At 69.3% G+C, this 57671-nt stretch carries 30 protein-coding genes and 2 pseudogenes (2 of these 32 only partly in view); 12 read left to right on the top strand and 20 right to left on the bottom strand.

Annotated elements, in window-relative coordinates:
* Nucleotides 1–513, top strand: the 3' portion of a protein-coding gene (locus BU52_RS07735; protein WP_107061105.1) for a YdeI/OmpD-associated family protein. 78 nt of this gene lie to the left of the window's left edge; only the last 513 of its 591 coding nucleotides appear in the window; its start codon lies beyond the left edge, outside the window; the stop codon is at nt 511–513.
* 22 nt (nt 514–535) lie between these two features.
* Here BU52_RS07735 and BU52_RS07730 read toward each other — a convergent pair whose 3' ends face one another.
* The 4 genes from BU52_RS07730 to BU52_RS07715 all read right to left on the bottom strand — a co-directional run bounded on the left by BU52_RS07730 (nt 536) and on the right by BU52_RS07715 (nt 5213).
* Nucleotides 536–2026 (bottom strand): glycoside hydrolase family 3 protein, encoded by a 1491-nt coding sequence (locus BU52_RS07730; RefSeq protein WP_037930259.1) that lies wholly within the window; start codon nt 2024–2026, stop codon nt 536–538.
* Nucleotides 2027–2035: 9 nt separating this feature from the next.
* Nucleotides 2036–2866: a carbohydrate ABC transporter permease gene (locus BU52_RS07725; protein ID WP_037930256.1), complete on the bottom strand. Its 831-nt coding sequence runs from the start codon at nt 2864–2866 to the stop codon at nt 2036–2038.
* A complete protein-coding gene (locus BU52_RS07720) occupies nt 2863–3849 on the bottom strand; it encodes a carbohydrate ABC transporter permease (RefSeq protein WP_037930254.1) in 987 nt (328 codons plus the stop codon). The genes BU52_RS07725 and BU52_RS07720 overlap by 4 nt, the downstream gene beginning before the upstream one ends.
* Before the next feature lie 86 nt (nt 3850–3935).
* Nucleotides 3936–5213: an extracellular solute-binding protein gene (locus BU52_RS07715; protein WP_037930250.1), complete on the bottom strand. Its 1278-nt coding sequence runs from the start codon at nt 5211–5213 to the stop codon at nt 3936–3938.
* A 371-nt stretch (nt 5214–5584) separates the two neighbouring features.
* Here BU52_RS07715 and BU52_RS07710 point away from each other — a divergent pair, with 371 nt between their 5' ends.
* On the top strand, nt 5585–6349 hold the full coding sequence (locus tag BU52_RS07710; protein WP_037930247.1) for a GntR family transcriptional regulator: 765 nt from the start codon (nt 5585–5587) through the stop codon (nt 6347–6349).
* 122 nt (nt 6350–6471) lie between these two features.
* Here the strand turns inward: BU52_RS07710 and BU52_RS07705 are convergent, their stop codons facing one another.
* On the bottom strand, nt 6472–7767 hold the full coding sequence (locus BU52_RS07705; protein ID WP_037930244.1) for a cellulase family glycosylhydrolase: 1296 nt from the start codon (nt 7765–7767) through the stop codon (nt 6472–6474).
* A gap of 863 nt (nt 7768–8630) precedes the next feature.
* Here BU52_RS07705 and BU52_RS07695 point away from each other — a divergent pair.
* Nucleotides 8631–9587: an ROK family protein gene (locus BU52_RS07695; RefSeq protein ID WP_037930237.1), complete on the top strand. Its 957-nt coding sequence runs from the start codon at nt 8631–8633 to the stop codon at nt 9585–9587.
* Nucleotides 9588–10023: 436 nt separating this feature from the next.
* Here BU52_RS07695 and BU52_RS07690 read toward each other — a convergent pair whose 3' ends face one another.
* A complete protein-coding gene (locus BU52_RS07690; RefSeq protein ID WP_037930234.1) occupies nt 10024–11052 on the bottom strand; it encodes a LacI family DNA-binding transcriptional regulator in 1029 nt (342 codons plus the stop codon).
* Nucleotides 11049–13514, bottom strand: a complete 2466-nt coding sequence (locus BU52_RS07685) for a glycoside hydrolase family 2 protein (RefSeq protein ID WP_037930231.1) — start codon at nt 13512–13514, stop codon at nt 11049–11051. The genes BU52_RS07690 and BU52_RS07685 overlap by 4 nt, the downstream gene beginning before the upstream one ends.
* Before the next feature lie 270 nt (nt 13515–13784).
* Here BU52_RS07685 and BU52_RS07680 point away from each other — a divergent pair, with 270 nt between their 5' ends.
* The 3 genes from BU52_RS07680 to BU52_RS07670 all read left to right on the top strand — a co-directional run bounded on the left by BU52_RS07680 (nt 13785) and on the right by BU52_RS07670 (nt 17045).
* On the top strand, nt 13785–15110 hold the full coding sequence (locus tag BU52_RS07680) for an ABC transporter substrate-binding protein (protein ID WP_037930228.1): 1326 nt from the start codon (nt 13785–13787) through the stop codon (nt 15108–15110).
* A gap of 97 nt (nt 15111–15207) precedes the next feature.
* A complete protein-coding gene (locus BU52_RS07675; RefSeq protein ID WP_037930225.1) occupies nt 15208–16185 on the top strand; it encodes a carbohydrate ABC transporter permease in 978 nt (325 codons plus the stop codon).
* Complete coding sequence (locus tag BU52_RS07670) at nt 16182–17045, top strand: carbohydrate ABC transporter permease (protein ID WP_051858014.1); 864 nt, start codon at nt 16182–16184, stop codon at nt 17043–17045. Before BU52_RS07675 ends, BU52_RS07670 begins: the two co-directional genes overlap by 4 nt.
* A gap of 174 nt (nt 17046–17219) precedes the next feature.
* On the opposite strand, the pseudogene BU52_RS33325 reads toward BU52_RS07670, so the two are convergent.
* From BU52_RS33325 to BU52_RS07625, 8 genes and pseudogenes are all read right to left on the bottom strand, one after another.
* Nucleotides 17220–17634 (bottom strand): annotated as a pseudogene (locus BU52_RS33325) (MFS transporter); the annotation flags it as partial.
* A gap of 458 nt (nt 17635–18092) precedes the next feature.
* Nucleotides 18093–21587 carry an NACHT domain-containing protein gene (locus BU52_RS07655; RefSeq protein ID WP_167343505.1) on the bottom strand — a complete coding sequence of 1165 codons (3495 nt, stop codon included), beginning with the start codon at nt 21585–21587 and terminating at the stop codon, nt 18093–18095.
* A gap of 785 nt (nt 21588–22372) precedes the next feature.
* Nucleotides 22373–24532, bottom strand: coding sequence for a DEAD/DEAH box helicase (locus BU52_RS07650; RefSeq protein WP_037930220.1), 2160 nt, complete (start codon nt 24530–24532; stop codon nt 22373–22375).
* Nucleotides 24529–25863 carry a BREX system ATP-binding protein BrxD gene (gene brxD / locus BU52_RS07645; RefSeq protein ID WP_037930218.1) on the bottom strand — a complete coding sequence of 445 codons (1335 nt, stop codon included), beginning with the start codon at nt 25861–25863 and terminating at the stop codon, nt 24529–24531. The genes BU52_RS07650 and brxD overlap by 4 nt, the downstream gene beginning before the upstream one ends.
* On the bottom strand, nt 25860–28661 hold the full coding sequence (gene pglZ / locus BU52_RS07640) for a BREX-2 system phosphatase PglZ (RefSeq protein ID WP_037930216.1): 2802 nt from the start codon (nt 28659–28661) through the stop codon (nt 25860–25862). The genes brxD and pglZ overlap by 4 nt, the downstream gene beginning before the upstream one ends.
* Complete coding sequence (locus tag BU52_RS07635; RefSeq protein ID WP_037930213.1) at nt 28661–32632, bottom strand: hypothetical protein; 3972 nt, start codon at nt 32630–32632, stop codon at nt 28661–28663. The genes pglZ and BU52_RS07635 overlap by 1 nt, the downstream gene beginning before the upstream one ends.
* Before the next feature lie 314 nt (nt 32633–32946).
* On the bottom strand, nt 32947–34539 hold the full coding sequence (locus BU52_RS07630) for a hypothetical protein (RefSeq protein WP_037930210.1): 1593 nt from the start codon (nt 34537–34539) through the stop codon (nt 32947–32949).
* 149 nt (nt 34540–34688) lie between these two features.
* Nucleotides 34689–35122: pseudogene (locus tag BU52_RS07625) on the bottom strand (ATP-binding protein).
* 208 nt (nt 35123–35330) lie between these two features.
* Between BU52_RS07625 and BU52_RS07620 the strand changes: the two are divergent.
* Together BU52_RS07620 and BU52_RS07615 are read left to right on the top strand one after the other, a co-directional pair.
* Complete coding sequence (locus tag BU52_RS07620; RefSeq protein WP_037930207.1) at nt 35331–36218, top strand: helix-turn-helix domain-containing protein; 888 nt, start codon at nt 35331–35333, stop codon at nt 36216–36218.
* Nucleotides 36215–36406, top strand: a complete 192-nt coding sequence (locus BU52_RS07615) for a DUF397 domain-containing protein (RefSeq protein WP_037930204.1) — start codon at nt 36215–36217, stop codon at nt 36404–36406. Before BU52_RS07620 ends, BU52_RS07615 begins: the two co-directional genes overlap by 4 nt.
* 45 nt (nt 36407–36451) lie before the next feature.
* Here the strand turns inward: BU52_RS07615 and pglX are convergent, their stop codons facing one another.
* On the bottom strand, nt 36452–40156 hold the full coding sequence (pglX, locus tag BU52_RS07610) for a BREX-2 system adenine-specific DNA-methyltransferase PglX (RefSeq protein WP_037930201.1): 3705 nt from the start codon (nt 40154–40156) through the stop codon (nt 36452–36454).
* 156 nt (nt 40157–40312) lie between these two features.
* Between pglX and BU52_RS07605 the strand changes: the two genes are divergently transcribed.
* Genes BU52_RS07605 through BU52_RS07595 form a run of 3 tightly spaced genes read left to right on the top strand, consistent with a single transcriptional unit; the run spans nt 40313 to nt 43670 of the window.
* Complete coding sequence (locus tag BU52_RS07605; RefSeq protein WP_157847823.1) at nt 40313–40843, top strand: hypothetical protein; 531 nt, start codon at nt 40313–40315, stop codon at nt 40841–40843.
* Nucleotides 40840–42228 carry a KGGVGR-motif variant AAA ATPase gene (locus BU52_RS07600; protein ID WP_037930195.1) on the top strand — a complete coding sequence of 463 codons (1389 nt, stop codon included), beginning with the start codon at nt 40840–40842 and terminating at the stop codon, nt 42226–42228. Before BU52_RS07605 ends, BU52_RS07600 begins: the two co-directional genes overlap by 4 nt.
* Complete coding sequence (locus BU52_RS07595; RefSeq protein WP_037930192.1) at nt 42225–43670, top strand: hypothetical protein; 1446 nt, start codon at nt 42225–42227, stop codon at nt 43668–43670. The genes BU52_RS07600 and BU52_RS07595 overlap by 4 nt, the downstream gene beginning before the upstream one ends.
* 35 nt (nt 43671–43705) lie before the next feature.
* Here BU52_RS07595 and BU52_RS32715 read toward each other — a convergent pair whose 3' ends face one another.
* The 4 genes from BU52_RS32715 to BU52_RS07570 all read right to left on the bottom strand — a co-directional run bounded on the left by BU52_RS32715 (nt 43706) and on the right by BU52_RS07570 (nt 56880).
* Entirely contained in the window at nt 43706–45121 is a 1416-nt protein-coding gene (locus BU52_RS32715) for a hypothetical protein (RefSeq protein ID WP_051858009.1), read from the bottom strand.
* Between the two features lie 48 nt (nt 45122–45169).
* Nucleotides 45170–49579, bottom strand: a complete 4410-nt coding sequence (gene pglW, locus BU52_RS07585) for a BREX system serine/threonine kinase PglW (protein ID WP_235216278.1) — start codon at nt 49577–49579, stop codon at nt 45170–45172.
* A gap of 261 nt (nt 49580–49840) precedes the next feature.
* A complete protein-coding gene (locus BU52_RS07580; RefSeq protein ID WP_037930186.1) occupies nt 49841–55129 on the bottom strand; it encodes a sacsin N-terminal ATP-binding-like domain-containing protein in 5289 nt (1762 codons plus the stop codon).
* 773 nt (nt 55130–55902) lie between these two features.
* Nucleotides 55903–56880 carry a helix-turn-helix transcriptional regulator gene (locus BU52_RS07570; RefSeq protein ID WP_037930181.1) on the bottom strand — a complete coding sequence of 326 codons (978 nt, stop codon included), beginning with the start codon at nt 56878–56880 and terminating at the stop codon, nt 55903–55905.
* 122 nt (nt 56881–57002) lie between these two features.
* On the opposite strand from BU52_RS07570, the gene BU52_RS07565 reads away from it, so the two are divergent.
* Nucleotides 57003–57671, top strand: the 5' portion of a protein-coding gene (locus BU52_RS07565; RefSeq protein WP_037930178.1) for an NIPSNAP family protein. 72 nt of this gene lie beyond the right edge of the window; 669 of the gene's 741 nt are visible here — the first part of the coding sequence; its start codon is at nt 57003–57005; its stop codon lies beyond the right edge, outside the window.

Here is a 57671-nt window from a genome sequence, read left to right as displayed (position 1 = left end):
GGGCATCACGGCGACGCCGGCGGAGTGTGGGTGAAGATTCCGCGGAAGGGATCCGGGGCCGCCGGGATCGACTACGCCACCGCGCTGGAGTCCGCGCTGTGCTACGGCTGGATCGACGGGCACAAGAAGGGGCTGGACGACACGTACTGGCTCCAGCGTTTCACTCCCCGGCGGCCGCGCAGCCGGTGGTCGGCGGTCAACCGGCAGAAGGCCCTGGACCTCATCGGGCAGGGGCGGATGCGGCCGCCCGGCCTGCGCGAGGTGGAGAGGGCGCGGGCGGACGGCCGCTGGGAGGCCGCGTACGCGAGCCCGAGGACGGCCGTCGTCCCCGACGATCTGCGGGCCGCGCTGGACGCGGCACCCGGCGCCCGCGACTTCTTCGCGACCCTCGACAGCCGCAACCGCTATGCGATCCTGCACCGGATCGAGGAGGCGAAGCGGCCGCAGACCCGGGCGGCACGCATCGAGAAATTCGTCGCCATGCTCGCCGAGGGGAAGACGCTCCACCCCTGACCGCGGGGCCGGGCGGCGGGTCTCAGCCCGCGACGACCGCCTCCGCGGCCGCCACGCCGCACACGCGTGCCGCGCCGTGGGTGACGATGTGCAGGGCACCGCGCGGCGCGGACTGCGGTACGCCCATCTCCACGACAACGGTGTCCGGATCGGCGGCGAGCAGGGTGTCCACGGCCGTGCGCATCCACGGGTGCCGGTGCTCGTCGCGGACCACGGCGACCACGCGCCGCCCGGCCGCCGCCTCCAGCGCCCGGTCACCGGCCCCGGGGCCCGTGAAGCTGCCGGTGGCCGTGCCCGGCAGCAGCCGCTCCAGCTCCGCGCCCACGCCCCACGGGGTCTCGTCGCCCACGGCGATGTTCGGAACCGGGTTGAAGGTGGCCACGTAGAGCGGTCCGGTGACCGGCGCGGCGGTACCGGCGCGGGTGACGGTCACCGCGCGGCGGGCCGCCGTGAGGCCTATCTCCGGCTCGGGGGCGGCCGTCGCGGCCGGGGAGCGCCGTACGCCCGCGGTCCATTCGGCCAGCGCGCGGACCCGGGCGGCGGCGTCGGCGAGCCGCTCCTCCGGCAGTGCGCCGGAGCGCACGGCGCCCACCAGCGCGTCCTGGAGGCTCTGCACCGTGCCCTCGTCGCACAGCCCGCCGCCCACGCAGATCGCGTCGGCGCCGGCGGCGATGGCGAGGACGACCCCCTGCTGCAGTCCGTACGTGCCGGAGATGGCGCGCATCTCCATGCCGTCGGTGACGATCAGGCCCTCGTAGCCGAGCTCGCCGCGCAGCAGGTCGGTGAGGATGCGCCGGGAGAGCGTGGCCGGGTGGTCCGGGTCGAGGACCGGCACCCGGATGTGCGCGGTCATGACGGCGCGGGTGCCGGCCGCGATCGCCGCGCGGAACGGCTGGAGCTCACGCTCGTGCAGCGTCGTGGCGTCGAGGTCGATGTGCGGGAGCGCGAGGTGGGAGTCGACGCTGGTGTCGCCGTGGCCGGGGAAGTGCTTGGTGCAGGCGGCGACGCCGGTGGACTGCAGGCCCTCGACGTAGGCGGCGGTGTGCCGGGCCACCAGGCCGGCGTCCCGCCCGAAGGAGCGCACGCCGATCACCGGGTTGTCGGGGTTGGCGTTGACGTCGGCCGAGGGGGCCCAGTTGAAGTTGATCCCGCACTCGGCGAGCCTGCGGCCCAGTTCGCGGGCGACGTCCCGGGTCAGGCCGGTGTCGTCGACGGCGCCGAGGGCCAGGCCGCCGGGGAAGGAGGAACCGGTGCGGACCTCAAGGCGGGTGACGTCGCCGCTCTCCTCGTCGATGGCCACCAGCAGGTCGTCCCGCTCCGACCGCAGCTGCGCGGTGAGAGCGGCGACCTGCTCGGGGGCGGTGACGTTGCGGCCGAAGAGGCCGACGGAGGCGAGGCCCTCGCTCACCCGGCGGCGCACCCAGTCGGGCGCGGTGGTGCCGTCGAAGCCGGGTTGCAGCACGGCGAGCGCGTCCCTGGTGAGGGTGTCGGTGCCGGTGGTGAATGTCGTCATCGGGTCGCGTTATCCCTTCACGGCGCCCGCGGTGAGGCCGCTGACGGCCCTGCGCTGCAGGAAGACGAAGAGGATCAGGATGGGGACGGCGAACAGGGACGAGGCGGCCATGGTCGCGCCCCAGTCGTTGCCGAACTGGGTCTGGAAGCTGGAGAGCCACAGGGGCAGGGTCTGCGCCCCGGCGTCCTTGTTGAGCACCAGGACGAGCGGGAACTCGTTCCAGGCGGTGATGAAGCCGAACATCGAGGTGGACATCAGGCCCGGCGCGAGCAGCGGCAGGATGACCCGGCGGAACGCCTGGGCGCGGGTGCAGCCGTCGACCATCGCCGACTCCTCCAGCTCCTTCGGCACGGCGGCGACGAAGCCGCGCAGCGTCAGGACGGTGAAGGGCAGGATCATCATCATGTAGAAGGCCGTGAGGGGCACCAGGCTGTTCAGCATCGAGGCGTCCCGCACGATCATGTAGATCGCGATGACCATCACCTCCCACGGCGCCATCTGGGCGAGCATGAAGCCGATGACGAAGCCGCGCCGGCCCCTGAACCGCATGCGGGCCAGGGCGAAGGAGCCGGCCAGCGCGATGATCAGGGAGAAGACGACCGCCAGGACGGTGACGGTCAGCGAGTTGCGGACGTACGTCCAGAAGTGGTCGGCGTCGGTCGCCGTCCCGAAGTGCTCGAACGTGACCTCGGTCGGGAACCAGACGGGGGTCTCCGAGATGATGTCGCCGGTCGGTTTGAACGCCGTGGCGAACATCCAGTACACGGGGAAGACGAAGACGACGAACAGGACGGCGGCCGTGACGTTGGGCCACAGGCGGCCGAAGAGCGAGCGATTCACAGCTCGTCCTCCTCTTGCTTGAGCACGATCCTGAGGTAGTAGGCGGTCAGGCCGAGCATGATCAGGACGGTCAGTACGGCGATCGCCGCGCCCATGCCGTAGTGCTGGTTGCCGACGCCCTCGATGTAGGCGTAGACGGGCAGGATCTCGGTGAGCCGGTCGGGGCCGCCGCCGTTGAAGGTGAAGACCTGGACGAACGCCTTGAAGATCCAGATGATCTCCAGGAACGTCGTGGCGTACAGGAACGGCCGCAGGACCGGCAGGGTGACCGTGGTGAAGCTCCGCCAGGCGCCGGCGCCGTCGAGGGAGGCGGCCTCGTACAGTTCGCCGGGGATGGTGGTGGTCGCCGCGTAGAGGTTGATCGCGACGAACGGGATGGACATCCAGACGATCAGCAGGGTGACGACGAAGAACGTCGACATCTGGCTGCTGGTCCAGCTGTAGTCGGCCATGGAGTGCCAGCCGAGCTTGTCCAGGACCCAGTTGACGACGCCGAAGCGCTGGGCGAACAGCCACTGGTAGACGGTGGTGGCGGCCACCACGGGCATGGCCCAGGCCAGCACCAGGCCGATCAGCAGGGTGAGCCGCATGCGCTTGCCGAGGCGGGCGAGCAGCAGCCCGGTCAGCGCGCCGAGGACCATGGTCAGGGCGACGTTCACCGCCGTGAACAGGATGGAGCGGAGGGTGACCCGCCAGAAGTCCTCGCCGGTGAGGACCTCCTTGTAGTTGTCGACGCCGTTCCACTCGGTGACGTGCTGGATCAGCTGCGCCATGTTGAGGTTCTGGAACGACAGCAGCACGTCCTTCAGCAGCGGCCAGCCGAGCAGCAGCACGGTGGCCGCGCAGGCGGGCAGCAGCAACAGGTACGGGGCGAGCGCGCCGGCGCGTGACGCGGCTCGCGGTGTGGGCCCGCCGGATCCCCCGTCGTCCGTCCTGCGGACGTCCGCCGGGCCGGAGGGCGGCCGTTCGGTCTGCACGGTCATGCTCGCGATCTCTCTTCTCGGCGTGCTCAACGCGGGGCGGGGGCCGTCGTCGGTCGGCCCCCGCTCCGGTCGGAGCGCGTGCGCTACTACTGCTGCTGCGCCAGGCGCTTGTTGAACTCGCCCTCGACCTGCTTCGCGGCGTCGGCCGGGGACTTGCCGTTCAGCACGGCGGTCAGGTACGTCTTGATCGGGTTGGGCGCGTTCTCGACCGCGGCCCACTCGGGGATCAGCGGCGTGGTGCCGCCGACGGCGGCGGCCGGCGCGGCGGCCTCGGCGGGGGCGTTGCCCTCGAGGTTGCTCTGCAGCGACTCCTTGTTGGGGATGACGCCGTTGAGCTTGGCGAGCTGGCCCTCGAACCGGTCGGACAGCGCGATCTTCAGGAACTCCTTGGCGAGCTCCTGCTTCTTGCTGCCCGCGGCGACCGCGAGGTTGGAGCCGCCCAGGAAGACGCCCTCGGGCTTGTCGGCGGTCTCACCCGGGATGGTGAAGTAGCCGATCTCCTTCTCGATCTTCGGGTTGGCCTTCGTCGCGATGCCGGCTTCCCAGCCCATGCCGATGAACGCGCCGGTCCTGCCCTTGGCGAAGACCTCGCCCTGCTGCGGGGTGGCCTCGTCCTTGTCCTTGGGCGCCTTGGACAGCGCCTGGAACTTCTTGTAGGTCTCCGCGGCGGCGGCGACCTTGGGGTCGTCCAGGTTGGAGACGTACTTGTCGCCGTCCTTCTTGACCAGCTCGCCGCCCTCGCCGATCACCAGGCCGACGAAGTGGTACCAGTTCTGGCCGGGCAGGTAGATCGGCTCGGCGTCGGTCTTGTCACCGATCGTCTTGAGCGCGTCGTAGAACTCGTCGCGGGTCTTCGGCGTGTCCTTGAGGCCGGCGTCCGCCCAGACCTTCTTGTTGTAGAGGACGACGCGGTTGGCGAAGTACCAGGGCACCGCGTACTGCTTGCCCTCGAAGACGGACGACTCGTTGAGCGACTCGGTCCACTCGCCGCCGATCTCGGACTTGAGGTCGGCGAGGTCGGCCAGGCCGCCGGTCTTGGCGTAGGCCGGGGTCTGGGTGTTGCCGATCTCGAAGACGTCCGGCGGGTTCTCCTCGGACAGGGCGGTGGTCAGCTTCTGCTGGATGCCGTTCCACTGCTGGACCTCGAAGGTGACCTTCGCCTTGGTCTTCTTCTCGAACTCGGCGGCGAGGTCCTTCTGCCACTGGTCCGGCGACGAGCCGTCCATCACCCACACGGTGAGCGTCTCGCCGGCGTAACCGTCCGCGCCGGCCTTCTTGCCGCCGTCACCGTCGTCGCCGCCGCACGCGGCGACGGAGAACAACATGCCCGCGACCCCGATCGCGGCTATCAGCTTGCGCTTCACGCGCCACCCCTCCTCAGGAATGCCTTGCACACCCACGCCCTCGGCGGTGACCCTCACAACGGCGCAACAGCTCGGCGGGCTGGGACCCGGCTTCCTCTAAATGGTTTAGACCAGCAAGGGGAGCTTGGCCTAGACCTATGGCTCTGTCAAGAGTCGTGAACGCACGCCCGGATAACGGCTCGGACACCTCCGCGGGGACGCAGAACTCCACCCAAAGGTGGGCGGGTCGACTGTTGGACTAGACCAACGAGAGAACTCACGGTTATAACGGGATCGCCGAGCGTGCGGCGCCGAACCCGGCCGTCCGCCGACGTGCACCGCGGCCGGCCCCTGCCGTCCGCGCGCCGGACACCGCAGCCGGAAGGCAGGTCATGAGCACGGACGTCAGCAGCGCCCAGGCCGACACGGGGGCGCCGGGCCGTACCGGTCGCGTCCCGAAGTACTACCGCATCAAGCAGCGGTTACTGCAGATGACCGACGAGCGCGCACCGGGCTCCCCGATGCCCGCCGAGCGCCTGCTCGCCGTCGAGTTCCGCACCTCCCGCACCACGGTGCGCAAGGCCCTGCAGGAGCTGGTGGGAGAGGGCAGACTCGACCGCATCCAGGGCAAGGGGACGTTCGTCGCCCGCCCGAAGGTGTACCGGACCCTCCAGCTCACCTCGTACACCGAGGACATGCGGGCCCAGGGACTCAAGCCGGCCTCGCGGGTCCTGGACATCGGCTACGTCCCCGCCGACGCCGAACTGGCGGCCCTGCTCGAGACGGAACCCGGGGACAGGGTGCTGCGCGTCGAACGGCTGCGACTGGCCGGCGGCGAGCCGATGGCGATCGAGGCGACCCACCTGTCCGCCCGGCGCTTCCCCCACCTGCGCCGCAACCTGTCGCGCTACACCTCGCTCTACACCACCCTCGCCGAGGTGTACGGCGTCCGGCCGGCGGAGGCCGACGAGACGATCGAGACCTCCCCGGCGACACCGCGCGAGGCCGGACTGCTCGGCACGGACGTGGGCCTGCCGATGCTGCTGCTGTCCCGCCACTCGCGCGACGAGACGGGGACGCCGGTGGAGTGGGTCCGCTCGGTGTACCGCGGCTCGCGCTACAGGTTCACCGCGACCCTGACGCGCCCGAGGCCCTGACCGGGGCGGTTCGCCGGCGTCACCCGTCATGTGGTGCCGGGTGGACCGTGGACGGGTGTCGGCCGCGCGCGGCCGCGGGCGCGGCACCGGCCCTCGGAGCGAAGCCGGTGCCGCGTCCGGCCTCAGTGGTCGGCGGAGCTGCCGCGGACGACACAGGATTGGTTGTTCTCCCAGCCCCAGCCGTCACCGTCCGGATCCGAGGAACCGCCGTTCACACAGTACGGATAGCCGTTCGGGGCCGTACCACCGCCACTGGATCCCGTGTCCGCCGAGCTGCCGCGGACGACACAGGATTGGTTGTTCTCCCAGCCCCAGCCGTCACCGTCCGGATCCGAGGAACCGCCGTTCACACAGTACGGATAGCCGTTCGGGGCCGTACCGCCGTCGCCGCCGCCGTCGCCGGATCCGTAGACGGTGGCCCGCTTCGAGGTGGCCGCGATGCCGTTGCTTCCGTTGAAGAAGCGGTTGCCCCAGTTGGTGAGGGAGCCGGGGTCGAAGCCGTTGACCATGTCGAGGTACTCGACACCGCTTCCGTTGCCGCTCCAGGACCAGCCCAGGTAGCCGATCCGCAGGGACTGGGCAGTCGCCATGATGGCGTCCTCGTCCGGGTTGCCGTCACTGTGCTGGTCACCGAACTCGCCCACGACGAGGGGCAGTCCGTTGTTGACGAAGTGGTTCAGGTAGTCCTGGACCTCGGCGGCGGTGTCGTAGACGCCGTACATGTGGATCGAGAAGATGGTGTTGCGGTCGGGGTCGGAGGCGAAGACCGAGGCGGCGTTGTTCCGCATGGTGTGCGACCAGTCCTGGCCCCAGTTGGGGGCGTCGACCATCAGGGCGTGCCGGAGGCCGGCGTTGCGGAGCTTGCCGATCGCGCTCTTGGTGGCGTCGGTCCAGGCGGCGTAGTTGCTGTTGCCGAAGGGCTCGTTGCCGATGTTGACGACGACGTAGTCCTCCTGGCCCTCCAGCGCGCTCTTCACACCGATCCAGTAGTCCGCCGCCTGGTCCAGGGTCGCCGCGGCGCCGTCCTCGCCGTAACCGGTGGTGTCGTGGACCTCCAGGACACAGATGACCTTGTTCGCCTTGCACTGGCCGATGATCGTGGAGACCTGGGACGCACTCGTCTCGGTCCAGCGGTCGCCGCTGCCGAGGACGACGCGGACGGTGTTGGCGCCCTTGGCCGCGATGTCGGCGATGGAGGTGGTCTGTTGCGGGTACCAGGCGTAGGCGTGGTTGGCACCGCGCATCACGAACTCGTTGCCGTTGGCCTCGTGCACACGTCCGTTGTGGACCCGGATGCCGGCGGGGGCGGCCTCGGCGTCACCGACGGAGGGGCCCAGGACCGAGGCCAGCAGGCCGAGAGCGGCGGCGAACGCCGTGCCCGCGACGGTGCGCAGCAGACGTCTGGGTTGCTTTGCCATGTTGCTCCTCAAGTGGTGGGGACACGACGACACCTTCCGTCTGGCGCCTTCCAGGGCTACTCGACAACGTTGTCCGAGCGGGAATCCGAGCCGGTACGGCGGTTGACGGGGTGACGGCGGCACCGGCTCCGCGGCACGGACCGGGAAGGGGCCGCCGTTCCCTATGAGACCACTCAATGTTTCGGTCATGTCAATAGAAGGGACAACACTCTTGATGCCGAGGGGCGACTCGCGAGGCCGTTTGACTAAACCGGTCGCTAAACCATGTTCATTTCCGCTCTGCCTGTTGCCCAGCAGGGTTTCGGGGCCTATCTTCCTGCCGGACCAACGATGCAGAACGACAGTTGACTAGTTTTGCTATACCGGTTTATTTGCGGATACCGTATGTCCCGTGCATCTCCTCCGACTGCGCGAGGTGGTCGCGGCCGCTCCGGAACGCGAGCTCGGCACCACGTGCGCGCGGGAGTTCGCCCTGTACGGGACCGAACTCGGCGGCCCGCCGGAGCTCCTCGCGCCGTCCTCGGGTCCCCGCATCGTGCTGTGCCTGGACGGCTCGGCGCTGCTGCGTGGCCCGGAAGGCCACGAGCTGTCACTGGGGCCCGGCGCGTCGTGCTTCCTGTCCGGCTCCGACCAGGACGTCATGGCACAGGGCGACGGAACGCTGTCCGTGGCCGGCACCGGCGTCGCCCGCAAGCAACCGACTCCTCACGCCCCGGCCCGCACGGACGGGCCCGCAGGAGGGGGAACCCGGGTACGGATTCGTCTGGAAGCAAAGGAAGACAACGTTGTCCCTCATCACTGCCGACCGGGCCGCACCTCAGGTGGGCCGCGCCCCGGCACCGACCGGAAGGAGGAGCCCACAGGTGTACGCCGCGCTGGACATCGGAGGCACGAAGATCGCGGGAGCCCTGATCGACGAGGAGGGATCCGTCATCCGGCGCGCCGAACTGCCCACACCCGCAGGCGAGTCGACCGCGCGGATGGCGGGGACGGTGGACGCGGTCATCGACGAGCTGGCCGCACACCCGGCCTGGGGCACGGTGTCCGGTCTGGGCATCGCCAGCGCCGGGCCCGTCGACACGGCGGCAGGCACCGTCAGCCCTGTGAACATACCGAGTTGGCGGGCGTTTCCCCTGGTGGACAGCGTACGTGCGCACCCGATGCTGTTCGACGGCATCGAGCCGGTGCTGCTGGGCGACGCCGTGGCGGTGGCGGCCGCCGAGCACTGGCTCGGCGCGGCCCGAGGGCTGGACAACGCCCTGTGCATGGTCGTCTCGACCGGGGTGGGCGGGGGGTTCGTACTGAACGGCCGGTTGCACCCCGGCCCTTCCGGCAACGCCGGGCACATCGGCCACATCTCCGTGGACCTGGACGGCCCGCCCTGTGCGTGCGGCGCCCGGGGCTGCGTCGAGGGGTACGCCAGCGGCACGGCGATCGCCCGCCACGCCGTGCAGTCGGGCTGGAGGCCACCGGCCGGTGCGGAGGCGACGGCCGCCGCCGTGGCCGCCGCGGCGCGTGCGGGGGACGAACGCGCACTGGCCTCCTACGACCGGTCGGCCAAGGCGCTGGCCGCCGCGATCGCCGGCAGTGCGACGCTGCTGGAGATCGAGGTGTGCGTGATCGGTGGTGGTGTCGCCCAGGCCGGTGACGTCCTGTTCAGTCCGCTGCGCCGTCATCTGAGGGCCTTCGCGGCCCTCGGCTTCACCCGCGGGCTGGAGGTACGTCCCGCCGCGCTGGCGCGGGACGCCGGGCTCGTCGGAGCGGCCGCCGCGGCACGCCTTCAGGCACACGCGGCCGGAGCCCCGGCCGTCACCGGCTGAGGAGGATCACCTCTTCCGGCACCCCCGGCCGGGGCCGTCGCTTCGCCCGGAGTGAGTCCTCGGCCGGGGAACGCGACTCGGGACGCCGTCCGGACCGGGCAGGCTCCAGGGAGCCGCGTCGCGCGGCTGCGCCGAGCGGGGGCGGTGGAGCCCCGCGCAGGGGCGCCTCCTCCGCCCGAGCGGAGCGCGTGCGGCGGAGCCGCGTGCCGGCCCGGCACGATCCGGACGACACCCCGGGACCCGTTGCCGTCGGTCCCGCGTCCGCACGCGCCCACCGCAGTGCCGTACACCCGCACGGCCACGACGGCGTCCCTGCCGGGGCACCGTCGCCCTCCGCCGGGTCCCCTGGCCGGTCCGCGCGGAAGCGACATGCGCGGGCGAACGCAAGGGGCGCGGCTCGGAACCGAGCCACGCCCCTCCTCGTCCCCGTCGGGTCCTACCGGCGTGGAGGCGCGGTCGACCCCCGCGGTACCAGCGAGGGGGTCGACACCGGCCGGGAGGCGACCTCCTTGCCCGCGATCACGTCGAAGAGGACCCGTGCCGCCTCGGCGCCGAATCCGTGCACGTCGTGGCTCATCGCCGTCAGGGTCGGATGCGTCAGCCGGCACAGCTGGGAGTCGTCCCAGGCCAGCAGGGACAGATCGTCCGGCACGGAGACACCCATCTCGGTGGCCACGCCCAGTCCGGCGACGGCCATGATGTCGTTGTCGTAGACGATCGCCGTGGGACGGTCCGTCGCCAGGAGCAGCATCCGGGTCGCCCGGGCCCCCTCGTCCCCCGAGAATCCCGTCTCGACGTGCCGGCCGCCGCTCAGGCCGAGTTCCCGCATCGTCCGCTCGAAGGCGTCCGCGCGGATGGCGCTGTGCCCCAGGCCGGTGGGCCCACCCACGCGGGCGATCCGCCGGTGGCCGAGGGCCGCCAGATAGCGCACGGCCTCGGCCACGGCGGTGGCGTCGTCGGTCCACAACGACGGGAAGCCGCCGGTGAGATCCGGGTGGCCCACGCCCACGGCCGGCAGTCCGAGCTTCCGCAGCGGCTCCACCCGCGGGTCCCGCCGGTGGAAGTCGACGAGGATCGAGCCGCCCACCTGGCGCTCCCTCCACCAGCGCTGCTGGAGCTGGATCTCCTCGTCCAGTGAGCCCACCAGGCGCAGCAGCAGAGAGCAGTCGTGTTCGACGAGCACGCTCTCGATGCCGGAGATGAACTCCATGTAGAAGGGCTCCAGCCCCAGCAGCCGGGCCGGCCGGCAGACGGCCAGCCCGATGGCGTCGGCCGATTTACGGGACAGGTTGCGCGCGGAGGAGTTCGGAGCCCAGCCCAGCTGCCGGGCCGCCGCGAAGATGCGGTCCCGGGTGGCCTCGGACACTCCCGGCTTGTGGTTGAACGCCAGCGACACCGCGCCCTTGGACACGCCGGCGGCCGCGGCGACGTCCTTGATGGTGACGCGTTCCGGCGGTGCGCTCACGACGGTTCCACGCAGAAGAGGGCGGCGCGCACGGCGTTGGCACCGGTTTCGGCGGCTCCCCTCACCCGGAGACGGGCTCGCTCGCCCGGCAGCAGGGTGCGCAGTCCGGAGTCGCAGACCGCGTCCGGCCCGAGCCGGTCGGCTTGGAGGAGGAGGTCCCGTACCAGGGTGTGCGCAGTGACCACGACCTCGACACTACCCTCACCCGAGCCGCCGCCGACGGGGGTCTCCACGACGACGTCGTACTGCGGGGCCGGGTAGGCGAAGTCCTTGTCGGCGAGCGGGAAGTGCACGGCGCGCAGACCTCCCCCACTCCCGGCTCCGCTCGGGCGGGGGGACCCCCACGCGTCCGCGACGAGGTACTCCTCGGCGGACCGCGCGTCCGGGGCCAGGCCGCCGGGCACGGTCTGCCGGTGCACCTGGCGTGCGGGAACGGTCAGGTCGAGCACCTCTTCCGCCATCATGGTGCCGTCGGCCCGCATGCGCCGCAGCGTCACGGTGACGGGCCACGGCTCGGCGGACTGGTTGACCACGGCGAGCACCGGAGCGTCGGCCCCGGGCCGGAGGGTCAGCAGACGGTCGGCGTAGACCCGGCGCAGCTCGTGGTACAGCGGCTTGAGGCGCCCGTCGCCGTCCACGGCGGACCAGGAACTGACCGGCCAGCAGTCGTTGAGCTGCCAGACCACGGTGCCGGCGCACACCGGCCAGTGCGACCGCCAGTGCTCGATCCCGGCGGCGACCGCGCGCGCCTGCACGACCTGGGCGAGGTAGTGCCAGCGGTCGAAGTCGTTCCCGGGGAGCGGAAAGTGCCGGGCGATACCCCGGTTCAGCTTTCCGTTGCCGTCCTCGGCCTTCTGGTGGTGCAGCATGCCGGGCGATTCCGGGCCGAGGCGCTCCCCCGGCAGCGCCCGCCGGAGGGTCGCCACCGCGGGCGGCGCCTGCCAGCCGAACTCCGCCACGAAGCGCGGCACCGAGTCGCGGTACTCGGCGTAGTCACGGCGGTTCCACACCTCCCAGGAATGGTGGGTGCCGTGCGCGGGGTCGTTGGGGTGGTGGTCCCAGGAGCCGGACCAGGGGCTTCCTGCCGTGTAGGCGCGGGTGGGGTCGAGTTCGGCCACGACGCGCGGCAACAGGTCCAGGTAGTACCCCCCGCCCCACGAGTCGCCCGCCAGGGCGCGCTCCCAGTCCCAGTCGCGAAAGCCCCACAGGTTCTCGTTGTTGCCGTTCCACAGCACGAGGCTGGGGTGCGGCATCAGCCGGACAACGTTGTCGCGCGCCTCGGCCTCCACCTCGCCGCGCAGCGGCTGCTCCTCGGGATAGGCGGCGCAGGCGAAGAGGAAGTCCTGCCAGACCATGAGGCCCAGCTCGTCACAGATGTCGTAGAAGGCGTCGTCCTCGTAGATGCCACCACCCCAGATCCGCACCAGGTCGACGCCGGCGTCGGCGGCCTGCTGCAGCCGCGTGCGGTAGCGGCCGGGGGTGACGCGGGAGGGAAGGACGTCGTCGGGGATCCAGTTCACCCCGCGGGCGAAGACGGGTACGCCGTTGACCACGAAGGTGAAGCCCGTGCCGTGTTCGTCGGCGGAGCGGTCCAGTGTCACGTCCCGGAACCCGATCCGGCGCGACCAGGAGTCGAGCGGGCGGCCTCCGGCGCCCAGGTCCGTCAGCGTCACGTCCAGGTCGTACAAGGGCTGCTCGCCGTACCCGCGCGGCCACCACAGGTCGGGATCCGGCACGTCGAGGGTCAGGACGGCCCGGCTCCCGTCCACCGCGCCGCGGGCCTGCACGCCGCCGACCCGGGCGCTCACTTCGAGGCGGCGGTCCGCGCCCCGGCCGGTGCGCTCGACGTCGATGTGCACCTCGACGCGCCCCGCGCCGCCGCGGACCGTCACCAGGGGACGCACCTCTGCCAGGCGGGCCGTCGACCAGCGCTCCAGCCGGACCGGGCGCCACATGCCCGCCGTGACCAGCGTCGGCCCCCAGTCCCAGCCGAAGCTGCACGCCATCTTGCGGATGTACTGGAACGGCTCGGGATAGACGTTCGGGCGCTCCCCGGTCAGGGCGCGGACCGCTTCGGCCTCGTCGTAGGCGGACCCGAAGGCGACGCGCAGCAGACCGCTCCGCCCGGTGACGTCGAAGCGGTGGCGCCGGTGCATGTTCCGGGTCCGGCCGATCTCGTGGCCGCCGAATGTGATCACGGCGGCGGTGTCCAGGCCGTCGAAGACGAGGTCGGTGCGCTCATGGTGCCCCGCTGCCGTCTCGGCGGGGTCCACGTGCCGGGTGTAGGTCCAGGCGCGGCGGCCCACCCAGGCCACCTCGGACTCGTTGAGCCCGAGGAAGGGATCAGGGATCAGGCCGGCCGCGAGCAGATCGGTGTGGACGCAGCCCGGAACCCGGGCGGGAAGCGGGTTCCCGTCGTGGTCGAGGCTCCAGCCCTCGGTGAGCTGGACGGCTTCCTTCATGTGCGGCTCCTTCGGCGGGACGGGCCTGTTTTCGTGTGCAGCGCAGCTCAACCTAACGCCAGAGAGCTGAACCGGTCTAGTCCCGACCATCGCAACGAGAAATCCACAAGAAAGCCCAGGTGAAGCACATCTAAGGGGAGTATTCCCTCCGAGCCATGTAACGATTGAGCATCTCGACGAGCCGCTCAGCTTTACCGGTTCACTCGCGGCTGACATAGTCGCCGACAACCACCGCAGCCCGAGCCGTAATCCAATGGAGGAGTTGGGCCCATGGGGAAGAAAGCGCTGAGCGCCGCTCTGCTGGCCACCGCGATGCTGACCGTCGCAGGGTGCAGCGGAGGCAGCGGGAACGCGGACCCGAACGAGACGGCCGTCGCACCGGTCAACCCGGACAGCGTCTCGGGGGACATCACGGTTCTGACCAACCGCACCGATCTGGTGCAGGACGGGACCATGAAGAAGTACGCCGCGGAGTTCAACAAGACCTACCCCGATGTCAAGGTCGAGTTCGAGGGCATCACCGACTACGAGGGGGAGGTGAAGATCCGCATGAACACGGAGAACTACGGCGACGTCCTGCTGATCCCGTCGTCCGTCTCCAAGGGCGACTACCCCACGTTCTTCGCACCACTGGGCAGCACCGGCACCATGAAGGACACCTACCGCTTCACCGACCGGACCGACGTCGACGGCAAGGTGTACGGCATCGCCACCTTCGGCACGGCCAACGGCTTCGTCTACAACAAGCCCCTGTGGAAGAAGGCCGGGATCATCGACTGGCCGACGACCCCCGAGCAGTTCCTCGACGACCTGGAGAAGATCAGGGACGAGACCGGCGCCACCCCCTACTACACGAACTTCAAGGACGGCTGGCCGCTGGGCGACCAGTGGACCAACGGCGTCGGCTCGGTCAGCTGCGACACCCAGGCCTCCGACAAGCTCGCCGCCATGGACGAACCCTGGGGCAAGGCCACCGACCTCCACATGCTGGACACCCTGCTCCACGACATCGTCGACCGCGAGCTCTCCGAGAAGGACCCGACCACCACCAACTGGGAGAGCTCCAAGACCCTCCTGGCCAAGGGCGAGGTCGGCAGCATGCTGCTCGGCAACTGGTCGGTCAGCCAGATGCGGGCCGCCGCCGAGAAGGCGGGCCGGAACCCCGACGACATCGGCTTCATGCCGGTCCCGTTCCAGAAGAACGGCCAGTTCTGCGCCACTCTGGTCTCCGACTACCAGCAGGCCGTCAACATCCATTCGGACAACAAGGGCGCGGCCCGGGCCTGGATCGACTGGTTCACCGAGAAGTCCGGCTACTCGGCGAAGGAGGGTGTGGTCTCCGCACTCCTGAAGGAGCCCCTGCCGAAGACCCTGAGGGAATACGCTGACAACGATGTCAAGTTGGTGGAGCGTTCCGAGAGGAAGACGGCGGAGGTCAACGCGATCGACGACGCCTCGGAGATCGGCATCAACGCGCAGGACTATCGCCGCAAGCTCGTCGACATCGCTCGGGGCGCCCAGGAGGGCTCGCTCCAGGACTACTTCGGCGAACTGAACAAGCGCTGGTCCGAGGCGAGGCGGACGGCCGGTTCCTGACCCGGCCGACGCCGGGTCCCGGCCCGCGTGCGGTCCACCGGCCGGGACCCGGCACACTTCCCAGCGCCCAGCGGATGACGAAAGGCCCCGGCCTCCCATGACCCGAACCGCTTCCACCGCAGCACCGCCCGATCCGGTCACCAAGGACGGCCCGCCCCCGGGCCGCCGCCCCCGGCACAGTGCCGCCCCGAGCGGGCGCTCCTGGCGGCAGCAACCCCTGCGCCGGCTCACGCCCTGGCTGTTCCTGGTGGCCCCCCTGACCTTGTTGATCACGTTCACGTACGTGCCCGTGGGCAACATGCTGTTCTACAGCCTCACCGACTGGGACGGCATCAGCCCCGACCGGAACTTCGTCGGCACCGAGAACTACACGGAGCTCCTCACCCGGCCGGAGATCTTCCGGGTCTTCGGGGTGAGCCTCTACTACCTGGCCGCGTCGGTCGTTCAGATCGCCGTCGCCCTGTACTTCGCCACGGTGCTCAGCTTCGACCTGCGCTTCAGGAACCTGTTCAAAGGCATCCTGTTCTTCCCGTACCTGATCAACGGGGTGGCGATCGGCTTCGTCTTCCTCTACTTCTTCCAGGACGGCGGCACCCTCGACTCGGTACTGAGCTGGTTCGGGGTGAGTACCGATCACGCCTGGCTCGGCAGCCCCGATTCGGCGAACACCTCGCTGGCCGGCGTCTCCGTATGGCGCTTCACCGGCCTGAACTTCGTGCTGTTCCTCGGCGCGATCCAGTCGATCCCCGGCGAGCTCTACGAGGCGGCCCAGCTCGACGGCGCGAGCCGCTGGAAGCAGTTCAAGCACATCATCGCGCCGAGCATCCGCCCGGTGCTGAGCCTCAGCGTCATCCTGGCGATCTCCGGCTCCCTCTCCGTGTTCGAGATCCCGTACATCATGACCGGCGGCGCGACGGGAACGTCGACCTTCGTGATCCAGACGGTCAAGTTCGCCTTCCAGTTCAACAAGACCGGTCTGGCCTCGGCCTGCGCCGTGGTGCTGCTGGCGATCATCCTGGTGATCACCTGGATCCAGCGCCGCCTCGTGCCCGACGAGAAGGTTGATCTCGTATGACCCTCACCGCACCCGCCCGTACCCCCTCACGCCGGCGGCCCGGAATCGCCACCACGCTGACGTATCTCTCGCTGGCCGTGGCCTCGCTCGTCGTGCTGCTTCCGCTCGCCGTGGTCTTCCTGACCTCACTGAAGTCCTACGGGGAGATCCAGGACGGCCGGGGCGCACTGGCCCTGCCGGACGACTGGCTCAACTTCTCCAACTACGCCACGGCCTTCCACGACGGCCACCTGCTGACCGCCTTCGGCAACACGGCCTTCATCCTGCTGTTCTCCATCACGGGTACCGTGATCATCGGCTCGATGACGGCCTACGCCATCGACCGCTTCGACTTCCGCTTCAAGAAGCTCGTCATGGCGGGGTTCCTGGTCGCCACCCTGGTGCCCGGTGTCACCACCCAGGTCGCCACCTTCCAGGTGGTCAACGGATTCGGCCTGTTCGACACCCGCTGGGCGCCGATCCTGCTCTACATGGGCACCGACATCGTGTCGATCTACATCTTCCTCCAGTTCGTCAGGGGCATCCCCACGTCACTGGACGAGGCCGCGCGGCTGGACGGCGCCAACGCCTTCACCATCTACCGGAAGATCATCTTTCCGCTGCTGAAGCCGGCGATCGCGACGGTGGTGATCATCAAAGGCATCACGACGTACAACGACTTCTACATCCCGTTCCTCTACATGCCCTCGGAGGAACTCGGCACCATGTCCACGGCCCTGTTCCGCTTCAAGGGACCCTTCGGCGCGCACTGGGAGAACATCTCCGCCGGAGCCGTCCTGGTGATCGTCCCGACCCTGGTGGTCTTCCTGTTCCTGCAGCGCTACATCTACAACGGGTTCGCACAGGGGGCGACGAAGTAGCGGGGCACTCAGGGTCCCCGGGTCCCCGGGGCCGGGCCGGCGGGATGACGAGCGGTCCGGCCGGCGGCACCACGAGCAGGCCCACGCGCAGGCCGGCCGTGTCGGCGACCAGTCCGACGAGGGGCGGGGAGCACAGGAAGCCCAGGCGCATCAGCCAGGAGACGATCGTGAGCTGCTGCGTCCGTAGCGCCGCTGCACCCGCAGACCGTGGGCGTTCTGCGCGACGTCCGTGACCGCGTCCATGGCCCCCACGAGGAACAGCGCCGCCGCGAACAGGGCCACCGAGCCGGGCCAGGCCGGCGGCCAGTGTGCCCGCGCCCGTCAGCAGCGTGCCGAGCACGGCGACACGCGCGGACCCCAGCCGGCGGGCCAGCACCCCCGCCGCCGGACCGGCCACGACGGCACCCGCGGGGAACGCCGCGACGGCCAGTCCGTAGACGGCGTTGCCGATGCCGAGGTCGTCCTTGATCTGCGGGTAGCGCGGCAGCAGGTTGGCGAACAAGGCGCCGTTGGTGAGGAACAGCACCGCCACGGCCGCACGGGCCCGCCGGTCGGCCCGGGTGGGCTGCCGCAGTACGTCAACAGTCATGCGGGGACCCTATAGGCGCGAGCGTACGTTCGTACATTCGTGGGTCCTCTGGTTCGCCCACCGCCCTGGCAGGAGGACTCACCTCCTGTCAGGGCCACAGATCGAGCGCGGCGTCCTGGGTGAGTTTCCACATCGGCTCGGCGCCGACCCCGAAGGGGGCAGCGAGCGCGTACCCCTGGGGGCGGTGCCGGTTTCCCACTCGGCCGTCACCTGCGCGTCGCCCCGGTCGACGTGAAGGCGCCGAGCCGCAGTTCGTCCCGCAGCAGGCGTCTGGTGCCGAGGGAGTCGGGCACCAGCCGTTGCCTGCGCTGCCGCGCCGCGGACGGCTTCCGCGGGATGCCCGGATCCCGACCGGCGGCAGCCTGCCCCCGCTCACCCTCAGCGTCCCCACTTCGTGGTGGAGCTCGCTCCTGACGGCGTCTCCGTTTTCGGCCACGGGTGAGACTTAACCGGCTCGCTCACCGCCGTGAGCTTTCGGACGACGCCTCCTTCAGTGCACGGTTTCGCGCGCGAGCCCCCATCTCGTCCCAGAAACGGCGCAGGTTCGCCACCGACGTCTTTCGTTGCCACGGCGCACGTCGGTGGAACCTGAGCCAGCGCCATGCCTGGAACTGTGCTTTCTTGAGCATCGCGTGCTGGTGGATGCAGAACAGTTCGTTCAGTTCAGTGCGGCATTGGGGCCCTTTAGGGGGGTAAGGGCAGAACTCGAAGAAACAACCGTCGACGCAGTTGGAGCCGGGCAGGGAGCGCGGGGTCTCCCCGACAAGCGCCTGCATCGGGCTGAGCGGGGTACGGTCCTTGGTCATACATGGGGGAAGCACTTTCTGCGCGTCGGAGTACGCGTGCTGCAGGCGCAAGGAAGCTTTCGTCGGCCTGTCGCCCCGATGTTCGGTGAGAATTAGTAGGACCAGTACGTCGGCGAGCAATTGCTGAGCGCTCGGGTCGAGCGTGCTCCAACCCCTGGACGGCGGAATCCACAAATTATGTACCCGCGATTCTTGCGGTGAGCTGGTTCCGGACCCGATCTGTGAAGCCATCCCGGCCTCGTCGATCCACAGGAAGCGGTCCGGGCGTCGCGTCTGCAGGGCTTGGCGTGCCATCTTGCCCGCCGCTTCGACCAGCGGATGCTCATGGCGCAGCTTGCGCTTGACCTTGGGATCGTTCGTCTGTTTCAGCCACTGGCGCACTTGTTTGGCCGGGCTGGCGCCATGCCCGAGACGGGGCTGCCCCTGCGTGACGTCATCGGGAAGAGCCCACAAGGTCAGCGCGTGGACCAAAGCCAGACGAGCAAACCAGTAGTTGGTGTGCTTGAGCATCTCCCACGCTTGCTCGTTGAGGAAGTTGCGTGCCCTGTCGGGTTGTGAAGGAGGTGTGCGATGGTTCGCGGCCTGCCGGAACCCCTGCGCGAGCGCGACCTGCAGCTCCAGATCGACCCGGTCACCATCGCTCCGTATCAACTCCACCCATTGGGCGAGCTGTTCGTACGGAGTGCTCCGGTGCGGGGTGAACGAGCAGGAGTGGACCAGCATCGGGGCGAGCCACGCCTGCATGACGTCCTTTCGGCGTTGTTTCTCCTCATCCTCCCGCTCCTCTTGCTCCTTGACTTCTTCTTCCTGTCGATGCTTGTCGAGGATGCCCTTGCGGTTTTTGCGCAGCAGTCGCTCTGTCCGCGTGGTACCCGGTGCGGACGGCGGGCCGTCGGCATCTCGCAACCTAAGGAGCCCGCTTTCGAGGTCCCAGTCGCCTTCCTCCGCCGTAACCAGGCTCTGGGTGATCGCATTGAAGACGTCGTTGGTGACTTCTTGCGTGAACGCGAACACGGATCGATCGTAGGAGACGGAGGACACGGGAGCCCCGACCGCTGCGGGAGAGAGGACGTGTGCTAGATCGCCGAAGGCGTCGTCGCCACCTTCACCGATCGCCTGAGCGATGGCGAACCGCACGCTGTGGGAGGGCTCTTCACCGGCGATCTCGAACAACCGGTCGTAAGCGCTCTCGCCTTCTACTTTTCGAACCTCCGGAAGTGCTAGGGCCCGGCGACTGCTCAGCAATTTTCCGGTTGCCCCGATCCGCTTGATCAGGGCCTTCTTCGGCGGGTCGAGCTTCCGGTCGTTGTATGCCTGCAGTTTTCCCCAGCCATCGCGAATCTCCTGGACGATCTCCCGGTGTTGTGGCCTATGATGGAAACTGTCGACGTCCAGCGCCGCAGAGTACAGCTCCAGAGCCCTGATCTTCGGGTCCTGCTCAGGATCGCCACCTGCCAAGTCTTCGCCCTCTGCGGAGGCGACTGATTCCGATCCCCCATTCAATGCATTCCGCGCGGCTTCGAGAAGCTCGTCCCGGATGGCGCCGACGGGGCAGTCAACGTCAAGGGCAGGTTTGACGCTGCAATTTTCGCCCCTGCATCCTGAAAGCGCCTCAGGCGACCGAGAGTAGAAAATGAGAGCCATGGCGAGTTCTCGCCCCGGGCGTCGCAGAGCCTCCTTGAAATAGGCGTCCCTGACCTGCCTGGTGATCAGGTCCGAGGCGTCAAACCCAATACTCAACCCGGGAGTCAGCGCTGCGAGGGCCACCATCTCCTTGTGAGGCGAGCTTTTTGCCGCCGAATAACGCACCAGTACGTCCATATAGCGGGATGCAAGGTAGGCCTGCAGAACGCTGTGATGGAACCTGACTCCATGCTCGAGCTCCTCCACCAGCCCTAGACGGCTGCCCCAACTTCCCGCCAGACGCTCGTCCATACTTCCGTCCGCGCCCTGCTCGGCGCCTGAAAGGTTTCCAGGAAGTTTCAATTGCTCCCTTAGTCGATCTCGCAACGTACCTGCGACCAGACGAGCATTCTCGGACTCCTTTTTCTTGCCGCTCTCGGCGGATTCGGGTTGTTTCTTCAGCACGTCGTAGCGGACGTACGTCGAGTTGGTGTGCAGCGCGGCACATGCAAGGGCCGACAGGTATTCGACAGTCGTGGAGCGGCCCCTGGCAGAAATGGGCTGCTCGGGGAACAGGGCACCGTCGCGGAGCGCGCCGACCCAAGCTTCCAACAGGTCGAAGCGAAGTGCCCAGGCGTCCTGGTCGCGCGGATCACACTGCTCGTCCTCCCCTCCGCCCACGATCGATTCGAGCCTGCCAAGACGCTCAAGGTCTTTGGCGATGGTGAGGTAGAGGGGGGATTCGGCGATCTCAGCCGCCTCAACCACCCAGTCCATGCGTTGCTTGTTGGATCGCCAGTTGCTTCCTTCGGCGACGTACCCAAGCGCCGCCTCCTCGCTCAGCGGCTCGAGAACCGTCTGAGCGGCATTAATTGCCTCAAGCGACTTTTGCGGTCGAGACGTAACGACCAAGGGCAGTTTGGCCTCCTTGGCATCGTTGATGGCCTGCCGAATCTTGTTGTCGCGGTCGCCGGCACCTTTCAGGGCGTCCTCAAGACCATCCGCCATGACGACCACTCGGTCCTGGCTGAAGCGCAGTCGCTGCCATACCCTCTCCGCCTCAGCAGAGGATGAGACTTTTTCCAGTACCTCCTCACAGAACTTATTCTTGGCAAGCTCCGAAAAGTTAAGCCGATCTTCAACGTCGCGCAATTGCAGCACGACTGGAGTGATTCCCTTATGGGCGAGACGCTGCGTGAGACGCACCAGCAGAGCCGTCTTTCCGACGCCAATGGTGCCAACAATGACGTGGGGGCGGCGCTGAGCACGGTCATGGAGGTCATTCATCAAGGCGTCGCACAGCTGATCGCGCCCCACCACGTTACCGATGATAGTGCCTGGTTTCACCAGTTCGGCAGGGCAGCGTTTGGCCTTGCGCAGGTAGTAGCCACGGACCCGCTTGAAGCGTCCGAAGATGAACCACACAGCCGCCACGACGGCCGTGGACGACAGACCGAGGGCGGTCAGCACGCCTTGCCAACTACTCAATGGGTTGTCGCTCTCCGGCCCGGTGAAGCCGTACACGAGTACCGCTATGTACGCCACCGAAAGCGCAATGTATGCCGCATTCTCCAGCCACGTACGAGGTCGCCACCAATGACGCGCCCGCCGCTCGCCCCTTTTCAGCAACCACCAGTTGCGTGCTCTACGCCACATAGCCACCAATGGCCAGGTCGCCCGGAACCACAGTCGTCCCCACACTCCAGCCGGTCGAGGGCCCGGCGGACTGTGCCTCCGCGTCTCACTGACAGAACTCATGAGCACACCTCATTCCGTGTGCAGACAGCAAGGCGCATCGTAGTAGTGCGCAGGAAAAAACCACGCTGTATCACACCAACACTGAGATGGAACCCCCCAAACGAACACTCAAAACGTCGACCGTCAGGGAACCACCTGTTCCTCCGCACTCGCCGACCACCACTTCGGCAGCTCTCTTCCGTACTACCACGACGGCGTCAGAGCGGCAAAAGGAACAAAGCTCAGCGCGGGCGGACGACGTCCTGCAGCAATTGTGCGCCGAGATTTCATCCTCCGGCGCATCGATGTCATGCCCATCTGATGACAACTGGCACAAGTAGTTGTGCCCGGCAACGCGGCGGCGGCTGGTGCTGAGCCTGCCGTGTGCTTCGGGACGGACCTCAGCGGACGTGGCGCTGTGGGGGCGGGAAGCCTGGGAAGTCTGCGAGGTCATCGTCGGTTCATTGTTCCGGATCTGCGACAGCGACGTGTTCGATGCCCGATTCTCGTACGCTCGGTCCGTCCATCTGCTGTCGCTGTCTCTCCTCGCTCAGCCCGAAAACCGGGTGCCGTCACCGTTCGCGCCGGACGAAGCGCACCGGTTCCGTGAGCACGGCGGCCGCGGACTCCGTGTCGGCCAGCCGGGCTGACAGTGTGGCCTCGGCCAGGCGTGGGGGGAGGGCATCGCCGAACTTCAGGCCATGTACCGCGCGTTCGTCGACATCCGGCAGACACAACCGGTCGGTCGCGTCCCTCTTCACATCACTCCAGATGTGCACGGTGACGTCCTCGCGCAGTCGGATCCAACGGTCGTTGACGTACTGCCCCGGCACGGCGACCGTGTCGAGGGTCGCGGCGAGTGTGGCGTTCGCACGGTGGCCCGCCCAGGTCCACCAGCGCGTCTGTCCCCCCGTGTCCTGAATGATCAAGGTGCCTCCGGGGTGCACCCGCTCCAGGTACTCCTCACGGGCCCGCCGCAGGGCGCTGGTCGCCCGCCCCGTCATCTTCACGGGAGGGTCCTCACCCAGCAGTACTTGCCGTTCCGCGCGGGTGAGCTCGTAGGAGCCCGCCGAACCGAATCCGGGGCTGCTCCATTTGGCCTTGCCTCCCCCGTCGACGGGTTCGACGAAGCAGCGCTTGCGCCGCCAGTCGATGTAGGTCACCTGCCAGCTCCGGCCAGCCAGCAGAAGCCGGCGCGGGCCGTCGACCCGTTCGGTGAGGAGGCTGGGGTCGGTCCGGCCAATTTCCGTACGCCCTTGGAGGACGGTGAACTGCGGGGGCGCGGTGAACACGGCAGTGAGGTTCATGAAGTGGCGTTGTCCGAAGCGCCGTTCCGCCTCCGGGCCGATGAAGAGCATGCCGCCGTCCCGGTCCAGGTACCCCTGGTCGACGAGGTGGCGCACGATCGGCTCGGCCGACGCGCCGAAGGGGCCGAGTCCGTTCCACCATTCCTGCCACAGGTGCTCGCCGACACGGTTCTCCTGCAGGCACAGGGCGAGGAGTTGCTGGGCAACGATGTGCCGGGGCTCCGGTGGTGCCACGACGGGCTCCACCCATCCTTGCGACCACTTGAGCAGCAGTCCGGCCGCTCCCAGCAGGCCTTCCTCGTCCAGGGCGAGGAACAGGCAGTTGCGTGCGGTGCCCTCGCGGCGTCCGGAACGGCCGAGCCGTTGGAGGAAGGAGGCCACCGAGGTGGGGGCGTCGATCTGGATGACCCGGTCCAGGTCGCCGACGTCGATGCCGAGTTCCAGCGTGCTGGTGGAGACGATCACGCAGTCCCGGGCCTCGGCGAAGGCCGCCTCGGCACGCCGGCGCTCGTCGAGGGAGAGCGAGGCGTGCGAGAGGAAGGTGGTGACGCCCTTCGCCAGGAGCTTCTCCCCGAGTTCCTCCACGTATCGCCGTGACTCGCAGAAGACGAGGCGCTTCTCGCCACGGTGCAGTGCGGCGATGACGGTGGCCGCGTTGTCGAGCGAGCCGACGTAGTCGAGTTGGACGTCTCCCGGCGGGACGGCGGCCGATCCACCGGTTGCTGCGGGGGGAGACGTGACCGCGGGTGCCGTGGGCGGGGACCCGTCGAGGTGGGGGGCGACCACCTGCCCCGGCCGCTTGCTCGCGCCTGAGCCCTGCAGCCAGGTGAGCAGTGCGTCGGGATTGCCGACGGTCGCCGAGAGGCCGACGCGTTGCACCGGTCGGCCCACGACCCGTTGCAGTCGTTCCAGTACGGCGAGGAGGTGCCATCCCCGGTCGTCACCGGCGAAGGCGTGCACCTCGTCCACCACGACGGCCCGCAGCCCCGAGAAGAACGAGGTGTGGTCGACGTTGGCGCTCACCAGCATCGCTTCGAGTGATTCCGGCGTGGTGAGCAGGACGTCGGGACGTGCGGCGAGGATCCGTTTGCGGGCACCGGCCGTGGTGTCCCCGTGCCACAGGGCCGCGGTGCGGCCCAGCCATGAGGTGTAGGTTTCCCACCGCGGCAGCAGGTTGTTGAGCAGGGCCTTCAGCGGGCAGACGTAGAGGACGGACGTACCGCTCCACCGCTCCCCCGTCATCCGGGTCAGCAGGGGGAAGGCGGCCGCCTCGGTCTTGCCGCCCGCGGTGGGAGCGAGCAGGACGGCGTCGTCCCCGCAGACCAGGGGGGTGACGGCTGCTTCCTGGAGTGGACGCAGGCTCCGCCATCCCAGGGTGTTGACGACGTGGTGGAGGAGCGCCGGGTCCAGGTCCCCGGCGCTCACGGCAACTCCAGTTCGACGGCGCCGGCGTCACCGGACGCGGCCGCGTTACGCTCGGTCTCGGTGAGTTCGGACGAGCTGATGGTGAGCGCGTAGTGCGCGCGGGGGGCGAAGTCCTTGAACTCGTCGACGCGGTCGAGGACGTCGGCCACCAGCTTGCGCAGGAACACGCGGGGCGCTACGCCGACCTTGCCGCCGAGTCCACCGGTGACGGCTCCGGCCAGCTCCGTCAGGTACGCGTCGTCGACCCGCTCGGCCACCCGCTCAGGGTTGCGGGCGATCAGGGCGTACAGGTCGCGCACGGTACGGCCGAGTTCACCGAGCTGGGGCAGGTCGAACCCCGAGAGCCGGAGCTGGACGGCGCGCGGGGAGTCGAAGCGCGGGTCGGTCGTGAAGTCGGTGGCCAGTCGCTGCGCGAGCGGAGGCAGCCGCTGCGCGCCCTGTTGTCCCTCGTAGAACGCCGGGGTCCCCGTGATGACGAGGAAGAGTCCCGGGAACCGGCCCGCGTCGATCTCGTCCAGCAGCTGCCTCAGAGCGTTGAGGCCCTTCTCCCGGACATCACCCCGTACCCGTTGCAGGGTCTCGATCTCGTCGAGGACGAGGAGGAGGCCCGGGTGGCCGCAGTCGCGCAGTACGGTGAGCAGCCCTTGCAGGAAGCCGAGGGCCGCGAAGTGGTCGAGGTCTCCCCGGACGCCTGCGCTGCGGCGGGCGGAGGCCGCGACCGACTTCTGGCCGCCGAGCCAGGCGATGAGCGCTTCCGCCGTCGCCCCGTCTCCCGCCATCACCGCCCGGCGGTAGCCGCGCAGTGCGGCGGCGAAGGCGGGGGTGGTCCTGGCGACGTCGGCGAGTCTGCGCTCCATGAGCGCGTCGACGGCCGCAGCGAGCGCCGCCTCGTCCTCCTCGTCCGTCTCCCCGGCGTCGAGGACCTCTTCCTCCAGGGTGTAGAACCACGAGTCAACGACCGCGCGCAGTGCGCTGGGCTGGTGGGTGGCGGTCGTCAGGCGCTCGGTGAGCCTGCGGTAGACCGTCTCCAGTCGGTGCAGCGGGGTCTCGGTCTCGGAGATCTGGACTTCCGCCGTGGCCAGTCCGGCACGTTTGGCGCGTTCGGCGAGCCAGCGCGCGAAGAACGTCTTCCCGGAGCCGTACTCGCCGCGGATGGCGTGGAACGCCGCTCCGCCCCGTGCCGTTGCCGCCAGGTCGTCGTCGAGGGCGGTCTCGAACCGGTCCAGGCCGACGGCGAGCAGGTCCAGCCCGGCCTGCGGTACGGTGCCGCGCCGCAGCGCGTCCACGACCTCCCGCATCCGTACGGGGCTGGCCGGGGCCACCGCGCTCATGACGTCTCCTTCCTCGGCGACCCGGTCCTCGCTTCGTCCGCCAGGAACTGGTCGCGGAGCAGGGCGACGTCGAGTTTGACCGCGTGACCGGCGTCGACGAAACCGAGTACCGGGTACCCCTCGACGTTGAGCAGGCGCTGCACGGTGGCGACGAAGCCCTCGATGTTGCGCCGCACCCGGCCGGTCGCCGAGATGGCCGCTGCCAGGGCGGCGGGCGACATGGTGCCCCCGGCGGCGGCGAGGGCGTCGATGACGGCGGCGACGACCTTGCCTTCCGGGGCCTTGCGCACGTACTCCTTCTGCGCCTCGTACACCTCACTCGTCACCACGCGCCCGCCGAGGGTCGCGGGAGCGGGCGTGGTCGCCGGTGCCGCGTCGGGCATCACCACGTCGTCGGTGCCGAACAGTTCCTCGTCCTGCCGGCGTGCCGGCTTCGCCGGTCTGCGCACCGGCTGCGCGGCGCTCTCCGCCCGGGCTTCCGGCATCTCGGCGCGTGTCGCGGCGGTGGCCTTCCACCAGGAGGGCGCGGCCTGTTCGCGGGGCAGCGGCTCCCAGTCGCGCGGAGCGAGTTCCTTCGAGGGGAGGAGGACGAGGACCGGCACGGTGACCTCGGCGAGGGAGGCCCCGCCGTGGTAGCCGGCCCGGCGGGCGGCGTACCGGATGTCCTCGTGCCAGGGAACGGTGACGGTGCCGCCGCCTTCGAGGACGCGCGGTCCGCTCAGCACGACCTCGCCGTCACCGGCGTCGGTGTCGGGCCGCCAGCGCGCCGACCCTCCACCGTCCGCAGCCGGAGTGACTCTGCCTCGGCCGCGGTCGATGACGTGTCCGTGGTCGGAGACGAGGACGACGGGACGTGCGTAGCTGCGGGCGGCGGCCAGCAGTTCCCGCAGGTAGGTGATGTCGCCGAGGGACCACACGGTGCGCTGCCCCTGCTGACCGGAGTCGAGCGCGTCGTCGATGGTGTTGAGGACGACGCCGACCACCGCGTCGGAGGCGAGCGCGGAGGTGAGTTCCTGGGCGAGGAAGTGGCCCGCGTCTCCCCCTATCGACGCCTTGTGGAAGAGGGCCGCGTCCTTGCGCCGCTTCTTCCAGAAGGCCGCGAACCCGGAGGCCTCGGTGGACTGTCCTCCTTGGGCGGCCGTGCCGCTGAGTAGCGACGCGCGGCTCGTGCGGGTGATCGAGGGCAGCATGGAGACGGCTGCGAGGCGGGTGCGCCGTCCGCCTTCGCCGGGTCGGGGCACGATCTCTTGCCAACCTTCCCGTTCGGCCTCCTCACCCAGTTGCGCGGCCACGGCGCTGCTCATTCCGTCGAGCACGATCACCAGAGGTGCTCCGCCCGTGGTCAGAGGGCGGACGACGGTGTCGAGGACGTTCTCGACGACCAGGCAGCCGCCCGGTTGCTGGGCGGTGGCGTTCGGGGCCCAGCCGGCCAGGTGCCGGGCGAACTGCCCGTCGAGCCGTTCGCGCTGGGCCCGTCCGTCCTCGTAGAGGTCTCGCAGACTCCGTGCGACGGAGGGGTCACCGCCGGGGTCACCGGCCCAGAGAACGGACAGCGCCCGGTCGACCCACCCCCACTCGGCGACGTGGTCGCGCACGCCCGTGGCCACGGATGTGACGGCGGGCGGCCCCTGACGCAGCCACCGTGCGAGACGCACGGCCATCTCGGCGACGCGCACCCGGTCGGGGAAGAGTCCGGCCAGGGCGTGTCCGGTGAGCTCGGCCAGGGCGCTCTCGCCTTGCGCGGGGGACCTGTGGGCACCCTCGACGACGGCGGCGAGCTGGGCGGCGAAGCTGGACAGGAGGAAACGGCTGCCGTTGAGTCCTGCGGTGAGACCGGCGTCCCTGGCCAGGTCGTCGGCGCGCTGCAACACGGCGAACACCTTGTGGCGCGCGTCGACCGAACCCGCGGCCTCCCCTATCCAGCGCAGGAGGGTGCCCTCCACCGCGTCGGTGAAGGCGCCGATCTCGCCCCGTCGCGGTCCGGCCTTGCCGAACAGACCGCCGACGGCGAGGGCAACGTCGGGGTCGGCGGCGGGGTCGCGCAGCGCGGCGCCGAGCAGGCCGAGCGCCATCGCGTCGTGTCCCCGTCCGATCTCGGCGAGGGCGAGCAGGACGGGTACGGCGGGTCCGGCGACCTCGCCAAGCCACTTCTTCAGCTCCGCCCGTTCGGTGTCGCCGAGTTCGGCGAAACGCCGCGGCCTGGCGGGGGTGCGCGACCAGGCGAGCAGCACGTCCGCGTCCACGGCGGCTTCCGCCGGGGCGTGGGGCGAGATGTCCGGGTGGTCGAGTCCGAGGCGTTCGACGACCAGGGCGCGCAGTGCGGCGTCCCGGGTGAGCGTGCCCGCGGTGCGCGGCCATCCCCGCCCGGCGGGTTCGGCGTCGACGAGGGCCTGGAGCAGCCAGTCCTCGCGGTACATGCGCACGTCGAGTCCGGTGGCCCCGAACCGCTGCGTCACGATCTCGGCCTTCTCGACGTTGAGGGTGCGCCGGTGCACCGCGTGCCCGCGCACGTCCCAGCCGAGCTGGTCGTCGTCGAGTCCTGTGGTGACCACCAGCAGGTCGCCGGGTGCGGCCTCGTCGCGATGGCTGTGCCAGGCGGCCAGGACGCCGAGGACGGAGGATTCGTCGCGCACCGTGACGCGGCGGGTCCGCTCACCGACCTCGGCGGTGAAGGTGGTGGCCGAGCCGGCCGCGTACTGTCCGTGGACCAGCATGAGGCTGTGCTCGGCGAGCTTCTTGGCGTGCCGGTCCAGGAGCGCCTCGACGGTGCGCCGTCCCACCTGCGGCAGGAGCGCCATCAGCGTTCGGTCTCCTTCTCGTCCTGGCCGGCCGCTCCGGTCTCACCGTGGGCCTCCTCGATCACCTGCCAGGTGACCTGAACACGGGCTCCGGGGTGGGCGGTGAGGAAGCGGCGGATGTCGGCGCTGATTCCGTCGACGGTGGCCGCGAGCGTGGTCTCCAGCCGGGTGGGTTCGACGACATACGCGGCGGGGCGGCGGGCGGACTGGGCCGCGTAGCCCACGCGCGGGTCCCGCGGAGCCGGTCCGGAACCCGGGCGGTCCCGGTCCGGCTCGGCGGGGACGGTGTCGGGGGTGACGGGCACCGGGGGTGTGCCGTGCTCGGTGAGGCGTACGTCCTCCGCGGTCGGCTCGGCGGGCTGCACGGGCTCGACCGGCCGGGCCGCCTGGGCGAGCCGGGTCGCTTCCCGCATGAGGGCCACGGCCGACTCCTGCAGAGAGTCCAGCACCGGGACGAGCGATTCGTCCTCCTCGTGGGCGTTGGCCGCCCGGCGTACGGTGTCCAGCAGCCGCTGCGCCCGGTCGCCGACGCCGTCGTCCCGGCCCGCGAGTTCGCGGACCATGTCCAGGTCGGACCAGCGGCCGTCGCGCTGGGCCCGCAGCACCTGCAGCACTTCGGGAGCCTGCTTGAGGGCCGCGCCGATCTGGCGATCCGTCACCTCGTAGGCGGCTTCGGCGAGTTCTCGGATGAGGCTGGTGGCGTCGGTGGTGCGCAGCAGGCGGGCGATCAGGTCGGCGGCGGCCTTCGTGGACTTCAGCCGCGGCGCGTCCACGCCGCCGGGTCCTTCCAGGCCGAGTCGTTCGGCGTTGTCCTGGAGCAGTGTCCGGGTCTCCCCCACGGCGGTGCGGTGCTCCTCGGCGACGGTGCGAACCTGGGCGGCGAGCCGCGAGACGTTCCTGGCGAAGAGCACCGGCGACACGCTCTTGCCGAAGACCGATCCGGCGCGTCGCAGTGCGGCGGCGAAGGTGTCCTCGTCGGGGAGGGTGACGGCCCGCAGGCCGTAGCCGGGGACTATGCGGTCGAGTTCGGGGGCCTGCGGCACGGCCTGGGTCTGGTAGATCCAGGTGCGGTCGTCGAGCAGCGCGTAGGTCGCGATGATCAGGTTGCCCACGTTGCGGTCGAGGCCCTCATAGCCGAGCTCGGTGATCCAGTCGCGGATCGTCTCGACGGCGAGGTCGTCGCCGGTGTCGGGGTTCTCGGCGGCCTTCTTGTTGATGCGCAGCCGCCAGTCGTTGCTGACGTTGAGCGGTCCGTCGTGGACCTCGCCGAGGCCGAGTGCGTGCACGATCTTCCTGACGACGGGCAGCGGGGTGCTGTCCACGACGACCCGCCGGGAGCCGTCCTCCATCGCCCGGGCGATCCACTCCATGGTGGTCTTGAGTTCACGCACGGTGATGGCCTTGCGGGTCAGCCGCGGGTCGAAGTCGGGGTGCTTGGGGTAGCGGGCGGCGAACATGCCGTCGGCCAGCAGCAGGAGGTTCTGCTCGAAGCCGACCGACGGCTCGGGGCGGGTACGGGTGAAGCCCGGCAGCAGGGACACCAGGTGCTCCCCGTCGGGCAAGGTGGCTCCGACGTTCTCCGGCTCGGCGCGGTTGATCCCGTAGAGCTGGAGCAGGACCTCGGTGAGGTGGCCGCTGATGTTGTCGCGGGACGCCTTGAGCTGGTTGCGGATCTGTGCCCGCTCGTCGGCGGGGCGCGTGGCGGTGTGCTCTTCGAGCCGGTCGCGCTCCAGCAGATAGTTGATCTTCAGCAGGCGGCCGAGCTGCCGGGAGGTCTGGTCGGAGAAGAAGTCGGCCAGCCAGACGAGCGTGGGCTCGGTGCGGCCCGCGCCTCGGAGCCGTTTGACGCGCTGGAGGTCGTCGATGGGGCCGTGGTCGCCGTCGTCGAAGGGGTAGTCGAAGACGATGCGGAGGTTTCCGGGCTGCTGGGGTGCGAACTCCTCCTCGGGCAAGCGGGCGTCGCGCACGTTGCCGAAGACGAACTCGACGGTGCGCTTGGTACCGCGCCAGACGATGTCCCGTTCGCAGACGAAGGGCTGGGTGTCCTGGATGCCCAGCTCGCGCCAGAGCTGGTCCTTGATCCACTGCCGTCGGTAGCCGAGCTGGTCGGCGACGCCCTGCACCTCTTCGAGGAGCGGTTCGACGTCGATGTCGGAGAGGTGCAGGTGGAAGACGGGGTCGGTCTTGTCCCCCTCGCTGCGCAGCTCGCTGTCGAAGGAGATCTGCAGTTCCTTCAGCCGCTTGGCGGCAACGGAGCCGGCGTCTCCGACCCGGGTGCGGATCGAGCCGTGGTTGAGTGCGGCGAGCCGGGTGCCGTTGAGCCGGGTCAGGGCGGGAACGTTGGGGGCGAGCGCGGAAAGCAGCAGGGTCTTGACGAGCCGCTCGTCGGCCTGGAACCGCTTGTCGTCGGGGGTCTTGTACTTACGCAGCAGTTCCTCGCGCACCCGCCCGTGGAAGTCGTCGGCGGTCTCCGCGTCCTTGCGCAGCCGCGGGGTGAACGCGGCGCCGGAGCGGTGGGCGATGACGTCCCACAGGTCGCCGAGCGGGATGAGTTCGCCGAGCTTCAGGTCGTCACGGCGGCGGCGCAGCAGTTCCTGGACGAGTTTGAGTCCGGTGCGCTCACGCTGGAGCGCGCCCGAGAGGTCGACGAGGACGTTGAGGAGCGCCGGGGAGAGCGGGTACAGCTCCCGGAAGTCGTCCCAGGACGCCTCGGTGCGGCCCTGCGCGTCCAGGAGGATCTGCCGCACCTCGTCATTGGACGACTCGACGAGCTTGAATGCGTCGTCGCGCACCGACTCCATGCCGGGCTTCGGAGCGAGCACGCGGTGCTTGATGATCTCGACGAGGTTGCTGTCCTCGAGGTCGACGACGTTGAACCGCTCGGCCAGGTACTCGATCTGCTGCTCGAGGTTGGTCACGTCGGCGCCGACGACGTCCGAGCCGATCAGCTGCGACAGGTCGCGCTGGCGGGAGATGAACGACACGATCGGCACCGGCCGGCCGCTGTCCCCCGACTCGATGAGTTTGACCAGGCGCTGCACCTGGTCGCGCACGAAGTCCTGGTTGCCCATCTTCGCCTGGAGCCACAGGACCAGTTCGTCGAGGAAGAGGACGACTCCGGTGTAGCCGAGAGACTGGGCGTGCCGGGAGATGACCTTGAGGCCGTTCTCCAGCGGCAGGAAGGCGCTGGCCTCACCGCGCATGCCCTGCGCGTAGGCGGCCATGGGACCGCTGAGCAGGGCGGAGACCAGCCGCTCGCGGTACGGGTCGTCGGGCGCGCCCGCGAAGGCCCGGTCGAAGTCGGCGCCGGTCCACGCCCCGGCGGGCAGCGCCGCGGCCTCGCCGTCGATCGGCGGCATGTCGTCCGGGTCGGCCTCCGCGGGCTCGGCCGCGCTCGGCGTGAGGGCCGCGGCGCCCTTGCCGAGCCACTGCAGGAACTTGGCGTCGTCGCCGAGGAACTCCCGCTGGGTACGGGCGTCGGAGAGCAGCGCGTCGGCCCGGTAGACGGGGGGCAGCGGCTTGTCGGGGTGCAACTCGCGCACCGTGTGCACGTAGCCGCCGAGCAGGGCGGAGTCGAGGTCGGCGGAGCCGACGAGGTGGTACGGCACCATCAGGAACCTGCTGCGCCGCAGCCACTCGTCGTGCGGCGCCACGACCTCCACCAGCCGGGGCTTGGTACGGACGGACGGATGGTTGTTGAGCACGGCGTGCAGCACGGTCAGGAAGTGGCTCTTGCCGGAGCCGAAGGAGCCGTGCAGGTAGGCGGCCTCCGAATTGCCGGACCGCACACAGCCCGCCACAAGGTCCAGTGCCTCCCGGAACGCCTTCTGGAGCTGCTCGGTGACCACGTACTCGGCCACCCGCGCGTCGGTCTCGCTGAACCCCTGGGAGAGCTCGATCTTGAAGTCGCCGGCATGGACGTCTTCCTTGATCTCGATGACGTCCTTCAGCAGGAGCTCGCTCGTGGGCATCAGGCGGTCATTCCCTCTCTCGGCTCGCGGCACGGCTGCACGGCTCGCGCACGTCCCGCGCACTTCTCGATGCCTCCCCATCCTGCCAGGTGGCACCGACACGTATGTCCGTCGGTGCGGAATTCTCCGTACCGCACGGTGCCCGCGGGATCACCATGGGTGCCCGCCAAGCGGGGTTCGCGCGGGATCTGCCGGAAGCACGCGACATCGGACCAGTGTGGGGCGGGCGCGAGGAGATCGCCACGGCACTGGGCAAGCTGATCGCGATCTCGCGGGCGGCGCGGGACGGCACGCGGGCACACCGCGCAAAGCGGCTACAGGTGCAGTCCAACGTGGTTCACGATGAAGCGCTTGCCCTCGGGGTCGAGGGCGAAATAGATCCGTCCGACCTCGTTGGGTGAGACCGCGTCCCGGATCTTGATGTGCGACAGTCCGTCCCGGGGCTTCTGGTCGAACGTGAAGTAGCGCTTGTCCTTGTCCTTGCTGAGCTTCTCGTCACTGGGCGCGTACTTCAGTCCGTGGTTGTCGTAGAACCACTGGGCCAGCCTGGGCATCTTGCCGGGCTGGCTGTAGAGGTCTATCGCGGCCTGTGCGAGAGCGACCAACCGGTCGGTCATCTCCTGGCGGTGCGGGTACCGGGAGTCCTTCCAGGCGCGCGCCGCTCTCGCCGTGAACACGATCCGCTGCTCCGACGCCTCGGTGAGGGCTTGGAACGTGGGCAGGGCGTCCGTCGACTCCAAAACCGGGATCTGGCTCCAGACGTCGAGCGTCGCCGTCTGCCCGGTCCCGCCCTTCGACAGGTCCAGGTACTGCTTCTTCCAGTAGTCCCGGTCCTGGCGCAGCACTTCCGCGTCGGCGGCCTCGGACTTCGCCTTGTCACGCTCCTCTATGCAGCTTTGTGCCATGTCCTCCCAGGACTTGGCCTCCTTTTCGAGCTGCCGCACCCGGTCGTTCAGCGCTCTGAGCTCACCGGCCTTATCTCCGGCGGCCTGCGCGCGAGACAACTGCTCCGCTGCCCTGCGCGCCCCTGCCCGGTGCGAGGCCTGCCGCGCCCGCTCCCACGCGCTGTCGCTGCCCCGGGCAATGACGGATAGGTGGCCGAGCGACGGCATCAGCTGGGTCTCCACGAAGGACGGCCGACACACCTCCTCACGCGAGTAGGCAGGATGCTCCAGGCCCAGATCGGGCCAGACCAGCCGGGCACCACCGCTGGGGACGGCCACCTGCTCGTAGACCCGGCGAACCGCTTGCACTGTCAGGTAGTTCAGGGTCACCACTTGGGCGAGCCCGGCGAGTTGACCCGAGGCATCGACGGCCATGTTCCATGCGGCCTGGTCCCTGGGCTGCACCAGGAGGATGGGCAAGCGCGTACTCAGCGCGAGGGAGTCGAGGAGCACAGCCGCGCTTCCCTCGTCCCGGATTCTCTCGTACCGCCCGGTGGCGACCTGGTTCAGCACCCGTACTTCGAGTTCCCGGTCCTTCAGCACTTCCCGCAGCAGATTGGGGCGCCTGAGCCGCGGATCCCGCACTGGGGCGATCCAGCCGTCGGGGATCTCCCTGCCCATGACGACCCTGAGCCCGCCACCACTCTCCTCCGACCGGGAGAGTGTGACCCGTGTGACGAACTGGGCGGGGCCGTTGAACAGTGGCTGGCGGATGGTCACGCGCAGGGCGCGGGTGCGCCCGTCTCCCGCGACCATCCAGCTCACCTTGCGGTCACCGTGGCCGGGAATCTTCCCCGGGAGCACCGCCCGACCATCCTGGTCGAAGTCGGTCTCGGACGGCGCCGGTACACGTCCATGGTTGCCGAGCCAGTCGGCGAGATGACGGCGGAGACGCTCGTAGACATGGTCCGGTCCGTCCTGGGCGGACTGAACGTCGAAACTGACGGCATACAGTGCCTGCACGGTGGCCCCTCTCCCCGGATGCCCTGTGCAGCGGACCGGGTCCCCCACCGAACGCGGTCAGGGCACCGCTCCGAAAGCCACCGTAGTACCGCCTCGCCGAAGTCCCCAAAGGTCCGGGCACACTCAGGTCTGGGCTGTTCGAGCAGATGTCAATTCCGAGGAACTGTCGCGCACTCGGCCCAGACCGTCTTTCCGGGGCCGAGGCGGTCACGTACGCCCCAGTCGGCGGCGAGCGCGTCGACGAGGAGCAGGCCTCGGCCGCCGTTCTCGTCCGTACCGGGGGTCCGCCGCGCCGGCTGGGCGGGGTGGGTGTCGGTCACCTCGATCCGGACGACGCCACGGCCCTCGTCGTGGGACAGGGACAGGGCGAAGTCCCGTCCCGGGACGCGGCCGCAGCGTTCGCGGCGAGTTCGGCGACGACGAGGATGACGGTGTCGTGCGCCTCGGTGCCGTGCGGGTGGCCCCACTCGGTGAGCTGGTGCGCGGCGAGCAGCCGGGCGAGGCGGGCGCCGCGGCGGGTGGCGGAAAAGCGCTGGGTGAACGCGCGAGCCGGGGTGGGGCTCTGGGTACGGGGGACTGACATGGCCGTCACCCTGCCGGGAGGTGACGGTCCGTCGGCAGGTCCGGCGCCGATACAGATCGCGTTGTACTGGTCAACTCGCTGGACTGGGTCGGTCGCCGTACGTGACGATACGTGTGCCGAGCGTGGCGCAGCGCGTACGGCGGACGGTACGGCGAGCGTCCGGGCCCGGCACGGGCACGGCCCGGCGGCACAGGGGAAGGCGGCTGCGATGGCGACGGGCAACGGCGGCGGGGTGGGCGGGAACGCCGGGCAGGGCGGGAACGGGAACGGGGGTGGTACCTGCGAGCCGGAACTCTCCGACAGTCTGCGGACGTTCGGCGCGGTACTCAAGGCCCTGCGGGAGGAGGCCCGCCTGACGCAGGAGCAGTTCGCACCGTTGGTGCGGTACTCGGTCGCGTATGTCGCCAAGATCGAACAGGGGAAGCGGTTCCCGCCGCGGGACCTGCTGGAGCGGTCGGAGGAGGTTCTGGGGGCGGTCGCGGGGCGGGTGCTGAGGGCGGCGGCGAAGAGTCTTACTCGGAAGGCGGGGCTGGCGTCGTGGTTCTTGCAGTGGGCCACGATCGAAGAAGAAGCCCTTTCCCTGTACGCCTACGAAAGCCGCGTTGTCCCAGGCCTGTTGCAACCCGAGCCCTACATTCGGGCTCTCTTCGACCGGTACCTCCCTCCTCTCACCGAGGAACAGGCCGAACGGCAAGTGGTGGCACGTCTGGCCAGACAGCAACTTCTCGTCGATCGTCCCAACACGACGTTCAGCTTCGTCATCGAACAGGCGCTGCTGGAGCGCCGTATGGCAGGGGCCGCCGTAACGAAGTCCCTCCTCGACCACCTCGTCACAGTCGGCCGACACCGCAACGTAGAGCTTCAAGTCATGCCCCTGCTCCAAGAGGAACACTCAGGCTTCGAGGGCGAGATGTACCTCGCCGAGAGGGCTGATCACAGCTGGGTCGGTTACGTTGAGGGCCACGGCACCAGCATGCTCATCAGCGACCCGAAATCGGTAAGTCACATGCTTCAGCGCTATGGCAAGATGCGCTCGCAGGCTCTGAGCCATCAAGCCACGGTGAGCCTGCTGGAGCAGATGCGAGGAGCGCTATGAGCACCAGCGAACTGGCCTGGTTCAAGAGCAGCTACAGCGGTGGTGGCGGTGACAACTGTATCGAGGTTGCACTGCGCCCCGGCGTCGTTCTTGTCCGGGACTCGAAGGACACCGGGAGGCAGTCCCTGGCCGTCTCTCGCGATGCCTGGTCGGCGTTCACGACACTGGCAGCCGACTCGCGCGTCTGAGTTTCCGGTGGGGCAGCTCCACTGCTGCCCCACCAACCTCTACGACTACTCGACGTCCAATGCAGGCCGCTTCGCCGCCGCCTTGCGGCCACGCGTCTTCCGCACCGGACGCCACGCCTTCAGATCCTCCACACCGGCCTGGTGCTTGCGGAGCTGGTTCTCGTACTCGGCCTCCAGCTCGTCCGCCGGTACGTCGCCCCACTCGTCGTCGTACTCGCCGTGCCACTGCTTGACCCACGGCATGACCTCGTGGAGGCCGGCGAGCAGCGGAATGATCCGCTCGGCACTCCAGCCGTCCCGTGTCGTACGGGCGGCCAGCAGCTCGAAGAGGGCCTGCGCCTGGTCCTTGTGGTCCCAGCCGGCCCACCCGAGCATCAGCGTCGAGTCGCTGTCGGGCCCTGCCCCGGGATAGGAGACGAACCGCTCCTTGGGCACGTCGAGCTTGCCGCGGTTCGACCAGTAGGAGGCTCGGGCGAAGTCGGCGGACGTGTACTTGGGCGGGACGGGGATGTCGAGCCGCTGACCGGTACGGTCCTCCTCGCGCTGCTGCCGCCAGACCTCTTCCCACTGCGCGCGCTTGCGCAGGCCGGGGTCCTTGTAGCGCATGGCGGCAAGGTAGGGCACATGCTCGTCGGCGATCACCTCGGTCAGTATCTGCGCGAGAGGCAGATCAGGCTTACCGAGATGGTCAGACGCGTAGAGCGCGGCGACGGAGACGAAGTCCTCATCCGTACCAAGTTGATCGGCAAGGTAGTTGACGGTCATCGGACGAGGGCGCTTGAGTCCTTCCCGGACCTCGTACCACAGCTCGGGCTTCTCGCAGCGGTCCAACAACCAGTTCCGCAGCGCGGCCCGTTCCTTCTTCTCCCACGGTTCCGTGGCCCAGCGCCGCTTGCATTCGGGGCGCTCAATGAGGGCGATGTCCTTGCGGGAGTTGATGATGTCGATGCGCGCCTGAACGATGTCGCGGTACCAGTCGGGCCAGTGGGCAGGGATCTCGGTGGTGGGGATAGAACCATGCCGTCGGAACCACTGCTCGACGGCCTCATCCTGCTCAGCGTTGGAGGCGATGACGAACTCGAAAGCACGTTGCCCCAACTCGATCTCGGGACAGTCTGCCAGCCGTTCCGAAGGAACCGTGGTCCTCGCCACGTCTGCCGGACTGAGCAGTCCGTAGAGACCGTAGACCTGCCAGTCCAGCTCCTCCTGTAGAGCAATCATTCCGCAACGAGTGCGCTCAAAGCTGGCACGGGCTTCGCTAAGCACACCTCTCCGCGGCACTTGCTCCGCAGCCATGATGTCTGGCTCACAAAGCGCGATCTCACTCGCCGCCGAGTCCAGCATGCGGCCGAGCGTAAGTGGAAGTCGCTCGGGAAGGGGGAACTCCTGAAGCTTGGTACCGGTGAACTCGTAGAAACTTTCCCAGGCATACCGCCCCGTGGACCGCTCTCCCCCTCGATTTCCCTTGTCCTGACTGACCTGCTTCAGCCAGAAACAAGCAGTCGAAGAGTTCAGCACCCCCAACAGCTCCAGGTGTTGATTCTCGTCAGCCCCTTTCGGGAGCTTAATAACCGGCGCAGATCGGTTGAATACCTTCCCACCTCGATCGAGTACAAAGTGGTTATGCGTAGCAACGAAAGCAAAGGAAATCGACAATGGCGTTGAATAGGCCGACGCCGTGTGCTGCATGTAATCCCACCATTGAAGCCCGGCATCTTCCATATCCCCCTGAAAAGTCCTTCGAGAACGAAGAGGAGTACGCCATGGCCACAGTTCCTCCCGAAGACCGCCTTCCACTGCAGCCGTTGAAGGAACCAGGATTCTCAGATCGGGACTAGACCCCCAGTCACGAACAACCTCTCCCGTAAGGAGCGGTTTGAGTCCTCTATCGACGCGCGACACGTAGGTTCGACGCATCGGCCGAAGGTAAGCCTCATCAGCGCCGACTCGGATCGCTCGACCGATCGGCTTCGAAATTTTACTAACCATTGGAATTGCGATCGACTCGATACGTGCAAGCAAAGCACCCGAACCGCCGCCGCTTACAGACCAGGGGTGCTGCAAAAAGTGATCGGCCACCATATCCTCAGCAGACACCCAGTCCGACTCACTACCCGGAATGCCCACCTGTCGCACGATTGCTTGCCAGACTTCCCCTCGGGAAGCCTCTTCCGGCTGCTCAGATTCACCACGAACACCCAGGACAGCCCGCACAGTTTTATCCAAGTTAGGAATCCTGTTGCGGCCTACAAGGATCACGGTCGGAGTCCCATGCCCTGGGATGTACGCTCCGGAGGTGTCAATCACGTGAGAAACTTCCACCCGATTACGGAAAACAACCTCAACCAGCTTCTTACCGAACTCCCTCTTCATGAAGGAATTCGCAGTGATCTGCCCCACGAAGCCACCACCACCACGACGACCACCCACACCCTTCACCGCCAACTCGAACAACCGCTGAGCAAACGGCACAGACAGCGCATACGTCCCCGCACAAGCATCGTATGCAGCCCGGTAATTCTCGTTCTCCTGCTTGTCCTTGACCGTGATATATGGCGGATTTCCCACCACCACGTGATAAGATCCCCGCCCCAGCAGATCAACCCGCTTCGCGTACTCCCACACATCCTCCGTCGAGTACGCGAACGTTTCCCCCTCCTCCCGCCCGATCTGCACCTCGGCGAACAGCGTGTCCAGGTCCGTCTGGATACCCGCCGCATCCCGCCCGTGCAGCAGCGAGTCCCCCACCGCCACGTTGATCGGGAACGGCGGCGCGTCATTCAACCGCTCCGCCCCCGCCGCCCGCATGGCGGCCACCAGCAGACGGAACCGCGCGATGCTCACCGCGTACGGGTTCTTGTCGCAGCCGTGCACCGATTCCAGTGAGCGGCGCACCAGCGTCCAGACATCCGTCCCGGGCTCGGCGGCACGCCACTTGTCCATCAGACGGTGGAAGATGCCCAGCAGGAAGTGCCCGGATCCGCAGGCCGGGTCGATGGTGCGCAGGCCGCGCCGTTCCTCACCATCAGGCCCCTCCCATACCGGGCTCAGCCCGAACGCGTCCGTGGAGACGGCCGGTTCCAGCGTGAGGTCGAGGATGAACTCCTCGACGAACTCCGGGGTCTGGAGCAGCGCGTACGTCTTGCGGGCGTGCTCGCTGAGGTCCTGGTACAGGTCACCGAGGAAGCGGGTGTCCCACTCGGGGTCGGTGAAGTCGTAGCGGATGTCGCCTTCGGCACCCCACCTCCGCCAAAAGGACAGCAGCTCGGTCGCCGCCTCGTAGCTGGGCTCGATGTCCCACAGCGGGTTGTGGGCCTTGTCGAAGAGGCCGGCCGCCGTGTCGTTCGCCTCGCGGACGGCGTCGAACGCGGCGAACAGCCAGTCGCGGTTGTTCTTGGTCGGGTGCTCGCGGAAGTACGCCTCGTGCCGGGCCTCCGCCTCCGCCAGCCGCTCCCCCGGGCCGGCGATGAAAGGCTCGTCAATGAGGCCGTTGTCCTCGCAGAAGCGGACGAAGACGCAGGCCAGCACCCAGGCCGCCGCGGACTGGGTGACCCGCTCGTCGCGCCAGGCGCCGTACGTCGCCGCCGTACGGCGGGCCTCCCGGGCGTGCCGGTACTCGGCCTCCAGACGATCGCGGATCTCGTCCACGGACTCCGTGCGCGCCCGCAGGTCGTCCTCCAGGGCCGCGACCTGCCGCTTGAGGTCCTTGAGCAGGGCCGCCGGGTCCACACCAGCCTTGACGTCCGTCACGTTCCGCTTCCTTCTCGATGCACCGCGCGCGCTATGGTCCCCCATGGTCCCTCGCGCCAGAGTCTCAATCCTGCCAGGTGAGGGGCGGCGGACGGAGGCCACCCATCATGCCGAAACCACTCCATTTCCCGCGATCACGCCGTTAAAGTGATCGTCGTGACGGCTCCTACCACTCCGGGTGTGCCGCCGCCGGCGTTCAGGGCGGCGAGCAGACACCACTACGACACCGCCCAGCTGGCCGCCGGAAACCGGTTACGGATATCCGCCGACCACCTCGCGGGACTGGCCGCCGAATGTGCGATCAAGGCCATTCTGCTCGACTGCCTCGGCTCCGCCCTGACCGGCAAGGGACGGCCCTTCCACCCGGAACTCAAGGAAGAGGCCAAGGAGCGGATGAGGCGCGAGGGACTCAAGGACCTCCCGCAGCATGACTTCATGCACGGCCACCTGCCCTCACTGTGGGGTCAGTTGTGTGCCGTCGCCGGACGGAGACGGGGCCGCGAAGTGGGCCCTCTGTTCACCCAGCTCATCGCCTCCAACCCGTTCCTCGGCTGGGCGGTCGAGGGACGCTACTGCGACGAGACGTCGATCACCGAGGCCGACCTCGCCCGTCATCTGCAAGCCGCATACGACCTCATCGCCGCTCACGAGCAGGCCCGCACGCTAGGAACCGGCACCCTCGCATGATCGCTGAACCCACTCGCTTCGACGAGGCATGGCAGACCGCACTCGACCACGCGGGTCGAGCGGCCAAGGGCGGCCGGGACGTCGTGCTGGCCCGCGACCTGTTGGGCCGGGTCTCCCTCCTCATCGACGATCGCGCCGACCGCCTTCCGGCAGACGCGGCCGAACTGGCCTCGTTGAGGGACGACTTCGCGGCGGCGACCCGTCCCTTCACCGGACTCGACCCGGTGCAGACCGCCAGTGCCCTCTTCGCCCCGGAACTGTTCTTCGACGTGCAAGAGCTGACCGAGGTCGCACCCCGAGCGAAGGGCATCGGCAGGGTCGCCGTCCTCGAACGCACCGTCGTCGGCACGGACTGGCTGCAGGACAGCGAATCGAGCACCGATGCCGACGACCAGGCTGCCGAGCCCCCGCAGGAGCGTCGCGTCGCGCTGTACGGCTTCAAGGGCGGCGTCGGCCGGTCCACCGCCACCACCGTGCTGGCCCGGCATCTGGCGGACCGGGGCCGCTGCGTCCTCGTCGTCGACCTCGACCTGGAGTCGCCCGGCGTCTCCCACCTGCTCGCCGATCCGGCGGGCATGCCCCGGCACGGCATCGTCGATCACCTCGTGGAGTCGGCCGTCGGCAACGCCGAGGGTCTGGAACTCGTCACCCGCACCTCGGTCCTCCCCTACAGCGGCAACGGCGAAGTGTGGCTGGCTCCCGCCGGAGGGCAGCCCCTGGAGAACCAGCCGTACGACTACCTCGCCAAACTGAACCGCATCTACAGCGACCTTCCCGCCCCCGGTCCTGGCGGCGCCCCACGCCCGTTCGCCGTACGGCTGGAAGACGCCATCGCCGCCTGCGAGGACCAGGTCGCCGAACTGTCGCGCCGGCCCGACGTCGTGCTACTCGACAGCCGCGCAGGCGTCCACGACATCGCAGCGGTCGTCCTGACCCGGCTCAGCGGGCTCGCCTTGCTCTTCGCCGTGGACAATCCCTCCACGTGGGAGGGCTACCGGATGCTGCTGTCCGAGTGGCAGCGGCGCCCAAAACACGCGCGTGAACTGCGCGAACGGATCAGGATCGTGGCCGCGATGTTCCACTCCGCCGGGGACATAGGGCGGTTGAGCACACTGCGCAAGCATGCGTACGAGATGTTCACGGAGACGCTGTACAACCTGCCGGACGACGGGGACGACGCAGAGCCCTTCCTCGCCCCCGACTGGGAGGAGGACGACAGGCCGTACGCCCCGATCCCCATTCTGTTCGGCAACGACCTGGTGGGGCTCGACCCGCTGCGCAGCCGCGCATGGCCGGAACTGCCCTTCGTGGAAGCCGCGTACCGCACGTTCGTGGCCTCCGTAGAGCGTCTGCTGCCGCCCCCGCACCAGGAGGAGACGGCGTGAGCGAGCCGACCGTGCACGACTACCGGACGCTGCTGACCCAGGCGCTCGGGGCACCGACCGACGCCGACACCGAGGCGCCGGACTTCCACACCCTGTTCACGCCCTCGTCGCACCGCCTCGCCCTGGACCCGGACGCCACCGTCGTGCGGGGCTTCCGCGGCACCGGCAAGACCTACTGGGCCAAGGCACTCACCGACTCGGAACTGCGCGGGATCGCCGCCGACGCGTACATGATGCCGCGGCTGCGCCGCACCGAGGTGCGGACGGGCTTCGGGACGGACCGGAGCAACGAACCAGCGTTCCCCGACAAGCGCACCATCCGCGGTCTCGTCGACGCGGGCGTGCGTCCCGACGAACTGTGGCCCGCCGTCGTACTGAACGTCCTCGACTCTCCCGAGGTGCGGCAGCTCCCCAACTGGACCGAGCGCGTCCGCTGGACCCGGGAGAACTTCGAGGCCTACGGCCACGCCCTGCAACGGGCCGACGCGGACTCACGCCGGAAGAAGGAGACCCTGGTCCTGCTCTTCGACGGGCTGGAGCACCTGCACCCGGACCGCCGACAGGCCGACCTCCTGCTGTCCGGCCTCTTCCAGACGGCGCTGGAGCTGCGGCTCACCACCGGGACCCTGCGCGCCAAGATCTTCGTCCGGCCCGACATGTACGCGAGCGCGCCCAAGGAGTTCGCGGACGCCTCCAAGCTCGGCGCCAACGCGACCGACCTCTTCTGGAGCCGGGAGAACCTCTACGGGCTGCTCTTCCACAAGCTGGGCAACCACGACGGGCCGGAAGCGAAGAAGTTCCGCGAGGCGACCGGAGACTGGCGCGCGGAGGGCGACGGGCGGTATCTGCCTCCCGTGGCCCTCCTCGCCGACCAGGAACGGCAGGAGGAGGTCTTCACCACCCTGGCGGGACCCTTCATGGGCAAGGACCGCCGCAAGGGCCACACCTACACCTGGGTACCGAACCACCTGCAGGACGGAAAGGGACAGGCGAGCCCGCGCACCTGGCTCTCCACGCTGGGCAAGGCCGCACGCATCACCAGCGAGCGGTATGCCAGTCATCCCGTGCCTCTGCACTACGACGCCATCTTCGAGAGTCTCAGCACCGCCTCGTCAGTCCGCGTGGCCGAGCTCAAGGACGATCTCGGGTGGGCCGCACTCGCCCTCGAACAACTCGAGGGCACGCAGGTCCCGATGGAGGCGTCCCAAATGCAGCACGCGTGGCACAGGGGATCGCTCGTTGCAAAGGTGCGGGCGCTGCTGGAAAGCGAGAAGGGCGGCAGTGCTCCTCGCGCCCTCGACGATCCCGCGTCACTCGTGCAGGAACTGCACGACCTCGGCGTGGTGACCAAGCGCGGCACGGACACCGTCGACCTGCCGGACATCTACCGCCTCGCCTTCGACATCAGCCGCCGGGGCGGGGTTCCACGGATGCCCGTCTGAGCGGGGCCACAACTGCTTCCGGGGACGCCCACCGCTCAGCGTGCCTGTCGGCGCTGCGCGTTCCGTGCCGCCTGCGGCGCCTCCTCCCCACTCAGCGTGGCAAGCACGAGGTTGCGTTGCCCACGGAAGCTGCGGATGACCTGCTGGCGGACGAGGTCGGTGCTCGTGCCGGTGGTGCCGATCTGGCCCGTCTCCACCAGACGTGTGAACAGCGTGTTGTCCAGGTAGGACGGGACGTTCTTGTAGCCGAACCGGACAGCGCCGCCCCGCCCGTCCTTCAGCCGGGCGTCGTCGCGCAGCGATTCGAACTGCCGACGGGAGAAGTACATGCCGTGGATCATCTCCGTCGTGTGCGGCAGCACGGAACGCGGGTGACAGAGCTTGATCCAGCTCGGACTGGGATCCAACCGCTGCTCGTCGGCCGGACCGGCATGCCTCTCCGCGTACCGGTCCAGGCTCCTCATCCGCAGCAGTTCCTTGGCGAGGTTCTTCCGGTCGCGGCTCGGGTAGTAGAAGCCGCCCCGCTCGGCGTCGAGCTTCTTGTACTGCACGAGGACAAGACTGTGGCGCGTGACGTTGTAGAAGATGATGTCGCAGCCGAGGGCCTGCTCCGCCTGGGTACGGTTGGCGTTCGCGACCAGCAGCGTGCGGCCGTGTTCACGGAACCTACGCCAGGCCACGTGGTCGGTCTCCTCGCTGAGCCACCCGTGCATCGCGCGGGTGTCGTGCATGACGAGGTGGTCCTCAAGAGCCTGCTGATTACTCATCATGTCGGGCCGGGCGGAAGAGTCCTGCGAACGATGCTCAGATGAATCGAACAGTTCGTCAGGGTGGCTGGCTGCACCGACCATGTCGAGGAACAGCGGGGGCACCGTGTCGTCGTACAGCTCCTCCGCTGGCGGGTCCCACTCCGCCAGCTGTGGGGCCTGCATCCCGGCCATGCGTGTGACGCCCAGTGTCGCGTCACGCTGCAGTGCCACTTCCTGTGCCGCCCTCGAGTCGCCGAAATCCCAGGAGTCGATGGCTCCCTCGATCAACTGGACCGCTTCCGTCAGCTCTGGCCGGAGGCGCAGGAGCCGGGCGCGTATCGCCTCGCCCGTCCCCTTGCTCTGGTGGCCCTCCTCAACCAGATGGCGCTGCTGGGCTGCGGTCAGTCCGTCGAGCAGCTCGGCGAGCCGGAGGGGCCTGCGCAGTCGGCGCACATGAGTGACGCGCAGCTGCTGGTCCTGGTCCTTGGCCCCACGTCGGCGGACGGACTTCCCCACGCGGGTGACCTCGAAGCGCCCGTCAGTGTCCATGGACGCGATCAGGAGCAGATGACGGCCCTTGGACCACAGATTACGCCCGCGCGTGAACGACCACTCCCAGTCGTGCCGACGGGATTGATGCAGCTTTTCGAGGAACTCCAGGTACTCGTCTTCATCTTCACGGCACTTGATGATCGCCACCATGGCCGTATTCTTGCCGGTCCCTCTGACAGGCGGGTCTCTTCTCGCCATCTACGCCGACTGCTTGAGAAACCCCCCGGCCAGGTAGGCCACCTCGCCGTCGTTGCGCAGTGCCTCGACCGTCTGCCCGTCCAGGTGCGGGTCCTGAGTGCGGGACTCCATCGGGCACAGCAGCCACAGGCCGTGCGGCCCCTCCGACGGCCGGCGGGCGGCTGCCTGGAGGGTGACCAGGAACGTGCGCCCGCCCTCGTCCCAGTACCGGGCGATCAGACCCGCGTCGTGGAGGAAGAGCACCGTGCGCGGCTCGTTGGAGCGGGCAGCGAGGTCGTCGGCGACCCGCTGCCACACGACGCGGACGAACGTGGCGAGGCCCGGCTTCACACGGCCCGGCGCAGAGGCCGCGTCGGCGCGCAGGACCGTCCGCCAGTCCTGGCCCTTCTCCTCGACGAGCCGCCTGAACTCCCGCAGGAACAGCGCCCCGAGGTCGATGGGAACCACCGGGAAGCGCGCGGCGATCGTCTCGGCCGTGCCCTGCAGACGGGCGGCCTTGACCGTCAGGGCGAGGAAGCCTCCGCGGCGGACGCTCTCGGTGAGCTGCTCGCGCAGCTCACCGTGCGGCTCTTCGGACTTGCGGCGCGCCACAGACCGGACCGGAGGCAGCATGCTGGTGACCGAACCCGTGGAGGACCAAGGGCCGGTCGACCGCGGCAACGGAGGGAGGAAACGCCCGGCCTCGTCGTCGTGGCGCAGGTCGAAGCGAGCCGCCTGAAGCGCGTCCTCCAGCACCACGGGGGTCGGCTCGCGGCCGTCCGCCACGACGTCCAGGTCGGGGAACCTGGCTCGTACCCGGGCGACGAGTTCGGCCGCGGTGATCCCCCGGTCCGGTCGCACGCCCGCGCCGGCCTGCGAGATGCGCAGCGCGCGTTCCAGGCTCAGGTCACGCCGGTACAACTCGAGGCGGGGGGTGTGGCGCACCACTGACGGCGCCACGGCTGCGGCCAGCTGCACCAGACGGGTGTCGGCGAGCGGCGCGAAGCCCTCCGGGACGGGCACCGCGCGCAGCTCCCGCACCACCTCGGCACGTCCCGGAAGAGGCTCCCGGCCGGCGAGCTTCTCCGCGGTCGCGCCCAGCTCCGCCGCGTAATCGGCCAGTTCGCGGGGGTTCGGGTCGTCGGTGCCAGGCAGGGACTCGGACGCCAGCAGCACCGTGTCGCCGCGCCGGTGCACGGCGAGGCGGGGCTCGTGCCCCTCCTCCTCACGGGTCTCCGCCTCGACGGCAGCCCGGACGACCGCCAGTGACCGGGCCAGTACGCGCTCAGGGGTGTCGTCCTGCGCACCGTGCAGGGCACGCAGTTCCTGCGCGGCCTGCGAGGCGGTCATCACGCGGCCGAAGTTCGCGACGGTCTCGACCAGTTCGGTGCACACCGTCCGCAGCCACTCGGCCTCGGCCCACCGCTTGATCTCGGTCCGGTGGTGGCGGGAGACCGGCGGCTGCTTGATGCCCAGGTGATCGGCTATCCGCGCCTGCACGGGCCAGGCGCCGAGCGGGGACAGACCGCCGTCGTCGGGCGGCAGTCCGAGAGTGAGGCGTACCACGTCGGCGCGGTGCGAGCCCTTCCGGCCGGGCGGCGGAGTCAGCAGGTCGACCATGTCGTCGACCGACAGGATGCCGGTGACCCCGGCCTGCGCTTCCTCGTCCTTGACCGGAGAGACGGCCTTACGCGCGGCCGGTACGGCGGCCTTGCCCCGCAGGGCGGCCACCCACTGGTTGCGGCGGCGGTTCAGCTCCTTGCGCACCAACGGGCCGGCGCCACGAGCCTTGGAGATCACGGACGGCTGGACGTCCAGCAGCTGCCCCACCGTCGTGGCGCCGAGACCTGCGGCGACCGTGACCGCACGCGGCGACAGGCCGGCCAGCTCCAGCTCCGTGTGGGCGTCGGCGGCCAGTGCCGCCCGGTCCCGTGCCTGCTCGGTGTCCTCCGCCTCGGTGCCCACCGTGGAGGGGGTGGTCGGCGGCCGGTCGGTGTCGGCGTCCCGGAAGACCTTCTGCCAGGCGTCCTTCATCTGCCGCAGCGTGTCGAAGCGGTGCTCGATGTCACGGTGCAGAGCGCGCCGGAAGAAAGCGGTCAGACCGGGCTGCAGAGGCCGGTAGAAGAGCTCACCGGCGATGTGCAGCTCGGCGGACTCGTTGGTGAGCGGGTCGATGCGGCCGTCGCCCCACAGCGGCCGCTCGCCACTCGCCATCTCGTGCAGGGTGACGGCGGCGGCGTAGCGTTCGGCGTGGTCGTCGAAGTGGGGGCGGCGCACGGATCCGAGGAACGGGTCGAGATAGCCGCGGGTGCCGGCCTTCACGTCACGGTCCGAGGCGTCCGTCAGCGAGAAGTCGAACAGCTTGAGCTGCCAGGTGAAGTCCTTGCGGCGCTGGATGCCGAGGTTGTCCGGCTTGATGTCGCGGTGCCGGACCCCGTGCGCGGCGAGCTGGTCGAGGGCGAGGAACAAGTCCTCGCCGAAGCGCTCCAGTTCGTCGTAGCTGAGCTGCCCCTTGCCGCGCAGCCGGGCGCCGAGGGACTGCTCACCCGCGTACTCCAGCTGCAGGACCGTACGCGCACCGATCTCGCGCAGGCCGTCCCCGCGCAGCTGGACGACGGCGCCTCCGCCGACCAGTTTCAGGGCGCGTTCCTCCGCGCGCAGCCGGTCGGCCTTCTGCTCGTCGAGGGCCACCTTGAAGACGCGTTCCTCAACGCGGATCGTGCCGTCGTCGTCCTCCACGGCGCGCTCCACGAGCAGAGCGCGGGCCGTGGCCCCCGTGCCGAGGACCCGGCGTACCGACCACTCCTCGTCCAGGGCCTGGCCGGGCAGTGCCTCCAGCGGATCGACGGTCGGCGCCGTCGCGGAGTCGGGTGCGGCACCGGCCCGTTCCGCCTCGTCGAGGAGGTCCAGGAACTCCTCCGCGGAACTGAGCCGGTCGTTGACGTCGGCACGAGTGGCTTTATAGACCACTGCGTCGAGTGCGTCGGAGACACCGTCGGCGACCGCGAACAGGTGCAGCCCCGACTCGGTGCGCAGCCGCTCCTTGAGGACGCTGCGCTGCGGGGCCGGGGGCTTGCCGGTCAGGATCAGGTAGGAGACGGCGCCCAGGCCGAAGACGTCGAGGTCCCCCGGGTCGGGGAAGGGCTGGTCCGTCTCGGGCGCGAGGTAGACGTGGGCGGCGTCCTCGATCAGCGCCGCGTCCAGGGCGGAGCCGCCGATGGACCGGAAGAAGGTGGCGTTGCTGTCGAAGTCGCGGGCCGCGGTCTGCCAGTCGGTGATGCGCAGTTCAGGGTGTGCGCCTTCGCCCCGGAAGGAGACGTAGACGGAGCGGGCCGCCAGCGCGCGGTGGTACAGCGAGCGGCTGTGGGCGTACCGGACGGCCTCGGCGAGCTGGCGTACGAGGTCCAGGCGGATCTCGGGGGTGAGCTTGTCGCCGTAGGTGTCCAGGTACTGGTCCAGGCGCAGGTCGGTGTGACGGTGGCGGAAGAGGATCGCCGGCCCGCCCTCGTGGTCGCGCAGTTCCATGGCGTCGGCGATGCCGCGGTGCGTGATGCCCTGGAGGACCTGGTACTCGCGGCGGGCCGCGCGCTCCGTCTTTTTTCGGTCCGTTTCCGTCGCGCCCTGGCTGACCAGGTAGATGCGCACCCGGCCCTCCTCCTGGGCGAGACCGTCGTCCCGCTTGGCGAGGCGGTCCTCCCACGACGCGCCCGCATCGAGGGGGTGCGGCTCCATCTTCCAGGCGTCGCCGAAACGCAGGTGGCCGGTCGACTGCCGGATGCCGATGGCCTTGAGCAACTGCGGCAGCCGGTGCCGGGAGAACTCCTCCGTGACACGCCGCTCGGGACGCTCGGGGGGCAGGCCGAGGAAGTCCTGCCAGATGCGGTTCAGGCCGCTCGCGCCGTCGTCGCGTCCGTACACGCGGATGCGCTGGACCTCGTCGAGGTGGCTGACGAGGTCGGGGGCCGACAGGAAAACGGCCGGTTCGATGCGCGGAACCATCCGGTCGCTGCGGTAGAGCTTGCGGGCGGCCCACTGGAGCTGGCTGCGCAGTTCCTTGGACTTGAGATCGTTGAAGTGCAGCGGGTTGTTGATGGTGCGGGTGCGGTCCTTGCCGCGGAAGTTCCAGGTCGAACCGGTGTTGTGGAGCTCACCGGGGTGACTTTTGATCTCGACGAGGAAGAGGCCGGCAGGAACGGCGACCAGCAGATCGCACTCGTTGACCCGGCCCGACTGGGCGGTGAAGGAGAAGGTCGCCCAGGCGCGGTACGGCTCGGCTGCGGGCATGAGGCGCCTGACGTGGTCCAGCGCGTCCTGCTCCCAGGAGTAGGGAGAGGGACGCTCCTGGAACCACTGCTGGGCGGGCTTGGCCGGTCCCGGCTTGGGCACGGCCGGACCGGGTGTCCGCCGCGGGTCCCCTCCCGTTGCTGCCACTGCGCCGGCCTCCTCACCGCTTCGTCCCTCAGGATCCGACAAATCCCTGGTGGAGCCTACCGCCATGGACTGACTGCGCGGTTTCCCGTGAGGCCGGCCACGCAGGGGTGACGGCACGCCCAAGACCATCCAAACGCGGGTCCGCTTCCGTCCTCCCCGCAGCGAATGCCGGCGGCCCTGGAGATCCTCATCGAGGAGTGTCCAGAGGGCCTGCCCGCCTGGTGACTAGGACTACGCACCGCTATCACGGCTCAGGCCACTTCACGAGTGCGAGCCGGAGGGGCGCTCCTTCCCCAAGGGCGAGCACTGATAGCGCACCCCCCGGCTGACCATCCTGAAGCGGTCGCGTCCCTGCGCCGAGAATGGGTTCGGCAAGTCGAACACGCGGCGTTCCTCCGGGACGAGGGCCGAGGTGATCAGCAGGATGCGGTAGCGGTTGCTCCGGGCATGGCGGCGGGCAGCATCCACCTCGGTCGGCCCGAGCTCGAACTCCACCCGCTCGGCGGCCGGGTCGCTCAGCGCCTTCACCTCGTACAGCCGGGTGGTGCCGCGCCAGGCGACCTCGAAGTCGTACCCCATGGAGTCGGACGCCTCGTCGTCGCCATTGACGACGGCCGCGTAGCCCGAGACCCATCGCACGTCGGGGTAGTGGCGCTGGAGCCACGCACGCGCGACCACCTCCCCGACGAGGCCGATGGCGGACCGCTGGTCCTCGGTGGTCCGCTTCGTCTTGGCGACGACGATGCGCGGCTTGGAGGAAGAACCGCCCCCACTTCGTGGCCGGGGCACGCCGGCCACGGTGTCCAGGCGCACCCTGCCCGACTGGGCGAGGAAGGCCTCGTCGATGGTCTTCGCGGCGATGTCCGCGATGGTGGAGAGCTGGTCGCTTCCGACCCTGACCTCGGCACCCCCGATGGTGATCGTGCGCGGGGCGACGGTGGTGGAGCCGCCGGGATTCTGGGTCCGTGGCGACGTCTGCGCGAAGTCCATGTCGGTGAGGCCCAGTGCCGCGGGGTCCGTGGCATGCGGCATTCCGTCGGGCCAGCCCACGGCGCGTTCTACCGCGTCGAGCAGTTGTTCCTCGCTCAGCGGCAGCAGGTCGCCCAGCCCGGTCCCGTCGACGTGGCTCCTGCATTCCATCAGCACCGCTCCGTGCCATCCGGCGGGTACCTGGACGCCGTGACGGCGGCACCAGGCGGTCACCAGAGGAGTCAGTACCGGGACCAGTGCGTCGAGTGCGGCCGTGTTGCGAGCCCGGAGCCGGTCGACGGGCTCAAGTTCGGTGGACCGTTCGAGGTCGTCGTCCGCTCCGTGTGCCCGCAGCCATTCCTGTACTCTTTCGCGCATCGCCTCCTCGGGCGGGGTGATGAAGCGGGGAAGCCACTCCGGATCCGGCTGAAGGTCGTGGAGACCGCGGGCTGCGGCGTAGCCGGAGATGTCCTCGCCCTGCTGCCCGGCAGTGGCGTACCGCTCCCGGAGCCGGTCGAGGAGAGTTCCGGAGCAGGCTCGCACGAAGTCGCCGAAGACCTGTTCGTGGCGATCGGGGTAGTAGTCCGGAGAGTATCCGGGACCCAGAGCGGCCAACGCGGCGTTGAACTGCTGGAATTCGATGCCCAGTTCGTCCCTGAGCTCCGCCGGCCTGGTGCAGGAGCGAGCCAGAGCCACCAGTTCCGCCGACGGCAGCGTCAGGTCGGGCGCGAGCCGGTCGATGATGGTAGCGAGTTCGCGCTCGCCGGCCGCACGGCTCAGGAGGTGGGCGGCCTCCTCGTCCCAGGCGTTGGCGGCCAGGCACGCCAGCACCGGGCGAAGCAGTCTCACCGTGTCCTGCACGTCACCGGTGAGGTTGCGCCGGATCTCGACGACCTTCGCTTCGGTCGTGTCCAGTGCCGCGGCGAGGACTCCGTCGTCGACGAGTGTCGGGCTGCCACCGCCGAAGCTCCGCTCCAGTTTGACCAGAACCAGTTCCAGCGCGTCCTGCAGCCACGGCCTGCCCAACAGCTGTGCGACGGCGGGCGTCGCCGCCTGCAACTCGTCCCAGCCCTCCTCACTCCTCCAGACGACCACTGTGGGGTGTTCGTCGTCCGGCAGCGGCAGGGCACGCGTTGACGACGGCGGTTCAGCCGGTGTCCCGGAAACGGTGATCTCCACGTCGTCGGCGTGCACGACGCGGAGGGCTCTGAGTCGTTCGAGTGCGGCACGGACGCCGCGCTCGCTGCGCCGCACAAACGCCCCGGACTTGAGCTCCATGGCGAGTGCGATCACGGTGACCAGCCACTCCCTCCCTCTGATGAACACCGCCGCCTGTCCCGACGGCGTGATGGGGGCGCCGTCGCGATGACGTACCTGCACGTGGGTGGCCGACGTACGCTGCGCCCTCAGCCCGTTCGCCTCCGCCAGGCGGACGACGGCGTCACCTGACTCCGCCGGCGCAACGAGGACGGGATGCCCCGCCGGCTCGATGAGCGCTTCCTTCAGGGGGTCCGTCTCGTCGCAGACGATGACCGGTGCTTCGTCTGACGACGGGATGAAAGTGCCGAGTACATGAATGCGACTGACCACGAGACGGGCTTCCTCACCCTGTGCCCAGGGCCACCGAGCCGTCCGTGCGATGTTCGACCACGCCCGCTCATAGTGCCGTTTGAAGGAGACACTGAGGTACTCGGGCACGTCACCTCTGTCGAGCACAGCCGCCAGCTGCTTCACCGCCGCCCCGGCGTGCTGCGGATCGTCCCACCTGCGGAGACCGAGCCGGAGCATCCGCTCGACGACGCCCCTGTCGCTGAGCAGACGCCGCGTCGACAGGGGCAGCGCGGGTACGAAGGCCGGCAGTTCGCCGTCGGTACTGAACCAAGCCCGACGGGGCTCTACGAAGGACGTACCGTCCGGGTCCTCCACAGGAAGCCAGGCCAGGCTTCGGAGGTAAGAGGCCAGAGGAGTGGGCCAGACGTGCGCGTCCTTGAAAGGGTAGGTGGGCCTGTGCACCGTGACGGTGAGAACGTCCTCGCCCCAGGTACGCAGCCCGTGCATCAGCAATTCGGCGAACTCGCGCCGGGCGGTGGAGCCGAGCCCGGCGACCTCGGTCGCTCCCGCCAGGTGGGCCAGCCCGTCTGTGAACTCGTACGGCGTGTATGGGTGTGCGAACTTGGTCCACCCGCTTCTGACGTCGGCGGACCAGGCATCGGCGAGAGGATCCTCCAGTCCGAGGCGCACGGCGAGGCCCGAGGGACGCAGTTCGTACCCCTGGCATGCGCCGAGACGTTCCCCGACGGCCCCGGGCCTCAGGCCGTCGCACACACCGAGTGCCTCCAGGAACTCGGTGTAGGCCACCCGGTCCCGGATCGGCGCGGGCCACTCCTCGGGGCTCCTGATCCCCTGGTCCCGCTGTGCGGCCAGGGCCGGGATCCGGGCTCCCCCCTCGGCGAGGAACCGCTCCAGCCGCCGCGCCCCCTCAGTGCCCCAGGCGGGCGAGAAGGAGCAGGACGAGGCTCTGCCCCAACGGCCGGGGTTGGCCAGAGGCAGCCGAAAGGGAATGGCTGCGAGCCGTCTGCGCTGCGCCTGGGTGAGCAAGGGGTATTGCCGGAAGGCAAAGGTGAGGGCGTCCCGGCTGAGTGCCTCCGAGGACTGGGCGGAGAGCAGGTCGGCCAGCGCGTCGAAGACGCGGTCCAGTTGGTAGGGGCGCACCAGTTCGTTGCGCTCGAGGAATCCGCGTCCGGCCGTGTCCCAAGTGATCGCCGGGTGGGTGAAGGAGATACGGCGCCGGAGTGCTTTGAGGTCACCCGGGACCCGGGTGACCGGGTCGTCGTCGGCAATGTCGTCGGGGTCGGGGTGGAAGAAGACGGTCGCGTCCTGCCTGCCGGACGCGTCCCGGCTCCCGAGGGCGCTCCTCAGCCGCATGTCCTGGGTGAGGATGATGTGCCGACCTCGCAGCACGCCCTGATCCCGGGCGAACGCGTGGGACAGGTCGCTGTAGAAGTCCGCCCATTCCTGTCCTGCCGGTTCCCCGCCGCCTCGCAGAGACCGGGCCACGGTTTCGGCCCACTCGGCGGCCAGGAGCGCCGGCGGACGGAAGGGCCTGGAGAGGACGGCCCTGCACAGCTTATCCAGACGCGTGTGGCGGACAGGGCCGACCGACGGGGTCAGCAGGTCGGCCCCGGCTTTCGTGAGCGCCTCGGTGGTGAGAACGCGCCAGGAACGCTTGACGTCGGGCCATCCGTAGGAGTCCTGCAGCGAGCCCCACGCCCTCCGGCTGTGCAAGGGGACGATCGGTTCGGCGGCGAGCTTTCCGTCCAAGGCGGCGTCCAGCCGTCCGGGTGTGTCCCAGCACATGAGATCGAGCACGAGATCCGCGGCGCGCAGGTGCGGGGTCTGCGCGCGAATACGCCTGCCCAGTTCGACCGTCAGTACGGCGAGCTGGTCGAGAAGGAAGGCGTTCAGCGTCACCGCCTCGCTGATGTCGAGGCGGGCCAGTTTGGTGAAGAACGGGGCATGGGCGTGGCCGGGGAACGGGGCGCGGACGCCCTCGGCCATCGGCAGGAAGGTGTACATGCGCCCGTGGGTGAGCGGCTCGTCGAGGCGCAGCGCGACCGCCACCCAAGCCTCGGCATCCCAGCTCTCCCAGGCGGCGTCGATCTCGCGCGCGTGGACGCTGCGGCTGATCGCTCCGCTGAGGGCATCGGGATCGAGCGTACGGCGCGCCAGCAAGTAACGGCCCGCCCCGGCGAGGTCGACCTCACGTACCCAGTCGTTCTCGCATGCGGTGATCAGGTCCGAGGAGCGCGCGGTGCGCGAGAGGACGTTCCGGAAGCCGGTGTCGGGGCCGTCGCGTACCTCGACGAGGAGTTCAGTCACTCGGTCGAGGAATAGCAAGAGCGGGGCGTCACCGTTCATCATGTCCCGCGCCTGCGCCACAGCGAGTTCCCAGGCGTGCCGGTCGCGCAGCGGTAGCCGGACGACCGTGGAGTACCCGTCCTCGGCAAGTTCCTCGAGTACGGGATCGGTGGCGTCGGCCGGTACCGGAAGTGCCAGCGGCGAAATGTCCTCGATCACTCGGATCGCGAGTGCGGGGTCGTCCACCAGGGTGCGCACGTCCTCAGGCCTGGCGAAGCGGAAGCAGTAGCCGTTGAACACCGTCGAGCCGGGAGAGGACTTCGAGTAGATCTCCGGCCAGTCCGTCAGTTGCAGCACACTGCGGAATCCGAGCCCTTTGTTGCCGATCCCTTCGCCTGCGGCCTTGCTGGACAGGGCGAGCTCGGTGATGGCACGGAAGTTCTCCTTGGCGAAGACCGAGCCCTCGTTGGCGACGTAGAGGACACCTCCTCCCTCTCCCGAGACCGCTAGAACGGCAATCCTCCCCGGCTCGGCATGGCCGAGTGCGTCGTGCCCGTTCTGAACCAGCTCGAGGATCGTGCGGCCCTCGTACTCCTGGGCGGTGTCCTCACTGACGGACTTAAGGCTTTCGGCAAACCTCCATGTCTCGCCGGCGTCCCTGTAGATCTCGACTCGCCGCCGGGTCAGGGCGACTACAGCCGCCCGGAACCCGTCAGTTTCCACGGCGTCCCTTGTCGCTGTGATGGCTTTCTCCTTGTTCCCGCGCGGCCTTGTGCCTGCGCCTGCCAAGAAGCAGGCCCGGCACTGCCATCCAACTGGATCAGAGGCTGCGGCTGCCGGAGGATTCCCCTATTGAGTGGTACATGGGCATACTGGCCATCACTGCTCGCACGAGCCCGCCGCACCGAACTCCGCCGTGGACGACCGTGACGCGTGCGGCACGCCGACGGCTGCACGGTGTCAACGTCCCCTGACCCGTCGGTCCCACTGATGATCATCGGTGGCAGCAAGGCCATCCCGACCGACACCGGCCGGGGATGCATCGAATTGGAATTCGTCCGGCGGGACGCAGTCCCGGCGCCCGCGAACCCGCTGGTGGTCGACACCGGCTCCTTCGACCTCCGCAACGCGGACCGACGGCACCTGTCCACTAACGCCGTCTGGCAGTGTCCTGACCCGGGCCGCCGCGTGGCGGCCCCGCTGGTGGACGCATGCGCGGCGGAGCGTCTGTGGGCCTCACGCCGAGGCGGTACGGCACGCTCCGTGGCCGTGAAGGACCACACCGTCAAGGCGAAGTCGTGGTCAGCGGCGACCGGTTCGTCGAGCAGGCTCAACGGTGTGCCCACCCACTGGACGCGTCGCCGGCGACCGCCCAGGGGGCGGTGATCCGGCCCGTCCCGTCTTGCCGTGGGATCGTGGCGAGATCCCTGGGTACCTGGTGAGCAGCGCTTCGCCCGCAGCCAGGGAAACGCGGCCGCCGCGTCCACGTTCCGACGTCAGGCGGGCCCATAGGTGCGCGCGAGTGCGCCCACCGTGGCGGCCATCGCCCGGCGCAGTTCGGCCGGTGCGACGACCTCGACGTCGGTGCCGAGCCGGAGCAGTTCACCGCAGGCGTGGTCCGTGCTCTCGGTCGGGATGACGGCCTCCACCCACCCGTCGCCGCCGACGGCGACCGCCGTGGTGTCGACGGCCCAGACCACCTCCGGGGGGACGTTGTCGGGCAGGCGCCGTCGCCCCCGCGGCGACAGGCGGACGGTGGCCGTGCCGGTGTAGCGGCGTGTCCGGAAATCGTCCAGGTAGGAGGTCCAGTACGCACCCAGGTCGAAGTCCGGCGGCCGGTCGAACCGCTCCTCGCTCGGCACCGCGTCGAGGACCCGGGCGACCCGGTAGGTCGCGATCCGGTCCTCCCCGGCGGCGACCAGGTACCAGGTGCCGGACTTGAGCACCAGGCCGTAGGGGCGCAGGCGGCGCGACACCTCGTGCGGGGCCTTCCAGCGGCGGTAGCGCACGTCCACGGCGCGGCCGGTGAGCACCGCGTCGGCGAACAGGGGCAGGTGCGGCGCCCGTTCGGGGTCCCGGTACCAGCCGGGGGCGTCCAGGTGGAACACCGCCGCGGTCCGCGTCGCCTCCTCGCGCAGTGCCGTCGGCAGCGCGGCCAGCAGCTTCAGCCGTGCCGCCGTCACCTCGGCGGCGATGCCCAGCTCGGTGGCGGGCCCGGGCAGCCCGGCGAAGAACAGGGCCCGCGCCTCGCCCTCGCTCATCCCGGTGAGGCGGGTGCGGTACCCGTCGAGCAGCCGGTAGCCGCCCCCGCGCCCCGGCTCCGCGTAGACCGGGACCCCGGCCGCCTGCAGTCGTGCCAGGTCGCGGTAGGCGGTCCGCACGGACACCTCCAGCTCCTCGGCGAGTTCCCGCGCGGACACGAGGCCACGGGATTGCAGCAACAGCAGCATCGACAGCAGTCGACCGGCAGACATGGGCGCATTCTCCCAGGAAACCCTGACAGCACCTGACACACGGCTCCCCTACCGTCGGTCCGCGCCCGGAGAAGACACCCGGGGAAGACACCCGGCGAAAGACCACCGAACAGGAGCCCGCTGTGCCTGCCACCCATGCCGTCGACCACCCCTCCGTGGTCGAACTGCGTCAGTACACGCTGCGTCCCGGCCGGCGCGACGAGCTCATCGAGCTGTTCGACCGGGAGTTCGTGGAGACCCAGGAGGAGACCGGGATGGTCGTCCTCGGCCAGTTCCGGGACCTCGACGACCCCGACCGCTTCGTCTGGCTGCGGGGTTTCCGGGACATGACGGCGCGTCACCACGCGCTGACGGCGTTCTACGGCGGCCCGGTCTGGGCCGAGCACGGTCCCCGGGCCAACGCCACCATGATCGACTCCGACGACGTGCTCCTGCTGCGACCGCTGTCGGCCGGGACCGGCTTCGCCGTCTCCCCCGCCGAGCGGCCACGGGCCGGCGCCCCGGAACCGGAGCGCTTCGTGGCCGCCACGCTGTGGTCCTTCCCACCCGGACGGCACGACGGCCTCGACCTGGTCCGGGACGGTCTTCTCCCGGTGCTCCACCAGACGGGACCCGCGCCGCTCGCCGTCCTGGTCACCGAGTCCGCCCCCAACACGTTCCCCAGGCTGCCGGTCCGCACCGGTGAAAACGTGGCCGTGGTCCTCACCTCGTACCCGGACGAGAGCGACCACCGGCGGCACCTGGCCGACGTGCGCGATCACCCCCTCGTCCGGGACGTGGTCCTGCCGGCC

Source organism: Streptomyces toyocaensis (assembly GCF_000725125.1).
In the GTDB taxonomy this organism is placed as follows: domain Bacteria; phylum Actinomycetota; class Actinomycetes; order Streptomycetales; family Streptomycetaceae; genus Streptomyces; species Streptomyces toyocaensis.
Note: the sequence above shows the minus strand (reverse complement) of the source record. Positions and strands in the feature narration are given on the sequence as shown.

Excerpts from the sequence above, each read along its gene's own strand:
- BU52_RS07730 (WP_037930259.1), bottom strand. The coding sequence starts at position 2,026 with ATGACGACATTCACCACCGGCACCGACACCCTCACCAGGGACGCGCTC.
- BU52_RS07720 (WP_037930254.1), bottom strand. The coding sequence starts at position 3,849 with ATGACCGTGCAGACCGAACGGCCGCCCTCCGGCCCGGCGGACGTCCGC.
- BU52_RS07710 (WP_037930247.1), top strand. The coding sequence starts at position 5,585 with ATGAGCACGGACGTCAGCAGCGCCCAGGCCGACACGGGGGCGCCGGGC.
- BU52_RS07705 (WP_037930244.1), bottom strand. The coding sequence starts at position 7,767 with ATGGCAAAGCAACCCAGACGTCTGCTGCGCACCGTCGCGGGCACGGCG.
- BU52_RS07685 (WP_037930231.1), bottom strand. The coding sequence starts at position 13,514 with ATGAAGGAAGCCGTCCAGCTCACCGAGGGCTGGAGCCTCGACCACGAC.
- BU52_RS07680 (WP_037930228.1), top strand. The coding sequence starts at position 13,785 with ATGGGGAAGAAAGCGCTGAGCGCCGCTCTGCTGGCCACCGCGATGCTG.
- BU52_RS07675 (WP_037930225.1), top strand. The coding sequence starts at position 15,208 with ATGACCCGAACCGCTTCCACCGCAGCACCGCCCGATCCGGTCACCAAG.
- BU52_RS07670 (WP_051858014.1), top strand. The coding sequence starts at position 16,182 with ATGACCCTCACCGCACCCGCCCGTACCCCCTCACGCCGGCGGCCCGGA.
- brxD (WP_037930218.1), bottom strand. The coding sequence starts at position 25,863 with ATGAGCGCGGTGGCCCCGGCCAGCCCCGTACGGATGCGGGAGGTCGTG.
- pglZ (WP_037930216.1), bottom strand. The coding sequence starts at position 28,661 with ATGGCGCTCCTGCCGCAGGTGGGACGGCGCACCGTCGAGGCGCTCCTG.
- BU52_RS07635 (WP_037930213.1), bottom strand. The coding sequence starts at position 32,632 with ATGCCCACGAGCGAGCTCCTGCTGAAGGACGTCATCGAGATCAAGGAA.
- BU52_RS07620 (WP_037930207.1), top strand. The coding sequence starts at position 35,331 with ATGGCGACGGGCAACGGCGGCGGGGTGGGCGGGAACGCCGGGCAGGGC.
- BU52_RS07615 (WP_037930204.1), top strand. The coding sequence starts at position 36,215 with ATGAGCACCAGCGAACTGGCCTGGTTCAAGAGCAGCTACAGCGGTGGT.
- BU52_RS07600 (WP_037930195.1), top strand. The coding sequence starts at position 40,840 with ATGATCGCTGAACCCACTCGCTTCGACGAGGCATGGCAGACCGCACTC.
- BU52_RS32715 (WP_051858009.1), bottom strand. The coding sequence starts at position 45,121 with ATGGTGGCGATCATCAAGTGCCGTGAAGATGAAGACGAGTACCTGGAG.
- BU52_RS07570 (WP_037930181.1), bottom strand. The coding sequence starts at position 56,880 with ATGTCTGCCGGTCGACTGCTGTCGATGCTGCTGTTGCTGCAATCCCGT.